This is a genomic window from Streptococcus sanguinis SK1 = NCTC 7863 (genome assembly GCF_000194945.1).
Taxonomy (GTDB): domain Bacteria; phylum Bacillota; class Bacilli; order Lactobacillales; family Streptococcaceae; genus Streptococcus; species Streptococcus sanguinis.
On the sequence record NZ_GL878507.1, the window covers coordinates 113,103 to 169,471 of the forward strand.

General features: G+C 42.5%; 61 protein-coding genes and 1 pseudogene (2 of these 62 cut by a window edge). 54 read left to right on the plus strand and 8 right to left on the minus strand.

Annotation, left to right across the window (positions count from 1 at the left end):
- The 12 genes from metG to lacG all read left to right on the plus strand — a co-directional run.
- On the plus strand, positions 1 to 785 hold the final stretch of the coding sequence (gene metG / locus HMPREF9378_RS10250) for a methionine--tRNA ligase (protein WP_002903220.1). The gene continues 1,213 nt to the left of window position 1, outside the view; 785 of the gene's 1,998 nt are visible here — the last part of the coding sequence; the start codon falls outside the window, past its left edge; it ends in the stop codon at positions 783 to 785.
- 174 nt (positions 786 to 959) lie between these two features.
- The gene (locus HMPREF9378_RS11800; RefSeq protein ID WP_002903218.1) at positions 960 to 1,094 is read left to right on the plus strand and encodes a hypothetical protein; all 135 of its coding nucleotides are present in this window, start codon (positions 960 to 962) and stop codon (positions 1,092 to 1,094) included.
- Positions 1,095 to 1,098: 4 nt separating this feature from the next.
- The gene (locus HMPREF9378_RS10245) at positions 1,099 to 1,755 is read left to right on the plus strand and encodes a hypothetical protein (RefSeq protein WP_002903217.1); all 657 of its coding nucleotides are present in this window, start codon (positions 1,099 to 1,101) and stop codon (positions 1,753 to 1,755) included.
- Between the two features lie 216 nt (positions 1,756 to 1,971).
- Positions 1,972 to 2,727, plus strand: a complete 756-nt coding sequence (locus tag HMPREF9378_RS10240; protein ID WP_002913276.1) for a DeoR/GlpR family DNA-binding transcription regulator — start codon at positions 1,972 to 1,974, stop codon at positions 2,725 to 2,727.
- A gap of 208 nt (positions 2,728 to 2,935) precedes the next feature.
- The gene (lacA, locus tag HMPREF9378_RS10235) at positions 2,936 to 3,361 is read left to right on the plus strand and encodes a galactose-6-phosphate isomerase subunit LacA (RefSeq protein WP_009659075.1); all 426 of its coding nucleotides are present in this window, start codon (positions 2,936 to 2,938) and stop codon (positions 3,359 to 3,361) included.
- Between the two features lie 16 nt (positions 3,362 to 3,377).
- The gene (gene lacB, locus HMPREF9378_RS10230; protein ID WP_002894723.1) at positions 3,378 to 3,893 is read left to right on the plus strand and encodes a galactose-6-phosphate isomerase subunit LacB; all 516 of its coding nucleotides are present in this window, start codon (positions 3,378 to 3,380) and stop codon (positions 3,891 to 3,893) included.
- Between the two features lie 12 nt (positions 3,894 to 3,905).
- Positions 3,906 to 4,835, plus strand: a complete 930-nt coding sequence (locus tag HMPREF9378_RS10225) for a tagatose-6-phosphate kinase (RefSeq protein ID WP_002913277.1) — start codon at positions 3,906 to 3,908, stop codon at positions 4,833 to 4,835.
- 3 nt (positions 4,836 to 4,838) lie between these two features.
- Complete coding sequence (gene lacD / locus HMPREF9378_RS10220) at positions 4,839 to 5,819, plus strand: tagatose-bisphosphate aldolase (protein WP_002905075.1); 981 nt, start codon at positions 4,839 to 4,841, stop codon at positions 5,817 to 5,819.
- Positions 5,820 to 6,015: 196 nt separating this feature from the next.
- A complete protein-coding gene (locus HMPREF9378_RS10215; RefSeq protein ID WP_002913278.1) occupies positions 6,016 to 6,849 on the plus strand; it encodes a PRD domain-containing protein in 834 nt (277 codons plus the stop codon).
- A gap of 45 nt (positions 6,850 to 6,894) precedes the next feature.
- The gene (locus tag HMPREF9378_RS10210; protein ID WP_002894735.1) at positions 6,895 to 7,212 is read left to right on the plus strand and encodes a PTS lactose/cellobiose transporter subunit IIA; all 318 of its coding nucleotides are present in this window, start codon (positions 6,895 to 6,897) and stop codon (positions 7,210 to 7,212) included.
- Positions 7,212 to 8,918 (plus strand): lactose-specific PTS transporter subunit EIIC, encoded by a 1,707-nt coding sequence (locus tag HMPREF9378_RS10205; protein ID WP_002913279.1) that lies wholly within the window; start codon positions 7,212 to 7,214, stop codon positions 8,916 to 8,918. Before HMPREF9378_RS10210 ends, HMPREF9378_RS10205 begins: the two co-directional genes overlap by 1 nt.
- A 98-nt stretch (positions 8,919 to 9,016) precedes the next feature.
- The gene (lacG, locus tag HMPREF9378_RS10200) at positions 9,017 to 10,423 is read left to right on the plus strand and encodes a 6-phospho-beta-galactosidase (RefSeq protein WP_002913280.1); all 1,407 of its coding nucleotides are present in this window, start codon (positions 9,017 to 9,019) and stop codon (positions 10,421 to 10,423) included.
- A gap of 54 nt (positions 10,424 to 10,477) precedes the next feature.
- Here lacG and HMPREF9378_RS10195 read toward each other — a convergent pair whose 3' ends face one another.
- Together HMPREF9378_RS10195 and HMPREF9378_RS10190 are read right to left on the minus strand one after the other, a co-directional pair.
- Positions 10,478 to 10,687 (minus strand): helix-turn-helix domain-containing protein, encoded by a 210-nt coding sequence (locus tag HMPREF9378_RS10195; RefSeq protein WP_002894739.1) that lies wholly within the window; start codon positions 10,685 to 10,687, stop codon positions 10,478 to 10,480.
- A 12-nt stretch (positions 10,688 to 10,699) separates the two neighbouring features.
- Positions 10,700 to 11,227, minus strand: a complete 528-nt coding sequence (locus tag HMPREF9378_RS10190) for a DUF2975 domain-containing protein (protein ID WP_002903209.1) — start codon at positions 11,225 to 11,227, stop codon at positions 10,700 to 10,702.
- A gap of 563 nt (positions 11,228 to 11,790) precedes the next feature.
- On the opposite strand from HMPREF9378_RS10190, the gene HMPREF9378_RS11835 reads away from it, so the two are divergent.
- Complete coding sequence (locus HMPREF9378_RS11835; RefSeq protein ID WP_080555524.1) at positions 11,791 to 11,940, plus strand: DUF3592 domain-containing protein; 150 nt, start codon at positions 11,791 to 11,793, stop codon at positions 11,938 to 11,940.
- A gap of 109 nt (positions 11,941 to 12,049) precedes the next feature.
- On the opposite strand, the gene HMPREF9378_RS10175 is transcribed toward HMPREF9378_RS11835, so the two are convergent.
- The gene (locus HMPREF9378_RS10175) at positions 12,050 to 13,246 is read right to left on the minus strand and encodes a ferredoxin reductase family protein (protein ID WP_002913281.1); all 1,197 of its coding nucleotides are present in this window, start codon (positions 13,244 to 13,246) and stop codon (positions 12,050 to 12,052) included.
- A 158-nt stretch (positions 13,247 to 13,404) separates the two neighbouring features.
- The gene (locus HMPREF9378_RS10170) at positions 13,405 to 14,727 is read right to left on the minus strand and encodes a DUF2974 domain-containing protein (RefSeq protein ID WP_002913282.1); all 1,323 of its coding nucleotides are present in this window, start codon (positions 14,725 to 14,727) and stop codon (positions 13,405 to 13,407) included.
- 41 nt (positions 14,728 to 14,768) lie between these two features.
- On the opposite strand from HMPREF9378_RS10170, the gene HMPREF9378_RS10165 reads away from it, so the two are divergent.
- The 12 genes from HMPREF9378_RS10165 (at position 14,769) to HMPREF9378_RS10110 (ending at position 24,886) form a co-directional block, all read left to right on the plus strand.
- The gene (locus tag HMPREF9378_RS10165) at positions 14,769 to 15,455 is read left to right on the plus strand and encodes a response regulator transcription factor (RefSeq protein ID WP_009659088.1); all 687 of its coding nucleotides are present in this window, start codon (positions 14,769 to 14,771) and stop codon (positions 15,453 to 15,455) included.
- The gene (locus tag HMPREF9378_RS10160; RefSeq protein ID WP_002913284.1) at positions 15,439 to 16,419 is read left to right on the plus strand and encodes a sensor histidine kinase; all 981 of its coding nucleotides are present in this window, start codon (positions 15,439 to 15,441) and stop codon (positions 16,417 to 16,419) included. Before HMPREF9378_RS10165 ends, HMPREF9378_RS10160 begins: the two co-directional genes overlap by 17 nt.
- Before the next feature lie 11 nt (positions 16,420 to 16,430).
- Positions 16,431 to 16,811 (plus strand): class Ib ribonucleoside-diphosphate reductase assembly flavoprotein NrdI, encoded by a 381-nt coding sequence (locus HMPREF9378_RS10155; protein WP_002913285.1) that lies wholly within the window; start codon positions 16,431 to 16,433, stop codon positions 16,809 to 16,811.
- 147 nt (positions 16,812 to 16,958) lie between these two features.
- The gene (locus HMPREF9378_RS10150) at positions 16,959 to 17,714 is read left to right on the plus strand and encodes a TraX family protein (protein WP_002903199.1); all 756 of its coding nucleotides are present in this window, start codon (positions 16,959 to 16,961) and stop codon (positions 17,712 to 17,714) included.
- A gap of 169 nt (positions 17,715 to 17,883) precedes the next feature.
- Positions 17,884 to 18,663, plus strand: coding sequence for an ABC transporter ATP-binding protein (locus HMPREF9378_RS10145; protein ID WP_002899832.1), 780 nt, complete (start codon positions 17,884 to 17,886; stop codon positions 18,661 to 18,663).
- A complete protein-coding gene (locus HMPREF9378_RS10140; RefSeq protein ID WP_002899833.1) occupies positions 18,644 to 20,644 on the plus strand; it encodes an ABC transporter permease in 2,001 nt (666 codons plus the stop codon). Before HMPREF9378_RS10145 ends, HMPREF9378_RS10140 begins: the two co-directional genes overlap by 20 nt.
- 150 nt (positions 20,645 to 20,794) lie before the next feature.
- On the plus strand, positions 20,795 to 21,661 hold the full coding sequence (locus HMPREF9378_RS10135) for an ABC transporter ATP-binding protein (RefSeq protein WP_002913286.1): 867 nt from the start codon (positions 20,795 to 20,797) through the stop codon (positions 21,659 to 21,661).
- 1 nt (position 21,662) lies between these two features.
- Positions 21,663 to 22,508 carry an ABC transporter permease gene (locus HMPREF9378_RS10130; RefSeq protein WP_002913287.1) on the plus strand — a complete coding sequence of 282 codons (846 nt, stop codon included), beginning with the start codon at positions 21,663 to 21,665 and terminating at the stop codon, positions 22,506 to 22,508.
- Positions 22,509 to 22,530: 22 nt separating this feature from the next.
- On the plus strand, positions 22,531 to 22,986 hold the full coding sequence (locus HMPREF9378_RS10125) for a LytTR family DNA-binding domain-containing protein (protein WP_002899836.1): 456 nt from the start codon (positions 22,531 to 22,533) through the stop codon (positions 22,984 to 22,986).
- A gap of 10 nt (positions 22,987 to 22,996) precedes the next feature.
- Positions 22,997 to 23,413, plus strand: a complete 417-nt coding sequence (locus tag HMPREF9378_RS10120) for a DUF3021 domain-containing protein (protein ID WP_002899837.1) — start codon at positions 22,997 to 22,999, stop codon at positions 23,411 to 23,413.
- A 163-nt stretch (positions 23,414 to 23,576) separates the two neighbouring features.
- A complete protein-coding gene (locus tag HMPREF9378_RS10115) occupies positions 23,577 to 24,287 on the plus strand; it encodes a hypothetical protein (protein ID WP_002899838.1) in 711 nt (236 codons plus the stop codon).
- Between the two features lie 77 nt (positions 24,288 to 24,364).
- On the plus strand, positions 24,365 to 24,886 hold the full coding sequence (locus HMPREF9378_RS10110; protein ID WP_002899839.1) for an immunity protein YezG family protein: 522 nt from the start codon (positions 24,365 to 24,367) through the stop codon (positions 24,884 to 24,886).
- A gap of 76 nt (positions 24,887 to 24,962) precedes the next feature.
- On the opposite strand, the pseudogene HMPREF9378_RS10105 reads toward HMPREF9378_RS10110, so the two are convergent.
- Positions 24,963 to 25,954: pseudogene (locus HMPREF9378_RS10105) on the minus strand (hypothetical protein).
- A gap of 105 nt (positions 25,955 to 26,059) precedes the next feature.
- Here HMPREF9378_RS10105 and HMPREF9378_RS10100 point away from each other — a divergent pair.
- The 27 genes from HMPREF9378_RS10100 (at position 26,060) to abc-f (ending at position 52,416) form a co-directional block, all read left to right on the plus strand.
- Complete coding sequence (locus HMPREF9378_RS10100; protein ID WP_002899842.1) at positions 26,060 to 26,671, plus strand: TetR/AcrR family transcriptional regulator; 612 nt, start codon at positions 26,060 to 26,062, stop codon at positions 26,669 to 26,671.
- Between the two features lie 208 nt (positions 26,672 to 26,879).
- Positions 26,880 to 27,227: a hypothetical protein gene (locus HMPREF9378_RS10095; RefSeq protein WP_002899843.1), complete on the plus strand. Its 348-nt coding sequence runs from the start codon at positions 26,880 to 26,882 to the stop codon at positions 27,225 to 27,227.
- Positions 27,228 to 27,584, plus strand: a complete 357-nt coding sequence (locus tag HMPREF9378_RS10090) for a class Ib ribonucleoside-diphosphate reductase assembly flavoprotein NrdI (protein ID WP_002899844.1) — start codon at positions 27,228 to 27,230, stop codon at positions 27,582 to 27,584.
- Positions 27,585 to 27,617: 33 nt separating this feature from the next.
- Positions 27,618 to 27,803 (plus strand): hypothetical protein, encoded by a 186-nt coding sequence (locus HMPREF9378_RS10085; protein WP_002899845.1) that lies wholly within the window; start codon positions 27,618 to 27,620, stop codon positions 27,801 to 27,803.
- 293 nt (positions 27,804 to 28,096) lie between these two features.
- Positions 28,097 to 29,950 carry a SpaA isopeptide-forming pilin-related protein gene (locus HMPREF9378_RS10080; protein ID WP_002913049.1) on the plus strand — a complete coding sequence of 618 codons (1,854 nt, stop codon included), beginning with the start codon at positions 28,097 to 28,099 and terminating at the stop codon, positions 29,948 to 29,950.
- 184 nt (positions 29,951 to 30,134) lie between these two features.
- Complete coding sequence (locus HMPREF9378_RS10075) at positions 30,135 to 30,875, plus strand: class I SAM-dependent methyltransferase (protein ID WP_002899847.1); 741 nt, start codon at positions 30,135 to 30,137, stop codon at positions 30,873 to 30,875.
- Between the two features lie 324 nt (positions 30,876 to 31,199).
- Complete coding sequence (locus HMPREF9378_RS10070; RefSeq protein ID WP_002913292.1) at positions 31,200 to 36,065, plus strand: SpaA isopeptide-forming pilin-related protein; 4,866 nt, start codon at positions 31,200 to 31,202, stop codon at positions 36,063 to 36,065.
- Between the two features lie 271 nt (positions 36,066 to 36,336).
- Entirely contained in the window at positions 36,337 to 36,468 is a 132-nt protein-coding gene (locus HMPREF9378_RS11805) for a hypothetical protein (protein WP_260468825.1), read from the plus strand.
- A gap of 178 nt (positions 36,469 to 36,646) precedes the next feature.
- A complete protein-coding gene (locus HMPREF9378_RS10065; RefSeq protein ID WP_002894797.1) occupies positions 36,647 to 37,408 on the plus strand; it encodes an ABC transporter ATP-binding protein in 762 nt (253 codons plus the stop codon).
- A complete protein-coding gene (locus HMPREF9378_RS10060) occupies positions 37,408 to 39,396 on the plus strand; it encodes an ABC transporter permease (protein WP_002913296.1) in 1,989 nt (662 codons plus the stop codon). Before HMPREF9378_RS10065 ends, HMPREF9378_RS10060 begins: the two co-directional genes overlap by 1 nt.
- A gap of 156 nt (positions 39,397 to 39,552) precedes the next feature.
- Positions 39,553 to 40,953, plus strand: a complete 1,401-nt coding sequence (locus tag HMPREF9378_RS10055) for an amino acid permease (protein WP_002913300.1) — start codon at positions 39,553 to 39,555, stop codon at positions 40,951 to 40,953.
- Positions 40,954 to 41,064: 111 nt separating this feature from the next.
- Positions 41,065 to 41,529 (plus strand): hypothetical protein, encoded by a 465-nt coding sequence (locus HMPREF9378_RS10050; RefSeq protein ID WP_223330907.1) that lies wholly within the window; start codon positions 41,065 to 41,067, stop codon positions 41,527 to 41,529.
- Positions 41,530 to 41,736, plus strand: a complete 207-nt coding sequence (locus HMPREF9378_RS10045; protein WP_002913303.1) for a hypothetical protein — start codon at positions 41,530 to 41,532, stop codon at positions 41,734 to 41,736. It begins immediately after the preceding gene.
- Positions 41,723 to 41,992 carry a hypothetical protein gene (locus HMPREF9378_RS10040; protein WP_002913305.1) on the plus strand — a complete coding sequence of 90 codons (270 nt, stop codon included), beginning with the start codon at positions 41,723 to 41,725 and terminating at the stop codon, positions 41,990 to 41,992. Before HMPREF9378_RS10045 ends, HMPREF9378_RS10040 begins: the two co-directional genes overlap by 14 nt.
- Before the next feature lie 137 nt (positions 41,993 to 42,129).
- Positions 42,130 to 43,074 carry a S41 family peptidase gene (locus tag HMPREF9378_RS10035; protein WP_002905996.1) on the plus strand — a complete coding sequence of 315 codons (945 nt, stop codon included), beginning with the start codon at positions 42,130 to 42,132 and terminating at the stop codon, positions 43,072 to 43,074.
- Between the two features lie 63 nt (positions 43,075 to 43,137).
- Entirely contained in the window at positions 43,138 to 43,563 is a 426-nt protein-coding gene (locus HMPREF9378_RS10030) for a GNAT family N-acetyltransferase (protein ID WP_002913307.1), read from the plus strand.
- A gap of 29 nt (positions 43,564 to 43,592) precedes the next feature.
- Positions 43,593 to 44,555 (plus strand): hypothetical protein, encoded by a 963-nt coding sequence (locus HMPREF9378_RS10025; RefSeq protein WP_002899857.1) that lies wholly within the window; start codon positions 43,593 to 43,595, stop codon positions 44,553 to 44,555.
- Positions 44,545 to 45,009 (plus strand): GNAT family N-acetyltransferase, encoded by a 465-nt coding sequence (locus tag HMPREF9378_RS10020; RefSeq protein ID WP_032908745.1) that lies wholly within the window; start codon positions 44,545 to 44,547, stop codon positions 45,007 to 45,009. Before HMPREF9378_RS10025 ends, HMPREF9378_RS10020 begins: the two co-directional genes overlap by 11 nt.
- A 130-nt stretch (positions 45,010 to 45,139) precedes the next feature.
- Entirely contained in the window at positions 45,140 to 45,376 is a 237-nt protein-coding gene (locus HMPREF9378_RS0110815; RefSeq protein WP_002899859.1) for a DUF2829 domain-containing protein, read from the plus strand.
- Positions 45,369 to 46,067, plus strand: coding sequence for a 3-oxoacyl-ACP reductase (locus HMPREF9378_RS10015; protein ID WP_002913309.1), 699 nt, complete (start codon positions 45,369 to 45,371; stop codon positions 46,065 to 46,067). The genes HMPREF9378_RS0110815 and HMPREF9378_RS10015 overlap by 8 nt, the downstream gene beginning before the upstream one ends.
- Positions 46,068 to 46,376: 309 nt before the next feature.
- Complete coding sequence (locus tag HMPREF9378_RS10010; RefSeq protein ID WP_002913312.1) at positions 46,377 to 47,171, plus strand: hypothetical protein; 795 nt, start codon at positions 46,377 to 46,379, stop codon at positions 47,169 to 47,171.
- Between the two features lie 126 nt (positions 47,172 to 47,297).
- Positions 47,298 to 48,677: a bifunctional UDP-N-acetylglucosamine diphosphorylase/glucosamine-1-phosphate N-acetyltransferase GlmU gene (gene glmU, locus HMPREF9378_RS10005; RefSeq protein ID WP_002913313.1), complete on the plus strand. Its 1,380-nt coding sequence runs from the start codon at positions 47,298 to 47,300 to the stop codon at positions 48,675 to 48,677.
- 8 nt (positions 48,678 to 48,685) lie between these two features.
- Positions 48,686 to 49,237 (plus strand): NUDIX hydrolase, encoded by a 552-nt coding sequence (locus HMPREF9378_RS10000; protein ID WP_002913314.1) that lies wholly within the window; start codon positions 48,686 to 48,688, stop codon positions 49,235 to 49,237.
- Between the two features lie 12 nt (positions 49,238 to 49,249).
- Positions 49,250 to 49,672: a cell wall synthase accessory phosphoprotein MacP gene (gene macP / locus HMPREF9378_RS09995; protein WP_002899866.1), complete on the plus strand. Its 423-nt coding sequence runs from the start codon at positions 49,250 to 49,252 to the stop codon at positions 49,670 to 49,672.
- Positions 49,673 to 49,748: 76 nt separating this feature from the next.
- On the plus strand, positions 49,749 to 50,441 hold the full coding sequence (locus HMPREF9378_RS09990; protein WP_002899868.1) for a 5'-methylthioadenosine/adenosylhomocysteine nucleosidase: 693 nt from the start codon (positions 49,749 to 49,751) through the stop codon (positions 50,439 to 50,441).
- Between the two features lie 13 nt (positions 50,442 to 50,454).
- Positions 50,455 to 50,763, plus strand: a complete 309-nt coding sequence (locus HMPREF9378_RS09985; RefSeq protein ID WP_002899871.1) for a DUF898 family protein — start codon at positions 50,455 to 50,457, stop codon at positions 50,761 to 50,763.
- Positions 50,764 to 50,874: 111 nt separating this feature from the next.
- Positions 50,875 to 52,416: a ribosomal protection-like ABC-F family protein gene (abc-f, locus tag HMPREF9378_RS09980; RefSeq protein ID WP_002899873.1), complete on the plus strand. Its 1,542-nt coding sequence runs from the start codon at positions 50,875 to 50,877 to the stop codon at positions 52,414 to 52,416.
- Positions 52,417 to 52,469: 53 nt separating this feature from the next.
- On the opposite strand, the gene HMPREF9378_RS09975 is transcribed toward abc-f, so the two are convergent.
- Genes HMPREF9378_RS09975 through HMPREF9378_RS0110820 form a run of 3 tightly spaced genes read right to left on the minus strand, consistent with a single transcriptional unit; the run spans position 52,470 to position 54,019 of the window.
- Positions 52,470 to 52,706 carry a zinc-ribbon domain-containing protein gene (locus HMPREF9378_RS09975; protein ID WP_002913318.1) on the minus strand — a complete coding sequence of 79 codons (237 nt, stop codon included), beginning with the start codon at positions 52,704 to 52,706 and terminating at the stop codon, positions 52,470 to 52,472.
- Positions 52,707 to 52,741: 35 nt separating this feature from the next.
- Entirely contained in the window at positions 52,742 to 53,560 is an 819-nt protein-coding gene (locus HMPREF9378_RS09970; protein ID WP_002894840.1) for a peptidylprolyl isomerase, read from the minus strand.
- 54 nt (positions 53,561 to 53,614) lie between these two features.
- Positions 53,615 to 54,019 carry an NUDIX domain-containing protein gene (locus tag HMPREF9378_RS0110820; RefSeq protein WP_223330912.1) on the minus strand — a complete coding sequence of 135 codons (405 nt, stop codon included), beginning with the start codon at positions 54,017 to 54,019 and terminating at the stop codon, positions 53,615 to 53,617.
- A 242-nt stretch (positions 54,020 to 54,261) separates the two neighbouring features.
- Here HMPREF9378_RS0110820 and HMPREF9378_RS09965 point away from each other — a divergent pair, with 242 nt between their 5' ends.
- Positions 54,262 to 54,444, plus strand: a complete 183-nt coding sequence (locus HMPREF9378_RS09965; RefSeq protein WP_002894843.1) for a PspC domain-containing protein — start codon at positions 54,262 to 54,264, stop codon at positions 54,442 to 54,444.
- Between the two features lie 132 nt (positions 54,445 to 54,576).
- A protein-coding gene (locus HMPREF9378_RS09960; RefSeq protein ID WP_002913320.1) for a DNA translocase FtsK crosses the window boundary here: on the plus strand, positions 54,577 to 56,369 show its 5' portion. The gene runs 514 nt beyond the window's last position; the window shows 1,793 of its 2,307 coding nt (coding positions 1-1,793); its start codon is at positions 54,577 to 54,579; its stop codon lies beyond the right edge, outside the window.

Genomic DNA, 56,369 nt, shown 5'->3' on the forward strand with positions numbered 1-56,369 from the left:
AATCTATCGCTGACTACTACAAACACATGGATGCAGTAGACTACCCACGCGCCTTGGAAGCAGTCTGGACACTCATCTCCCGCACCAATAAATATATCGATGAAACTGCTCCTTGGGTTCTGGCTAAGGATGAAACCAAGGTCAAAGAACTGGCGGCAGTCATGAGCCACTTGGCATCCAGCCTTCGTGTTGTGGCACACATGATTGATCCTTTCATGATGGAAACAAGCAAGGCTGTCCTCAGCCAACTTGGCTTGCCTCAAGCAACTTCGCTGGAAAACCTAGCAATTGACCAGCTCCCATCAGGTCTGACAGTTGTAGAGAAAGGGACACCAATCTTCCCGCGCCTGGATATGGAAGAAGAAATTGCCTATATCAAGGGACAAATGGAAGGTAACAAATCTGCGGTTGAAAAAGAATGGAATCCAGAAGAAGTCGAGCTCAAACTTAACCGCAAGGAAATCAAGTTTGACGACTTTGATAAGGTAGAAATCCGTGTCGCAGAAGTCAAAGAGGTTTCTAAAGTTGAAGGTTCTGACAAGCTTCTTCAGTTCCGCTTGGATGCTGGTGACGGTGAAGACCGCCAAATCCTCTCTGGTATTGCTAAATACTATCCAAACGAGCAAGAACTGGTCGGTAAGAAAGTCCAAATCGTAGCTAACCTCAAACCGCGCAAAATGATGGGCCGCATCAGCCAAGGTATGATTCTATCAGCCGAGCACGGCGACCAACTGACTCTCCTTACCGTGGACGAAAAGGTCCCAAATGGAAGTTTGATTGGATAACAATCTTTGATTGATGGGTAAGGTGCGCAAAAAGAATTTTTGACTTTGTTCGATAATGTTCCCCTAGCAGGAGGCTGCTGGGGGATTTTTGATGTAATATTCTCTTTGAAACCGCTTGACAAAAGGTATATATATTTGTATAATTTTTATTGAAAAAGTTTTAGGAGTTATATTATGAAAATAGTAAAAATTGCATCACTTGTTTTGTTGTTGCTTTTAATTGTCATTCTCTTTCCGCTAAATCCTTATTTAGCAGCTTTTCTGGCTATTATCAGTCTTGGAACAGCATTTTTGATTCGGAGGAAGTAGGATAATGAAAGTAGTTAAGGATTTCATGAAAAAAGTTTTGGGGGCTAAGGTTTACATATGGATTGTGGTAGCCGTTCTTGCTATCTTTTTTATTGTTGCGAAAACTTATAATATCATTGGATTTTTCCAAGGTAAAAACGCTTCAGATGAGCGAAGTCAAATCTATACGCAAATCACTCGCTTAGAGAAAGTCAACGAAAGTGTCTTTTTGGATGTAGGGATTCAAAAGGTTGAAACGATTGAGAAAGATAAGAAGATTCCTGGTACCAATATCAGTATTCCACTGTCTGTTAAGAAAGCTATTATCATTCTAAATTACACGGCTAAATTTGGAATTAAAGAAGGAATTAAGATTAAGAAAATTGCTGAACATGAGTACGAGCTAACTATACCTAAATATGAAGTCATAGGTGTAAAGATTTCAGATAATCCAAAAGATCGATACAAACTCTATGATATGAGCGGACAGCTATTGAGCGGTTCAACGGAAAATATTGATACTGGAGAGCATGTTGCTAAATCTCTTAGCAATAAAGAACAAGAAGGGTATATTAAACAGTATAAAAATCTTATTACGGAATCGGCAGAAGCCTATTATACAAATATCGTGACTAGTATTGACCCAGATGCTAAAGTGACCTTTAAAAATGTAAACCAATAGGAAACAAAATTTCTTTATAGTGATACAGTTTGGCATATAGTGAAATATATCGTTCTATCAACTGGGCAAAGCATCTTGCACATCATTGCAAGGTGCTTTTTTATGTCCCATACCATATCGCAAACCCTCAATTTTGTTTAAAACAAACAAAAAATATGGAAAAAAACAGAGAAATGAGTTATAATAAACAAAACTAGAGTGTAGAGAGGGAATAGTATGGGTAAAAATCAGAGACAGGATGAAATAATTAGGCTGGTTGATCGAGCTGGGACAGTTACGGTTGCTGAGATTGTAGAGAGTATGAAGGTCTCAGACATGACGGTTCGGCGGGACTTGATTGAGTTGGAAAGTAAAGGGCTGCTGACTCGTGTTCACGGTGGGGCTAAAAGTAATCAGCATCTCAAGTATAGAGAAATCCCTCATGAAGAGAAGCTTTATCAGAATATTGAGGCCAAGCGGACTGTGGCCAAGAAAGCTGTGGAGCTGATTGAAGATGGCGATACTATTTTTCTTGGGCCGGGGACTTCTGTGGAAGTGCTGGCAGAGGAAATCACCAATCAGCATCTGCGCGTGATTACAAATTGTCTGCCGATTTTTCACGACCTTTTAAAAAAGAAGTCGGATACCTTCAAAGTCTTTCTCCTTGGTGGGGAGATGCGGGAAGCGACTCAAGCCTTTGTCGGCGAGATGACCAATGCCATCATGGATAAGATGTACTTTACTAAGATGTTTTTCAGTGGCAATGGTATCAAAAACGGGCAGATTATGACCTCTTCTTTTGAAGAGGCCTATACTCAGAAGTTAGCTTTGGAGCGCTCGACAGAGACCTACCTACTGATTGATTCTTCTAAGATTGGCAAGGAAGACTTCACTTCTATCTGTCCTTTGGCTGATATTACAGCTGTTATCACAGACCAGATGTCTGAAAATGCTCAGGAAGAACTGGAGGTTTATACCAAGATTATTTCCTAGTTTATTTTAAATGGATGAAAAAATTATCAGAAAGCTCTTTTTAGGGCTTTTTTTGTTTATTTTAATCATCTTTAAAAATATTTTGATTAAAATAAACAAAAATCTGTTGACAAATAACTTTTAAAGGAGTATAGTATGCTTATAGGAAACAGAAAGTGTTTTTTATAAACAATATTCTGTTCAAAAAATCAAACAAAGGAGAATGCTCATGGCAATTATTATTGGAGCAGATGCTGCTGGAAGCAAGCTGAAAGATGTAGTCAAGGATTTTCTCGTCGGAGAAAACTTTGAAGTGGTGGATGTGACGAAAGAAGGTCAGGATTTTGTTGATGTGACCCTTGCAGTTGCGGCTGAGGTGAATAAACAAGAGGAAAATCTTGGTATTGTCATTGACGCTTATGGTGCTGGTCCATTTATGGTAGCGACCAAAATTAAAGGCATGGTTGCTGCGGAAGTTTCAGATGAACGTTCTGCCTACATGACTCGTGGCCATAACAACTCTCGCATGATTACAATGGGAGCTGAAATCGTTGGTGAAGGGCTGGCTAAGAACATTGCCAAAGGCTTTGTCAATGGTAAATACGACGGCGGCCGTCACCAAATCCGGGTCGACATGCTCAACAAGATGTGCTAAGAAAAGGAGAAATCAAATGAAAATTGCAATTGGATGTGACCATATCGTTACCAATGAAAAAATGGCAGTCTCAGATTTTCTAAAATCAAAAGGCTATGAAGTTCTTGATTTTGGTACTTATGACCATACTCGTACTCACTACCCAATCTTTGGTAAAAAAGTAGGGGAGGCAGTCGTTAGTGGACAAGCAGATCTTGGTGTTTGTATCTGTGGTACAGGTGTTGGTATCAACAATGCTGTAAATAAAGTTCCTGGTGTTCGTTCAGCTTTGGTACGCGACATGACTTCAGCTCTCTATGCTAAAGAAGAGCTCAACGCCAATGTTATCGGTTTTGGTGGAAAAATCACTGGTGAGCTCCTTATGTGTGACATCATAGAAGCTTTCATTCATGCGGAGTACAAGCCGACTGAAGAAAATAAAAAATTGATCGCAAAAATTGAGCACGTTGAGACTCACAATGCTCATCAAACAGATGCCAACTTCTTTACAGAATTTCTTGAAAAATGGGATCGTGGAGAGTACCACGACTAGTGAGGTAGCCAGATGATTCTTACAGTGACCATGAATCCTTCTATCGATATTTCCTATCCCTTAGAAGAATTGAAAATAGATACTGTTAATCGTGTTTCGGAAGTCAGTAAAACAGCGGGGGGCAAAGGCCTCAACGTAACCAGGGTCTTGGCAGAAATTGGAGACAATGTCGCTGCGACAGGACTGATTGGTGGGACTAATGGTGAATTTCTCTTGCAGAATCTTCATCAAGCTGTACGTCCATTATTTTATAATATTTCGGGAAATACGAGGAATTGCATTGCTATCTTACACGAAGGTAAGCAAACAGAAATCCTAGAAGCCGGTCCGACTATTACAGCGGATGAGGCAAATGGTTTTTTACAACATTTTAAATCATTAATGGAATCAGCTGAGGTAGTTAGTATCTCGGGAAGTCTACCAACAGGTTTACCTGTTGAATATTATATTCAATTGGTTGAAATTGCTAATCAAGCTGGTAATAAGGTGGTGCTGGATTGCTCTGGAGCAGCTCTGGAAGCTGTGCTTAAATCAGATGTGAAACCAACTGCCATCAAGCCTAATAATGAGGAACTTTCTCAGTTACTGGGTCGCGAAGTTTCCAAAGATTTGGATGAGTTAAAAGCTGTCCTTTCAGAACCGCTATTTGAAGGAATCGAGTGGATCATCGTATCACTCGGTGCAGATGGAGCTTTCGCTAAGCACTGGGATACTTTCTATAAAGTAGATATTCCTAAAATCCAAGTGGTCAATCCAGTTGGCTCTGGTGACTCAACTGTTGCAGGGATTTCTTCGGCCTTGAATCATCAAGCGAATGATGTTTCTCTGCTCAAAAAAGCGAATGTTCTTGGCATGCTCAATGCCCAAGAAAAAATGACCGGCCATGTCAATGTTGAAAACTACGATGGCCTATACAATCAAATCACAGTAAAAGAGGTATAAAGAATGGTATTAACAGAACAAAAACGCAAGTACATGGAAAAACTTTCTGATGAGAATGGCATCATTTCTGCTTTGGCATTTGACCAACGCGGTGCTTTGAAACGTCTCATGGCTCAACACCAGGAAGCAGAACCAACAGTAGCTCAAATGGAAGAACTGAAAGTTTTGGTCGCAGAAGAGCTGACTCCTTATGCTTCATCTATGCTGCTGGATCCTGAGTATGGACTGCCTGCTACTAAGGCTTTGGACAAGAATGCTGGCTTGCTATTGGCCTATGAAAAGACAGGCTATGATACTTCTAGTACCAAGCGCCTGCCAGACTGTCTGGATGTTTGGTCTGCAAAACGCATCAAAGAACAAGGTGCGGATGCGGTGAAATTCCTCCTTTACTATGATGTAGACAGCTCTGAGGAACTCAACCAACAAAAGCAGGCTTATATCGAGCGTGTGGGTTCTGAGTGTGTGGCAGAAGATATTCCTTTCTTCCTTGAAATCTTGGCTTACGATGAAAAGATTGCGGATGCTTCCAGCGCTGAGTACGCTAAAGTGAAACCACACAAGGTTATCGGTGCCATGAAGGTCTTCTCAGATCCACGTTTCAACATTGATGTCTTGAAAGTGGAAGTTCCAGTCAATGTTAAATACGTTGAAGGCTTTGGCGATGGTGAAGTGGTTCATACTAAAGAACAAGCTGCTGCCTTCTTCAAGGAACAGGATGAAGCAACTAACCTGCCATACATCTATTTGAGTGCTGGTGTATCTGCAAAACTCTTCCAAGAAACACTTGTGTTTGCTCATGAGTCAGGTGCTAACTTCAACGGCGTTCTTTGTGGACGTGCGACTTGGGCTGGTAGTGTCAAGGACTACATTGAGCAAGGTGAAGAAGCAGCTCGCAAGTGGCTCCGTACAACAGGATTTGAAAATATTGATGAGCTAAACAAGGTCCTTCAAAAAACAGCTACCTCGTGGAAAGAAAGAGTCTAAAAATAGTTAAAAAATAAATAAAGTAAGGGTTTACATTCTGATACTGATATGCTATAATGAAATCAGAAATTGAATAGGGTGAGCGTTACTAAGTTGGATTAGGCGTGACCGCAAATAAATTGAGGGAAGATATAACCTCGGTTTGTTTGTGGTCTTTTTGTTTTGTCAGAACCCTAGAAAATGAAGAGGAGGAGATATGTATCGAATCATACATCCTATGAACAACAATGTTGCTCTAGCCAAACATGAAAATGGTGAAGAGGTTGTTCTGATTGGGAGTGGTATAGCTTTTAATAAAAAGAAGGGTGATATCGTTCTGGAAAGTAAGATTGAGAAAATTTTTCGCCTAAGAACGGAAGAGTCTAAAGAAAACTTTGTGGCCTTGCTTAAAGATGTTCCACTGGACTTTATCACAGTAACCTATGATGTGATTGACACCCTTTCTAAGAAGTATGATTATCCTGTTCAGGAGTATATCTATGTCACGCTGACAGATCACATCTACTGTTCTTATCAGGCTGTGCAGCAGGGGCGGTACAAGGAGAGTGATCTGCCGGATGCTTCGGACAAATACCCTGTCCCTTATCAGATTGCTCAGGAAGCGGTAGCCATATACCGCGAGCGGTTGTTGGATAATTTCCCTAGCGACGAGGTCAATCGCATTGCCTATCACTTTATCAATGCCGAAGGGGAGACCAATCCTGAGGGGCAAAGTCACTTGGGCAGGCGAAAAGATATTCTGGCTGCAGTTGAAGCAGAGCTGAAGAAAAATGGTATTAAAAGAAGTGCAGAAAACAGCAACTTTTATGACCGTTTTATGATTCACCTGAACTACTTTTTGGACTATCTGGACAGAAGCCGTGATGACAATGTTTCCCTGCTGGAAATGGAAAGTCAGATCCAGATGACCTATCCTCAAGCCTATCAGGTCGGAGGTGATATTTACCAAATTATTGCCCAGAAGACGGGAATTGATCTCTACCGCAGCGAACGGGTTTACCTGGTGCTGCATATTCAACGTCTTTTATAAGAGAAAATAATAATAATTTACATAAGAATATAAGGAGGATCTCTCATGAATAGAGAAGAAGTAACATTGCTCGGTTTTGAAATTGTAGCCTACGCTGGTGACGCTCGCTCCAAGCTCTTAGAAGCTTTGAAAGCCGCAGAGGCTGGGGATTTTGCTAAGGCAGATGCCTTGGTAGAAGAAGCCAATGGTTGCATCGCTGAAGCTCACCATGCTCAGACCAGTCTCTTGACAAAAGAAGCGGCTGGTGAGGACTTGGCTTACAGTGTGACCATGATGCACGGCCAGGATCACTTAATGACTACTATCTTGCTAAAAGACATGATGCATCATTTGATTGAACTATACAAAAGAGGAGTGAAATAATGAACAAACTCATCGGACTTATTGAGAAAGGGAAGCCGTTCTTTGAGAAGATTTCTCGGAATATCTATCTCCGTGCTATTCGGGATGGCTTTATCGCTGGTATGCCAGTCATCCTCTTCTCATCTATCTTTATCTTGATTGCCTATGTGCCAAATGCTTGGGGTTTCCACTGGTCTAAGGACATTGAAACTTTCCTAATGACCCCTTATAGCTATTCGATGGGGATTCTGGCTTTCTTTGTGGGAGGGACCACTGCAAAGGCTTTGACAGACTCTGTCAACCGCGACCTGCCTGCGACAAACCAGATTAACTTCTTGTCTACTATGCTGGCTTCTATGGTCGGCTTCCTTCTCATGGCGGCTGAACCTGCCAAGGAAGGTGGCTTCCTAACTGCCTTCATGGGAACGAAAGGTCTTTTGACAGCTTTCATCGCAGCCTTTGTTACGGTTAATGTCTACAAGGTTTGTGTGAAAAATAATGTCACCATTCGCATGCCAGAAGAAGTTCCACCAAATATTTCCCAAGTATTTAAAGACTTGATTCCATTTACTGTCTCAGTCGTTCTGCTCTACGGTTTGGAATTGCTTGTTAAAGCAAGTCTGGGAGTGACGGTTGCTGAATCTATCGGAACGCTTCTTGCTCCGCTCTTCTCAGCAGCTGACGGCTATCTGGGAATCACGCTTATCTTTGGCGCTTATGCTTTCTTCTGGTTCGTAGGAATTCACGGTCCGTCTATCGTTGAGCCTGCCATTGCTGCCATTACTTATGCCAATATCGATGCCAACTTGGCTCTAGTCCAAGCTGGTCAGCATGCGGATAAGGTCATCACTTCTGGTACTCAAATGTTCATCGTTACCATGGGTGGTACTGGTGCGACCTTGATTGTTCCATTCCTCTTCATGTGGATCTGTAAGTCCGAGCGCAACCGTGCAATTGGACGAGCATCTGTTGTCCCAACTTTCTTTGGTGTCAATGAGCCTATTCTCTTTGGTGCTCCAATCGTACTGAATCCGATTTTCTTTATTCCATTTATCTTTGCACCTATCACAAACGTATGGATTTTCAAATTCTTTGTTGATACCTTAAACATGAACTCCTTCTCAGCCAACCTTCCTTGGGTGACACCTGGACCTCTGGGAATTGTGCTGGGTACCAACTTCCAACTTCTGTCCTTTGTTCTTGCAGCCCTCCTTGTCGTAGTGGATGTGGTTATTTACTATCCATTTGTCAAGGTTTACGACGAACAAATCCTAGAAGAAGAACGTTCCGGCAAAGCTAACGATGCTCTGAAAGAAAAAGTAGCAGCTAACTTTAACACTGCTAAAGCAGATGCTATCCTTGAAAAAGCAGGAGTGGAGGAAGAAGCTACAGCGCAAAACAATATTAGCGAAGAAACCAATGTTCTGGTGCTCTGTGCAGGTGGCGGTACTAGTGGATTGCTGGCTAACGCTTTGAATAAAGCAGCAGCTGAATACAATGTTCCTGTCAAGGCAGCAGCGGGTGGATACGGTGCTCACCGTGAAATGCTGCCTGAGTTTGATCTGGTTATCCTTGCTCCTCAAGTTGCCTCCAACTTTGAAGACATGAAGGCGGAAACTGATAAATTGGGTATCAAACTAGCTAAGACAGAAGGCGGCCAATACATCAAACTAACCCGTGATGGTAAAGGAGCACTGGCCTTCGTTCAGGAACAATTTAACAACTAATTTGTTAGTTCATTTGAGGTGAAGCAAAGTTCAATTCCCCTGTTATTTACCTATTTACTTACTTGTTTCACCTCAAATGTTATTGAAAGGAAAATAAGATGACAAAAACCTTACCTAAAGATTTTATTTTCGGTGGTGCAACAGCGGCCTATCAAGCTGAGGGAGCAACCCACACAGATGGAAAAGGACCTGTTGCCTGGGATAAATACCTAGAGGATAACTACTGGTACACGGCAGAACCTGCCAGCGACTTTTACCACAAATATCCTGTGGATCTGAAATTGGCTGAAGAGTATGGTGTCAATGGGATTCGGATTTCCATTGCTTGGTCGCGGATTTTCCCGACAGGCTATGGCGAGGTCAATCCAAAAGGTGTGGAATTTTACCATAATCTTTTCGCAGAATGCCACAAGCGTCATGTAGAACCTTTTGTGACCCTTCACCACTTTGATACACCAGAGGCTCTTCATTCAAATGGAGATTTCCTCAATCGGGACAACATTGAGCACTTTGTGGACTATGCGGCTTTCTGTTTTGAAGAATTCCCAGAAGTTCGCTATTGGACAACTTTCAATGAAATTGGACCCATTGGAGACGGCCAGTACTTAGTTGGAAAATTCCCGCCAGGTATCCAGTATGACTTAGCCAAGGTTTTCCAATCCCATCACAACATGATGGTCTCTCATGCCCGTGCTGTTAAGCTTTATAAGGACAAGGGATACAAGGGTGAAATTGGTGTTGTTCATGCCCTTCCGACAAAATATCCTTACGATCCAGAAAATCCAGCAGATGTCAGAGCGGCAGAGTTGGAAGATATTATTCATAACAAGTTTATCCTAGATGCGACTTATCTGGGGCACTATTCAGATGTAACTCTGGCAGGAGTAAATCATATCCTTAAGGTCAATGGTGGTCAGCTGGATCTACGAGATGAAGACTTTGCGGCTTTAGAAGCAGCTAAAGACCTCAATGACTTCCTCGGTATCAACTACTATATGAGTGACTGGATGCGCGACTTTGACGGTGAAACAGAAATTATCCATAACGGAAAAGGCGAAAAGGGAAGCTCCAAGTACCAGATTAAGGGTGTAGGGCGCAGAGAATCTCCAACCCATATACCAAAAACTGATTGGGATTGGATTATCTATCCGCAAGGTCTTTATGATCAGATCATGCGGATTAAGAAAGATTATCCAAACTACAAGAAGATTTATATCACAGAAAATGGTCTGGGTTATAAAGATGAATTTGTGGACAATACAGTTTACGACGATGCTCGCATTGATTACGTCAAGCAGCATCTGGAAGTTTTATCCGATGCGATTGCGGACGGGGCTAATGTCAAGGGCTACTTTATCTGGTCTCTGATGGATGTCTTTTCTTGGTCTAACGGTTATGAAAAACGCTACGGCTTATTCTACGTAGACTTTGAAACCCAGGAACGCCATCCGAAGAAATCCGCTCACTGGTATAAGAAACTAGCCGAAACACAAATGATTGAATAGAAAAGTAAAACTCCCGCCTTAGCTGAATGAAATCGGCTAGGACGGGAGTTTTTTTTATTCTTCATCATCTGTAAATTCTAGGATATCTCCAGGCTGGCAATCAAGGGCCTGACAGATAGCATTGAGGGTGCTAAATCGGATAGCCTTGGCCTTGCCCGTTTTGAGAATGGAAAGGTTGGCGTTTGTGATACCGATGATATCGGCCAGTTCACCCAGTTTCATCTTTTTCTTGGCCAGCTGGACATCAAGATTAACGATAATCATGATAGCAGCCTCCTAGATGGTAAATTCATTCTCTTCAGCTATATCAATCCCCTTTTCCAGAATTTTCATCATCAGCCAAATAATCAGAGCACCCAAGAGAGGTGTAAAGCTCATACTGGCGTTAAAAGAGAAGGGGAGGGTGATGGGATTGCCTGATGCAGCAACCTTAACGGAAAGAAAGGTCAGAGCCAAAAAGACTTTCCATGCCTTATCAGCTAGTTGCGTGTTTGATGAATCAAAAATCTTTCCACCAATCAAATTTTTGATAAAATTACGAGCAAGATATATGAGATAAATAGTCAAAGAAGCTGTGAGAAGATTTATAACAAAGGCTAGAATACTCCACCAATTTGAAAAATCAACTGAGGGCAGAAATTGAACATTGAGCTTTATTCCCAACCTGTCGGAAAGACCGGTGTAAGAAATCACACTTAGAATAGTAAGAAACACCAGAATAGCAGCATAACCCACTATGATAAGGTTTAATAGAGTAACAATATCTTTGAGCAAAGAGTTATTTTTTAATTCAATCTTTTTCATGATGCTTACCTCTATCGAAAATCAGCCGGCAGTAGATTTTCTTTTCCTTTTATTCTTATTATAATCTATTTTTTATTGTATTTCAAGAAAAATATATCGAAAAACGATAATTTTTATAAAGTCAAAAAGCTATCCTATAGAGACTTTGGTATCGATGAAAATTTTGATACAATATGTATTGAATATCAAAGTAACGAAGGAGATAGTAATGAATCCTATGATTACGATTGTGGTGCTTGGGCTACTCTGGCTAGTCATTGTTTTTCCACTCTATCTGCACTACCGAAAAGAAATTTCTATTAGAAGTAAATCTACATCTTTAATATCAGGCAAAGTATAGGATAGAACAGTTCTATCTATAGTCGCTATGGCGAGCCACCTCAGGTAGCCTTGCCTCTTGTAGAATATACTGTCCGTGGAAAACAATATCGAAAAAGTCTTAAGTATAAACAGTTTATCCCTGCCTCTTCAGGAAAAATCCAAAAAGATGTTTTTTCAAGTGACTATGTTTACGGCTCGGATAGGAGTCTAGATTTGAAAAAATATTTCCCATCGGCTCAGGTATGACGGTCTATTATAATCCTAAGAATCCAGAAGAGGCATATGTTGAGCGCTGCATCAGCAATGAAAAGTATTTTAAATATTTGTTTATCGGATTTTCTATTTTCTTTCTCATTCTGATTGGAATTAATCTTTTCCGTATATTTTTGTAGTTTGAAAAGTCTATTTTTGGATATTGAGGGATATAACATTGATCTTTTTCAAAATCTGTTGAATTCAAATAGACTAAAAAAGAGGATTGAACTCCTCTTTTTGGTTTCTTTATTTAAATTTAAAGCCTTCATAGACCAGATCTGCTTTAGGATTGGTCTTTTTAAATTCGTTGGCTAGTTTATCCATCATCTTGACAGGCCCGCACATGAAGACGGTGGTTTTGTCATCCAGAGGATAATTCTTGAAGTCTAAATAGCCAGAGACCTTGCTATCGATCAAATGAAGGTCAAACTGCGGATTCTTTGCCTCGTAGTCTTTGAGTAGGTCTAGGTAAACAGCATTTTCAGCTCCGGTATAAGCATAGTAGAAGCTGACTGGACGATTCAGATTAGGATTTTCACGGATATAGGAGATGAAGGGCGTAATGCCAATCCCACCAGCAATCCAGATTTGTTTTTCTTGCCCCTGGTCAAGAATCATGTGGCCATAAGCTCGGTCAATGGTGACCTTAGTTCCCTCTTGGATCTTGTCATAAAGTTTCTTAGTGTGGTCACCAGAGTTCTTGATAGTAAAGTAGACGATATTGTCATGACCGCCAGAGATAGAGAAAGGATGTGGCGCTTTTTCAAATCCTTCTTGGAAAATCTTGACGAAGGCAAACTGACCGTACTGGTAGTCTAGCTTTTGACTAAGCTGGATCTTCAACTCCACGGTATCGTGGTTCAGGCGTTTGACCTGCAGGATTTTCCCCAGATGGCGAAAGGCCAAACTTTGATAGAGGAAGATGATGTAAAAGCCGGAAGCTAAACCTATGATAGCATAGAATCCGACTATGAAACCTAATAAGGTCGGTGTTAGGAATCGACCGCCCATCAGCATATAAGCGTGGAAGAGACCAAAGATATAGGCCAGATAGACAAAGCGGTGAATCCAGCGCCAAGCCTCATATTTGATGTGCTTGCCAAGATAGGCCACCAGAACAATGCTGACAAAGAGATAGATGCCGACATTCCCAAGCTGGGCTGCCAGATGAGAGCCCCAGAGACTGCCACCCATAGCAACATTGTGGAGAGCAAGCAGGACGACGGAAAAGATAGCTGTAAACTTATGATAAGCATACATCTTTTCGATGCCATTGAACCATTTTTCCAAAAGGGCGTTCCGAGTCGCAAGTAAAAAGGTCATCGAAAGGGTAGTCAAGGCCAGACCGGGTACGATAAAGTTGGTCATCCCAGCTGAAGCCCAAGCATAAATGGTCAGGATTATACTGACAGCGATAAGGGCGATTCCTTTGATAGATTTCATGATGGTTTCCTTTCTGGTTTTTATCACTACTTAGTTGTAAATAGATTTGTTACATTTTAACAAAGAAAAAACAAGCTGTCAAGATAAGAGCTTGTTTCGTTTTTGGTATGGATAGGCCAAGTCTGCCATTAGATAAGCTATAGAGGACTTTTTTGATTTTACTCTTGAACCTCTGCGGTAGTGTCTTCCTTTTTGTCAGTCTCAGACTGGCCGAAAGACAACTGCTTGCTCCAGCGTGATAGGTTTTCTCGGATATCCTTGCCAATAGCAGAAGGCTTAGGCAAGCTAATGGAGTCTTTCCAGCTTTGGACACGCATATCCAGTAGGAGCTTGGACAAGCGCAGCAGCATGTCATGTTCTTGGTCTGTTAGAGATTGAGCATTTTTCAGGATATCGAGGACTTTGTTAAAGTTTTCAACATTGGATAGTTCGTCGACAGACTGGATACCAGCATCCAAAATCAGTCCGAAAAAGAGGTCGAAAAAGTCTTTAAGTTCTTCATCTGAAACGGTGCTCACCCAATTTTTAAACGTTTTGTCTATCTGCAGGCTCTCTGCATCTAGTGTATCCAGCAATAGGAAAGAGTCTCCCTTGGTTTTCCACGAAAAGGTATCGTGCTGGGCAAAGCCGCCGATGGCACTGCTTTTGACAATCCTAGCTTCCTTAGGTGTTTCCAGCATCATGCCAACGATAGAGTTCTGAGGCAGGTAGCGTTTCATCCTTTCAACCACAGTCTGATAGCCATCGCTTTCGGTGACAAAGTGATTGAGACCGGGAGAGTCATAACTGTAGATGGCTTCAATACGGTCTTGAAGCGACGTTTCCATCTGACTGGCTGCATAAGAAGCCAGGTTTCCTCCTTTGGAATGGCCGGTTAGGATAAAGTTACCGGGCAGATTTTCTAAGGCCTTCTGCAGGTAGCGGGCGGCCATTTTCTGAGCAGGGATCTGATCCATATAGGTCATGTGGAAGTCTTCCTTCCAGCCGACAATGGAGTCGTCCGTACCGCGAAAGACCAGAACATAGGTATCAGGCTTGATTTTGAAAATCAAGGCAGCGAATTGCTTCTGGATATCTTGGTCAACGTCATTGACATAGCCCATCAGTTTTAGATTTTTAAAACGGGTAGAGGCTGCGGCCGAATCTAGCAGTTTCAGTCGGTTTTTGCTGACCATCATGGAGAGGTCGCGCGGTACTTGATCGGCCAAATCCAGCAGCCGGCAGTCGCAGTAAGGGGACATATCTTCATGTACCAGCTGGTCAAAAGGCAAGTAGGTTAGCTCTGTCAGGATTAGCAGATCCAGTTCATTAAAAGGTTTATCATAAATACTGTCATGCTGCACTTCTTCAAGGTAAGTAAAAATATTGCTCATATTATATCTCCAATTTCTACTAGTTAGTATAGCATATTTTTTTGCTAGAATTTCTCTTTTACAGAAAAATCCTACCTTAGACTGAGGATGATAAACAAGCAATCGCATTTTTTGGTATAATGTTACTAGCAAGAAATCGGGAGGGAAAGATGCACAAGATTTTACTAGTAGAAGATGATCCAGTCATCCGTCAGATGATTAAGAAAATGCTGGAACAATGGGGCTTTCAGGTAGTGGCAGTTGAGGACTTTATGGATGTGCTGACAGTCTTTGTTCGAGAGGAGCCGCATCTGGTGCTGATGGATATCGGCCTGCCCTTGTTCAACGGCTATCATTGGTGTCAGGAAATCCGCAAGATTTCAACGGTGCCTATCATGTTTCTGTCTTCCCGTGATCAGTCCATGGACATTGTCATGGCTATCAATATGGGGGCAGATGACTATGTGACCAAGCCTTTTGACAACAATGTTTTTTTGGCTAAGGTTCAGGGCTTGCTGCGCCGTTCCTATGAGTTTGGAAACGACCAGAGTCTCTTGGAGCACCAAGGTGTCATTCTCAATCTCAAGTCGACAGATCTGGTCTTTGATGGGAAAGTGGTGACCTTGACCAAGAACGAATTTCAGATTTTGCGGGTCCTCTTCGAGCACTCGGATGGTATCGTAGCGCGTGATGACCTGATGAAGGAACTCTGGAACAGCGACTTTTTCATCGATGACAATACCCTATCGGTCAATGTCGCTCGCCTGCGTAAGAAGCTTGAAGAGCACGGACTGAAGAATTTCATCGAAACCAAAAAAGGAATAGGATACGGTCTCATCAATGGACATACAGGATAAATTTTTCTTTCTTAAGTCTTACCTTTATTCGCGGCGATTTTTTCTAGCTCTGTTGATTTTGCTGCTAGGCTTTATTCTGCTCTTTGCCTTTGTCTTTGATGCTTACCGCAGTCTGCTGGAATATGTCGCGCTCTTGCTGGCTTTTCTGTCTTTCTTGTTTATCGGAGCAGATGCTTGGACTGCCTTTAAGAGCTATCGCAGCCAGAAGCTGCAAGCCTCTGCTCAGGCTCAGACTCCTCTAGAAAAGCTTTTGCAGGAAAGAGTGGAAGAGTTGGAGTACGAACAGAAGAATCAGCTCTTGGTTGAACAGGAGAAATACAATGATTTGCTGGACTACTACACTCTTTGGGTTCATCAAGTCAAGACACCCATTGCAGCCAGTTCACTCTTGATTGGTGACTTGAAGGATAAGGAAGCCAAGTCTCAGTTGGAGCAGGAGCTCTTCAAGATTGAGTCCTACGTTCATCTGGTTCTCCAGTACCTCCGTCTGGAAAGCTTCCATGATGATCTAGTTCTGAAGCAGGAAAATCTGGCTGATTTGGTCAGAGAAGTAGTCAAGAAATACGCTCTTTTCTTTATTCAGCAAGGACTCAGCCTCAATCTTCATGACCTAGACCACACGATTGTCACTGATAAAAAGTGGTTTCTAGTAATTTTGGAGCAGGTCCTATCCAATAGTCTTAAATATACGAAAGAAGGCAGCATAGAGATTTATTTTCACGAGGGCAGCCTTTACATTAAGGACACGGGTTTGGGGATTCAAAATGCTGATTTGCTGCGGGTTTTTGAGCGCGGTTTCTCAGGTTACAACGGTCGTTTGACCCAGCAGTCATCAGGTTTAGGTCTTTATCTGTCCAAGAAAATTGCTGACCAGCTGGGACACAAGATTGCTATAGACTCTCAAGTGGGTCAGGGAACGACGGTTTCCATCGCCTTTCCTGAGAAGAAATTGGTCTTTGAGTAGTAGGAAGAAAGTTGCTAGTAGTGGTTTATGATAGTCTGACTGGTTTGGGAAAGAAGTTTGCTAATAGTCTGGAAACGCCTAGCCAGTCAGTCTGGAAAAAGCTGGAGGAGCCCTGTATTTTAGTCAGCAGAAATAGCGGAGCAGGGCAGATTCCGTGGACGACTAAGCGCTTCATCAGAAAGTATGAGCATCTAATCAAAGGCTTTGTCATCAATGGCAACCAGAAGCGTTATCCGCGGACCTTTTGCGGGGCAACGGATAAGATAGTGGAGCAGTACGGCCTCCGCCATATTCGTAACATAGAAGGCTCTGGAACGGAAGCAGACCGACAAGCGGTCAGAGACTTTTTAGAACAGTTGCAGGCAGAAGAGAGTTTTCATGAAAGCCATTAGGTTTTGTCCTATTTTTACGATGCTCCTGCAAGATTTTTAAAAGTGACAAAATTGTAAGAATAAAACTAGCAAATGAAAGGTTAGGTTATGGTACTGACCTTTCTTTTTTATTATCATAGAGTCAAGAAATAAGAAGGAGACAGAAAAATGAAATCAAAAGGTATAAATGCTTTTCAGTTGAAGCTCTTCATGGCCTTTCTTATGGTTTTTGACCATATCAGCCAGATACCAGGGCTGGTTCCGGACGGCTGGGATGGCGTCTTGCATGCCCTAACCCGCTGTGTCGGAGTAGCATTTGCCTTCATGGCAGTGGAAGGTTTTCTCCACACTCGCAACCGTCTGGCTTACAATATGCGGCTCTTCTTTTGGGCAGCCCTGATGCAGACAGGAAACTGTATCCTGACGCTTCTCTTTCAGGAGAAGGGCATTTACCTCACTCACAACATCTTCCTGACCTTGGCCTGCGGGGTCCTCATGCTGAGTCTTTTCTTTGGCTTTTCTGACAATGGCGGAGCTGCTAAGGATAGGAAGTCTGGTTTGCGGATAGCGGCAGGAGTATTAGTCTTGCTGGCCGGGCTTGTCTTTAGCGAAGGCGGCATGGCTCTGCTTCCTTTCATGCTCTTGACCTACCTTTTTAGAAATCAAGTCTTTTTAAGAAACTTGTTTTATGTAGTTTGGGCGGGAGTTCTCTTTGCCATGAGTATTCAAATTTATCCAACCTTGCAGGACACGCTATCAATGCTGCTCTATAATTCAGACTGGCTCTTTATCAGTGCTCTTCCTCTCTTGCACTTCTATAATGGTGAGCGAGGATCCAGCAGCAAGTGGAGCAAATATTTCTTCTATATTTTCTATCCAGCCCACCTTTGGCTAATTGCTTTGATTGCCTTTTGGGTAAAATAAAGCTCATTTTATCTTACAAAAGTGTAAGATTGCACTTTAAAATGTAAGCTTAGGTTATGGCTGGGCGGTTGGTATTGAGATAAAATAGACTTATCAATTAGGAGGCAGTTTATAAAAACTGCTAAAAGCAGGGATCTGATAATTACCTGCTAAACAGAAAGGAAGCAAGATGACATTATTAGACGTACAACACGTGAAAAAGATTTATAAAACCCGCTTTCAGGGCAGCCAAGTAGAGGCACTGAAAGACATTCACTTTACGGTAGAAAAAGGCGAGTATGTCGCCATCATGGGGGAGTCAGGCTCTGGGAAATCCACCCTGCTCAACATCCTAGCCATGCTGGACAAGCCGACTGAGGGCCGCGTCTTTCTCAACGGAACTGACACAGCAACCATCAAAAACAGCCAGGCTTCCAGTTTCCGCCGAGAAAAATTAGGCTTTGTCTTTCAGGATTTCAACCTGCTGGACACCCTATCAGTCAAGGATAATATTCTTCTGCCGCTAGTCCTCTCTCGTCGTCCCATTACCGAGATGATGCAAAAGCTGGTTACGACTTGCAATGAGCTAGGGATTAACAAGCTACAAGAGAAGTTTCCTTATGAGATTTCTGGTGGTCAAAAGCAGCGGGTAGCAGTGGCTCGGGCCATCATCACAGACCCTGAGATTCTGCTGGCGGACGAGCCGACGGGAGCTTTGGATTCCAAATCTTCGGCAGCTCTGCTTGATGTCTTTGATGATATTAATGCCCGCGGTCAAACCATTCTCATGGTGACCCACTCAACGGCAGCAGCTAGCCGCGCCAAGCGGGTGCTCTTTATCAAGGATGGGATTCTTTATAATCAAATCTTCCGCGGTGACAAGACTGAGCGGCAGATGTTCCAAGAGATTTCTGACACTCTGACAGTTATGGCAAGTGAGGTGGGCAATTATGTTCAAACTAACGAGTAAACTGGCTTTGTCCAATCTGGTTAAAAATCGCAGTTTGTATTATCCATTTGCTTTGGCGACGGTACTTGCAACAGCGATTTTGTATAGTTTTGTCTCACTGGCTCATAGCCCCAACATGGAGACCTCTTATGGTGGTTCGGCAGCTCGCATGACCTTGCAGTTTGGTATCCATGTCATTCAGATTGCCGTCCTTATCCTCATTACCTATGCTAATAGCTTCGTCATGAAAAACCGCTCCCGAGAGTTGGGAGTCTATAGTCTGCTGGGCATGGAGAAAAAGCATCTGTTAGTCATGACCTTCTTTGAGCTCTGTGTCTTTTATCTGGTTACAGTTGGTCTGGGAGTCTTGTCTGGCCTAGCTTTAGATAAGATGCTCTATGCAGTTCTTTTGAAATTGATGGGAATGCCGGCAGTTCTTGCCTCGACCTTCCAATGGAAGAACGTCTGGATGACTCTAGCTAGTCTGGGTGTCGCTTTTGCGGTAATTTTGTTGCTCAACTCTACGCGTCTTCTACGCTATAGCTCTCTTAACCTAATGAAAGAAAAGAAAGCAGGCGAGAAGAAGGGACGCTTCCTTTTTCTGCAAACCTTGCTGGGGCTCCTGCTCATGGGTGTGGCTTATTATATGGCTTTGACCGTTACCAAGCCCGTCGCTGCTATCGGCAATTTCTTTATAGCTGTGGTCATGGTTATCATCGCAACCTATCTGCTTTTTAATGCAGGTTCAATTACACTATTGAAATTTCTCAAAAAGCGCAAAGGCTACTACTATAAAACGCAGAATTTCATTTCTGTTTCCAATCTCATCTCGCGGATGCGTAAAAATGCAGCAGGATTGGCAACTATCTCCATTCTATCTACCATGCTCTTAGTGACTCTGGTTGGTACAATCAATATCTATGTTGGAGGTCAGGATTATATTACTACCTTGCATCCAAAGGATTACAATGTCAGCGTCGTCTTGCCGAAATCGACCGATCAGAAGGAGGCTCTGTTAGACAAGGTTCAGCAAGTGGCTCAGGACACAGGTCTGAAGAAGCCAAGCTATACTACCTATCTCTACCAATCAGCCTTCATCACGAAACTGGCTGGTAATGATGTGACAGTTCCAATGCAAAGAGAGCTAGAGTCAGATACAAGTATCTTGACCAAGTCTGCTGGCACGATTACGGTCATCAATCGTCAGGATTATGAAAAAATGACAGGGGAAAAGATAGACCTGGCAGACGATGAAACTCTTGTCTATGGAAAAAATATTTCCTTAAATAAGGACAAGCCTCTTCGAGTGAATGGCAAGGACTGGAAGATTAAGCAGCTTTTATCGTCGAATTTCACGCATGGGGAAATTCCTAATCCAAACGATGTGACCATGGAGCAGGGTCTCTATATGGTGGTCAATGATAACAAAGAGGTTAATCTCGATGTGGATCATTACTACTACATTGGAGTTGCTTCAGAGACTAAGGGAAGTAAAAAGTTTGTCGAGCAAGTCCAACTGGGGTTGAGGGACACTTTGGATCAGGAACAAGCTCAAGATGGTAGCTTCGCAATGGCTAGTGACCGTTATAGTTCAGAAAAGAGCTATCAAGAACTTACTGGAACCTTGCTCTTCATCGGTGTCTTCCTCTCGGTTATCTTCCTCCTAGGAGCTGTTCTAGTAATTTACTACAAGCAAATCTCTGAAGGATATGAAGACCGAGATGGCTTTATCATCTTGCAAAAAGTTGGTTTAGATGAAAAGCAGACTAGAAGTACCATTCGCAAGCAGATTTTGACTGTTTTCTTCCTACCTCTCATCTTTGCTTTTCTACATGTAGCAGCGGTCTTTCACATGTTGCGCTTGATAGTTGCCCTACTAGGTGTGACCAATCTTCCTCTTTTGATTCAGACAACACTTGCAACTTGCGGAGTCTTCCTCCTGACCTATATTTTAGTTTTCTTACTGACTTCACGCAGTTACCGCAAGATTGTCGCCCGCTAAGAGCAAATCCCTGACCTCTGGTCGGGGATTTTTTGATGTCTGGATTTTTACCTCTCATCTCCCTCATTTTACCGCTTGTCCAAAAAGCCGAGATTTTTCAAAAAAGACTTGCTATCATAGTCTCAGAAGTAAAGAAAAGGAGAAAAGATCATGTTAGTAGAAACGAAAAATCTTAGCAAGGTTTATGGCGATAAGGTGGCAGTTAATGATCTGAATATTCAGATTGAGAGAGGTAGTTTTACAGCTATTCTAGGCCCTAATGGCGCAGGCAAGTCTACGACTATCCAGATGCTGATAGGTCTCTTGCGGCCGACATCCGGGCAGATTTGCTATGCTGAAAAGCTTAAGTTGGGTGTGGTTTTCCAAAACAGTGTGTTGGACGCCCGGCTGACAGTTTTGGAAAATCTGACTATCAGAGCCAAGCAGTACAAGGAGATGCCGACAGGTAGAATCGAGCGCTTGGTCTCTCAGCTGGGCTTGTCAGCCTTTGCCAAGCAGCCTTATGGGACACTTTCTGGCGGCCAAAAGCGCCGGGTGGACATTGCTCGAGCCCTTCTCAACAGTCCCGACCTGCTTTTTCTAGATGAACCTACGACAGGACTGGACATTCAGACTCGGGAGAGTATTTGGAGCCTGCTCAAGCAAATTCAGAAAGAAGAGCAGATGACCATTGTCTTGACAACCCACTATCTCAATGAAGCTGATGATGCAGATAAGATCTATATCGTAGATCATGGTCAGGTCATTGCCCAAGGCTCTGCAGACCAGATTAAGGGAAACTATGCCCGCAATGTCTTACGGATTTTAAGTCAAGATGCAGCAGGTTTAGAGAAAAGCTTGCCAAGAGGCTGCGCTTGGGAGCAAGTCAAGGAAGGGAAATTTATCCTCCACCCTAAAACGACTCAAGAAGCTCTGACCTTATTGGCTCAGGCTGGTCCCTATATCGAACAATTTGAATTCCAACCCGGAACCATGGACGATGCCTTTATGGCACTGACAGGAAGAGAGGTACGCTAATATGCTCGCTTTGATTAAACGCAATTTTTTACTTTATTTTCGCAACCGCAGTGGGGTAATTTTGTCCCTCTTTGGAGCCATTATTCCCTTTGTGCTTTATATCGTTTTTTTGAAAAGTAATTCTGGAGGCTATTCCAGCCAGCTGATGGACTTGTGGCTGATTGGCGGCGTGTTGGCAGTTACAGCATTAACAACCACATTGGCAGCTTTCTCACGGCAGGTCGAAGACCGGGAGCGGATGGTAACAGACGATCTTTTTATCACGGATTTAGGACCGTGGGGCTTGCAGCTTAGTTATCTTGTCAGCTCTATTATTATCGGCTTTTTGATGCAGGTCATTATGTTTACCTTTATGCTCAGCTATTTTATGCAGGCGGATAAAATTTCCTTTGAATGGGGAAATCTTTCTTACCTGGTGCTTCTGATGATCTTGAACAGCCTCTTGGCCACACTGATAAATGCTCTGATTGTTCAACGCTTCAAATCAGTGGATAGTCTAGGTAAATTAGCGACCGTAGTCGGAGCGACCTCTGGTTTTCTAGTGGGTACCTATATCCCCATTGGAACCTTGCCGAATATGGCGCAAAACCTGATGAAGCTTACGCCTTCTAACTACATGGCATCTCTTTTCAGACAGCTTCTCATGAAGGAAAGTCTAGCAGACACTTTTGCCAATAAGAGCCAGTCACGAGTAGCTTTTGAAAAAACAATGGGAATTCGCATTGAATGGCAGGAGCTCTTGACAAGGACAGAAACTTTCTATATAGTTGGAATAGTTTTAGTTGCAATAGCGCTTATTTGGATAGTGCAAAATATGATTGTCATCCGCCGGCTGAAACTACAATAGAATGTGAATAGGGAGCTTCCTCTTGCAAGCAAAATTTGAAACAGATCCAACCATTTCATCCAAGGATCCGCTGGTTGTGGTCAAGGCAGACCAGCTAGCGGCAGAAGCCAAGGCCATCTTAGATTATTTAGAGCAGTACAAGGCTGGGCCAAGTGGTGTCCTGCCTATCAAGTCGGACGATAAGCTTATCATGCTGAAGACTGAAGATATTATCCTAGCAGACATCAACCAGACAACTTTGATGATTTACAGCAGAGAAGGCATTTATCAGACGACAGAGACCTTGACTCGCTTTCAGCAGCGGATTAGCAGCTCGAACTTTATCCAGGTTTCCCGGCATGCTGTCATCAATATTGACCATTTGGAGTCTTTGTCTGACAGCTTTTCTGGCAATATGACGGCCAAGCTGACCAATCAAATCAAGACCGAAGTCAGCCGTCGCTATGTCAAACTCTTAATGGAATATCTGGGAATCTAGGAGGTAAGTGATGAGTATAAAAAAATGTCTACACGCTATATTGATGGGCATCCAGAGGGGGAGTGCAGTCTATCTGATTGTCCTTGCTCTCTCTATTCAAAAAAATCCGCCCACAACAAGTAATATCGTCAGTGTCATAGTGATGAGCGGTTTGATTGGGATCATCAGTTCAATGTTAAAAACTGTTGAAGACCGCTTCTCTTTTTCAGTCTCGATGTTACTGCATTTTGTCGCAGTCGCAGTCTTAGTATGCTGTTTCATGGTCTACAATAACTGGGGATTTTTAATTGCCAACTGGCATTTCTGGCTAGATTTTATTCTGATTTATCTCTTTGTATGGCTCTTTCTTTACTTGGATACAAATCTTAAGACCAAGAAGATTAATAGTGCCCTAGCTAAGCGCAGAAAGGAAAAAGAACTAAGATAGTTCAATGCTAATGAAACTTTCTAGCAAGAATATAATGAAAAATAGTTTGTATGTATAAAAACCACCTCCTGAGGTGGTTTTTTATCTGAAGAAGCTCGGAGATTTGCTTTGTGGTATACTAGAGATACAAATAAGTTGATTTTAAAAAAATTCGGAGGTGAAGATGGATAAAATGGTAAATGAAAAGATTGCATTTTTAAACAAATATACGCTATCGTCTGAAAAGAAAGTGGAGTTTGTAACCGATGAATCAACTATTTTGAATGCTCCTATTCCAGAATATTGGAAAGTTGCTTTTCTAACTGATAATTTGGAAGATAGAAAATCAGCTATTTTAGGAGAATGGAGAAAATACCTTGCAAGAGAACTAAGCAATACTATTCTTTATCTACAAACATATCTGACTGACATTGAGCTGATGAGAATTGGAGAAGAGTATTCTATTTTGTATACAATTCTTAGTTACAAGACTCAAAAGACAGCTTTCTACGAAGGGAAAAATCCACTATCTGAATCAAATTTTGGTAAAAAATTTGATTGTACAGTTGAAAATATAGATAAAACAATTGTAAACTTTTACACAAAAGTTCATAATGGTTTTTATTACTATCCGAGTAAAACAATGGGTTTGGATAGCGCTGAAAATATCGATTCTATGGCTGACTTTGAATGGGAATATGAAGACCAGCTGGAGATGGATTTGACCTCTTGCTACAACTTTTTCAGTAACGGGATGGGGACCTATATCGTTCTGGATTTGACGCAGAATATAGAAACTGGAGCTTATCTTTGGTCCACAAAAGAGCTTCCTAAAGGAAACTTAAATTTTTGGGATATCATTGATGAATGGATTATCATTGGACTGGATTTTTAAAAAGAAACTTATGTCAATACGGTTAAAGATGGGCAAGATTTACCAGCTGCAATTTAGTGAGCTAGAAAGAGGATAATATGGAAAAACAGATTAATGAGAAAGTGATGGAAATCGCACTGAGTGTCCATAAGACTATACCTGTAGCTTGGGAAAATCTTTTTATTAATATTACCTTGGCTTTTGATGGTGGCGAAGTCTACTATTTCTTTAACGAAGAAGTAAAAAGTGACTATATCTATAATCTCTATATTCCCAAGAAGTATGAGTTGCCTAATTCAGAATTTAGAGAAAATGAAAGACGCACCTTCAAATTAGCTTGGGAATTGAGGGAAATCTTTAAAAATGAAGAGCAAGCTTTATGGACAACATGTGTTATAAAGATTATTGGTACAAAATTGACTGCTACATTTGACTACGCACCCTGGTTCGAGAGTGGGTTTACCTCAGGCCAACAAATGAACTTCTTTGAGTACAAACACCTCGGCAAGCAACCGGCTAACGAAAAAGAACTAGAACAGTTCAAGGCCATGGAAGCCTTTCAAAGAAAGTACAAAAGTACAATAGTAAATAAAAGATTATCTCTTGTACTATATCAATAAAACAAAAAAGACAAACTTAGAACTAGTTTGTCAGAAATTTAAAGCTAGGACTAACCTAGCTTTATTTTATAGTCATTTACACTCCCAATCTGATATGAGGGAAGTGGTTGTAGAGATAGTCAAAGGTTGACTGGAGTTTGGTATCTGTTGTTTTACCAATGTTCTTAATAGGCATTTGGTATCTGTTGTTTTACCAATGTTCTTAATAGGCATTTGGTATTTCTTTTGATTGTTTCGAACAGCAACTAAGGTTGAGTTTCTGTTTGAAGCAACGAAGCCGCGATGCATGGTGAGAATATGGTGGTAGAGATGGACGACCTGTTTGAGATCAATTGCTTTGAAACCTCGATAGTAGGTAATGAGATGGTCTTTATAAACAGCAATTTTCAGCACATCATCGTGGAAAGACGCTTGCTCCAGCAGGATATTGAGATTGTCCTTGGCCTCTGGATAGGCTGCATAGATTTCTTCGTAGGCAGCGATATTTTTCTTGCGGCCGATAATTCCTATAACGACAAAGAGAACACTTAGTCCAATCAAAAACAGAATGTAGAACATGAATGCAAGATTGTCAGATTCAAATTCAGTGATAGAGATATAGGAGCTGCTTGACATTACTGTGATGACTTCGGGATTGTCTGCTAGGAGACCGCGAACGAGGCTGCCATAATTAGAGATATATCCCTGATTTTTCTTAGGGGAATTAGCATTAACGTAGGAACCAACGATTCGGACAGGATTTTTTTCCAGCTCGCCCTTTTTCTCTTTTTCCAAGAGCTGGGCAATCTGCTTGTCCCCTTTTTTAGCCTGCAGACCAACATATCCGTCTTGGTAGGCAACCAGCCAAACTTGGGTATTATCTTCTACTTCAATCAGAGCCTCTGGGAAAATATATGACACTTCAGCATAGACTGCTGAATCTGCTCCAGACTCGCTATTTCGGTCATAGGCAGTCTTAGTGTTGACCTTTTGGTATTGGATAAAGCCCATTACTGCAGCAACAACTAGAAAAATAAGAGAAATTACCAGTAGGGCGATGGTACCCTGGTTTCGTCTTTCCTTGAGCATAGCTCAACCTCCAAAATAAAATCTAAAAAATAATTTGATTAGCAAACTATCTTTTTTGTATAGTATAACATAAATGCTTGACAAGTGGCAAGATTGTGTTAAAATATGAATGAACATAAAAACGAATTCATTCACAAAAGAGGCGTGGAAATGGATAAAAAAAATGAGCTCCTGGCTGCGGCTAGAGAAGTCTTTGCAGAAAAAGGCTATAAGGCAGCTGGAATTTCTGATATTGCTAAGAGAAGCCAGATGGCTGTTGGATCCTTTTATAAGTATTATGAGTCCAAGGAAGCCATCTTCTTGGAGGTTTATATAGCTGAAAATAGCCGTATACGTGAGGAAACCATGCGACGTGTGGATTGGCAGGGCGAGCCCGAGGCAATCGTTGAACAGCTTTTTGCAGTCACTTTTGAGTTGATTTCACCCAATAAAATTCTGGCTGAGTGGAACAAGCCGGGCATTTCTCAGATTCTGCATGATTACTATAATCAGGATTCCGGACGAGCGTCCAACGCTTTTCATCAGTTTCTGATTCAGACCTTCAGCCAGCGCCTGCAGGAAGAGGGCTTTTCGAAGGAGAAAATAGCTGAGATTATGAAGGTTTATGACTTGATTTACTACATAGACATGCATGTCACAGAGCAGGAATTTTCAGGCTACTTCGATAGTCTTGAGACTTTAGTGAAATATTTTGTTAAGGGGATTTTTTCCAAATAGAGGAAATTCCTTTTCTTAGAAGCCGAAATGAATGAATGTTAAAAAGTATTCATTCATCAACAAAGGAGGTGATGTCTTATGTAGTGCGAATAGGAATTGGAAGGTATTCAAGAAATGTGATTGGATAAGTATAAAGTGAATTATTTTTTAGAAGGTTTTGAATGAATATTAAGAAGTGTTCATTCAACAATAGAAAGTGAGGAAAAGAATGAATAAGCAAGGAGGATTTGCTATGAGTGGATTGGCTATTTTAGGTATCTGTCTAGTCGCGATTGGTCTTTTGACCATTGGCTACGGCGGCGTGACAGTTGGTTTTAGTTTGAGTGTGGATTTTCAGTCATTTTTAGTCGGAGGTCTTATTGTTGTCCTAATCGGAGCAGCTTTGATTCCGGGCTTGCCGGCAGTTGTTAAGCTGACGGCACTGGCTTTGACAACTTTGTCATTGCTGATGTACATTCACATGATGCCAGATTTGGAGTTCATGCTTATGCTCATCTCAGATGTCGTGGTTTTAGGTTTTGCGGCATGGTTTGCTATCCTTTTTTTAAGAAAGTAGGTGATGAAGATGATTGTAGTTTATGATTCAAATACTGGTATTGGTAAACGATTTGCAGAATCACTGGGCTATCCGACCCAGACCATCAAGGAGAAACTGGAAGAGCCCTGTATTCTCATTACTCGAAATGCTGGTGCTGGGAAAATTCCTTGGTCTACCAAACGCTTTATCAAGAAACATCCTGGGCTGATTAAAGGTTTTGTTAACAATGGTGACTCTGTTAAACACGGCCGGACCTTCTGCGGGGCGACGGCTTTGATTATCGAAAAATATGGGCTCCAGCATATCTGCGATATTGACCAAGGCGGAACTCCAGAAGATGTCAAGACTGTGCAGGCATTTTTGGCGAAGTGCTAGCCTCATCAAGTTTCGCATAAATGGAGGACTCGTATGCCTAGGTTCAAGAAAATTGGGAGCTTGTTTTTGGCTCTGATTTCTGTCTTTATCCTAACGGCCTGCGGGCATACACAGAAAGAGCCCGACACTTCAGATAAGACGGAAAGAAATTCTTCCAAACAAGAAGAAACAGCTCAGAATCAGGTAGATGCAACTTCCAGTGCGTCACAGAAAGATTGACTTTTTTGTCAAAATAGAAGAGCTGAAGTTGTTCAATGATTTTTAGGTCATCTTTTGGCCTGTTTTGCCTACCATAAAGGAGAGAGAAGGCTTAGCGTCTTCTTTCTCCTTTTTTATGATAAAACCCTGTGAGCATTCCTATAGTTTTTTAATAGTCAATATGGTACAATGAATTAGTATTGTCTTTCCAGTGTTTGTCAAAAAGGCAGAAAAACATGAAAAGAACGTGTTCGACTGGCTGGCCAATACGCTGTACTTTTAAACAAATTTTACTTGTGAGAAAGGAAGATTGCATGAATAAAAAACTGAGAGTATGGTTTCAGCTCATCATTCTCTGTCTAGGTGTGTTCCTGCCTTTCCTAGCCGGAACCCTTAAGGCTCATGCGGCGGAGCTCAATGATGTCATCACTGAGATGCACCTGACCACTAACTCTGGTGAGCAGCTGACCAATGGTGTAGATATCTGGCAGACCTTCCGAGTCTATGCTAAGTTTGCCCTGCCGGACAACCAAGCCCATGCGGGTGATACGACAGTGATTCATTTGCCGAATGAATTTACCTTTGGGAATTCCTCAGCTATTGAGCTCAAGGATGAAAACGGAGCCCTGGTGGCTAATGGAGTCCTGGATAGCAATGCCAAGACCATCACACTGACCTACACAGACTATGTGGAGCAGAAGTCTGGTGTCAGAGGCGAGTTTTTCTTCTATTCGCGGATTGACCACGAGGTCGTCACAGAGGAAAGAGATATTCCAGCTACTTTCACTGTAGGCAATAATAGAATTCCAGCCGGCAGCATTCACTATAATGGGCCGCCGAAAAAGTATGAGTCTCTGCTAGAAAAGAGTGCTTTTCAGTGGGATGCTGATGCTAAGAATGAAATCCGCTACAATGTAGCCATTAACCGCAACATGGGCAATTACAAAAATGTCTCTGTGACGGACAAGTTGGGTGATACAAACGCTAAGATTGTTCAAGACTCTGTACGGGTTTATAAGGTTTCTTGGCGCTGGAATAATGGAGATTGGGCGCGTGATTCGACTGAAGATGTAACAGCAGACTTCCAGTCTAAGATGACCTTTGGCGCTGAAGGCGATAGCTTGACAATCAACTTCGGAGATGTAGAAGGCTTCGGCTACCTAGTTGAGTACAAGACGCTGGCCGACTATGATTTGGCTGATGGAGAGGTTGTAGGAAATAAGGCTACCATGAACTACAACAATACCGAGACAGTGTCTGTCACCAACGAGTACTCTTATCAGATTGCTGGCGGAAAGTCCGAAGGCTATAACTTCAAGGTTAAGGTCCACAAGACAGATGAGTCTAATGCTTCTCTGAGCGGTGCAGTCTTTGAAGTGGTGCGGAAAGCGACCAATAAGGTGGTTGGCACAATCACGACAGATGCAGATGGGAACGCGGAAGTTGGTAATCTTCTGCGTGACACTTATATCCTGCGTGAAACGACTGCTCCAGCTGGTTACGATCGCCTGACAGAGGATATTACCATCAGTCCAACAGATTTTGGTAAGACTTTGAACGTAGGCAGTCCGGAATCTGGAGATTCTGGAGACAGCAGATTGGTTGCAGTCAATGTGGTCAATAAGAAAACTCAAACTCCAACAGATAAACAGGTTACTTTCAGTAAGGTCAATCTAGCTGGTGAGGAAATTGCCGGTGCTCAGATTCAGATTTTCAAGGGACGGGAAAGCAAGGGCAGTCCTGTCGCATCTTGGACTTCAGAAGCTGACCAATCTAAGGAAATTAACCTAGAGCCAGGTATTTACACCTTCCATGAGGAAGCGGCTCCGACAGGTTATCTGGCTGTGACTGATATTGTCTTCCAAGTCAATGAAGATGGCACTGTAACAGTTCTAGACGCTAATAGCAATGCAGTAGAGTATACAGATGGTAAGTTGTTCATTACTGACCAAGCGGCACCAGCTGCACCTGGTACGCCTGATAAAGCAGTTCAAGGTGGCATTAAGCCAAATCAATCATCTGATTCTGATAAAGCAGCAGACGGTCAAGGAAAATCTAAAAAAGTTCTTCCTGCGACTGGCTCTGCTGAAAGCCTTGGACTAGTTCTTGCTGGTCTGGTAGTCCTGGCTCTTTTAGGACTTTACCGTAAGACTCGACTGAGTAAATAAACAAAGAGAGGATAAGGCAGAATGCTTTATCTTCTTTTGTTTGCTTATTTTGTCTAGCTATTTTGCAACTTACTGAGCAATTTCTTCCAGTTACTTATGCAGGGCAGCCACTTACGGAAAAACTCTTGTTTTTGTCTCAGAATCCTCTATAATAAATGACAAATAGAAAAAGGAGACAGAAGATATGACAGATACAAAAATACAAGAGAAGTTCAAGCCAGGTTTGAAGTTAGCGGATTTTCAAAAAGATGGAGACATCTATCTGGCGCTGAATTCGGACTATGTCTCAGGGGACAATGCCAAGTATATGACCATGTACAATCGCTTGGCTCGCTGGTATGATTTTGGTGAAAAATGGATAGGGCCACTTCTCCATGGCAAAGCTATTGACAAGCTGAGAAAGGACCAGATGGCAGAAATAGAATGGAAAGATCATCTATCCGTCCTTTATGTCTCTATCGGGACTGGTCAAGACCTGCGCTACATTCCTGAGAATATTGACCTGAAAAGCCTAGACTTTGTTGGGGCAGATATTTCCATAGGCATGCTGAAAAAATGTCAGAAATCCTGTGCCAAGAAGACAAATCTGCAACTCTTTCATGCTTGTGCAGAGGATCTGCCTTTTGCAGATAATAGCTTTGACATCGTCTATCATATCGGTGGAATTAATTTCTTTAGTGATAAGGCCAAGGCCATGCAGGAAATGCTGCGGGTGGCTAAGCCAGGAACTAAGATTATGATTTCAGACGAGACGGCAGACTATGTGGACCAGCAATATAAGAAGAACCACTTCAGCAAGGACTATTTTAAGGACGCTACCGTTGATTTGGGAGAAATTGAGGCCGCTATACCGGCCGGTGTCAAGGAGAAGGAGTTGAAACTCCTCTGGGACGGAAAATTTTATGTCCTGACGTTTAGGAAATAAATCAGAAGAACTGGACTTTTTCCGGTTTTTCTATGTTATTGAGGACATTGATTGTCAGACGTAATTGACCCTAACAATAGTGGTTTGATTTGCGAATGAACCATATAAATCGTCCACCTCTTCTAAATGACAAAAAGGTAAACAAATGTTAAAAAAATCTCCTTTTGTGTATAGCCATTTTTCTTATAGTATGATAAAATGTAGATGTAATGTATCTATAAATGTTCGCTTTTAAAAAGTGAGCACTGACAAGATGGGGAAGCTCAGTTAGTATACAATTACATTGTACATTTAAAACTGAATATTGTGAGAAAGGAAAATTGCATGAACAAAAGGATTAGAGCATTGCTCCACCTTATTATTCTTTGTTTAGGAGTCATTTTGCCATCAGTTGCTCCTCTTACTCAGGTGCAAGCAGCTGAGTTTGGTGGTGTTATCACTGAGATGAGCCTGAAGAATTCTTCGGGTGGTGATTTGACGCAGGGAATTGATATATGGGAAACTTTTCGAGTTTACGCAAAGTTTGTCTTGCCGGATAACCAAGTACATCAAGGAGATACGACAAAAATCACCTTGCCTTCTGAGTATGCTTTTGGGAACTCTTCAGCTATTGAACTTAAGGACAGCTCGGATAACGTAGTGGCAAATGGATTTTTGGATTCAACCAACAAGACCATTACTTTGACCTATACAAATTATGTTGAGCAAAAGTCTGGTGTCCAAGGAGAATTCTTCTTCTATGCACGAGTTGACCATGATGTTGTGAGACAAGAAGGTGACTTGAATGGTGGATTTACCGTAGGAGGTCGGATGTTGTATCCGGGAATCGTCCATTATAATGGACCACCCAAAAGATATGACTCAAAAATTGAGAAGAGCTCTTATCAGGCAGCAGAAGACGGTAAGAACGAAGTTCATTACAATATTGCGATTAACCGCAATATGGAGCATTATACCGATGTAACGATAACTGACAAGATTACCTCGCCTAATTTTAAAATCATGAGAGACTCAATTCGGGTCTATAAAATTGCTTGGCGCTGGAATAATGGAGATTGGGTGCGGGATTCAACAGAAGACGTGACAGCTAATTTCCAATCAAAAATCACGGAAAATGCTGCTGGTGATGGATTCACGATCGACCTTGGCGACATGGATGGTTTCGGGTATTTGCTGGACTATAAGACAAAAGCAGATTACGATCTTGTTGATGGTGAGCGTGTTTCCAATAGTGCTACAATGACCTATAACGGTGGTCAAACAACGACATCAGCTGAAAATCGCTCTTATCAAATTGCCGGCGGTGTTGGAGAAGGCTATGTTTTCACTATTAAGCTCCATAAGGTCAATGAAAATGGTGAAAATCTGCAAGGTGCTGAATTTGAAGTTGTTCGTGATCGGAGCGGTGCAGTTGTCGGGAAATTAACCACAGATTCTAACGGGAATGCCAACTTGGGTGACTTGTTGCGTGATGATTATACCATACGTGAAGTGACTCCTCCTACAGGATATGATAAATTAACTGAGGAAATTAAGATTGGTGCCCAGGATTTTGGATCAGACAAATCTGTATCGCGTGAAATCGTCAATAAGAAGACGGTAACCGAGCAGGATATAACCTTCAAAAAGGTAGATCCAAACGGAAAATTAATTCCTGGTGCGGAACTAAAAATCTATAAAGGTGATCATGTTGAACAGGAAGAAGCTCCTGTTGCAGACTGGACTTCAGAAGAAAATACTTCTAAAGTAATAAAACTGTCTCCAGGTACCTATACTTTGACTGAAGCCAACGCTCCTGTTGGTTATCAATATGTTGAAGATATCACATTTACTGTCGGTGCTAATGGAACTGTTGCTCTTGTGAAAAAAGGAGCAGAAGATACCGTTCAAGCAGCGGGTTCAATTCTGACGATTACCGACAAGGAGGACAATAGTCCTAAAGCCATTACCTTCAGCAAGGTTAACCTAGGTGGTACTGAAATTGCTGGTGCTCAAATTAAGATTTTCAAAGGCAACAAAGCGCAGGGTCAAGCAGTCGAAAGCTGGACTTCCGAAGCTAATCAGTCTAAAGAAATCAATTTGGAGCCTGGTACTTACACCTTCCATGAGGAAGCAGCACCAACAGGTTACCTTAAAGTTACGGACATCACTTTCCAAGTCAAGCATGACGGCACAGTGGAAGTGACCAATGTCGGTGAGAAAGACTCTAAAGGTGAAAACAACAAGGTTGTGACTGACGGAGCAACTTTGAAGGTAACAGACAAGGATGACGACTCAGAACGAGATGTGACGATCAAGAAAGTAGATCCAAACGGGAAGGAAATTCCTGGTGCGAAATTGAAACTCTACAAAGGCAGTCAGATTCGTCCTGAAGCTAAGCCTCTTGCAGAGTGGACATCCGAAGCCAACGCATCTAAGGTAGTAAAATTAGCTCCAGGAACTTATTCTCTGAAAGAGAGCCTTGCTCCTGCTGGATTTGTAGCTGTAGAAGATATTAAATTCACAGTTCATTCTGATGGCACCATTACAGTTGATGCTAAAGGAGCAACAGATTCTGTTGAAGCAAATGGCTTGGTTCTTACTGTAACCGATAAAGAGGACAATAGTCTTAAAGCCATTACTTTCAGTAAGGTCAATCTCGGCGGTACTGAGATTGCTGGTGCAGAGATTAAGATCTACAAGGGAGACAAAGCTGAAGGCCAAGCAGTAGAAAGCTGGACATCCGAAGCTAATCAGTCTAAGGACATCAACTTGGCACCAGGTACTTATACCTTCCATGAGGAAGCAGCTCCAACCGGTTACCTTAAAGTTACTGACATTACTTTCCAAGTCAAAACAGACGGTACAGTGGAAGTGACCAATGTCGGTGAGAAAGACTCCAAAGGAGAAAACAATAAGGTTGTGACTGACGGAGCAACCTTGAAGGTAACAGACAAGGATGACGACTCAGAACGTGATGTGACCATCAAGAAAGTAGATCCAAACGGGAAGGAAATCCCAGGGGCGAAATTGAAACTCTACAAAGGCAGTCGGATTCGTCCTGAAGCTAAGCCTCTTGCAGAGTGGACATCCGAAGCCAGCGCATCTAAGGTAGTAAAATTAGCTCCAGGGACATATTCTCTGAAAGAAAGCCTTGCTCCTGCTGGATTTGTAGCTGTAGAAGATATAAAATTCACAGTTCATTCTGATGGCACCATTACAGTTGATGCTAAAGGCGCAACAGATTCTGTTGAAGCAAATGGCTTGGTTCTTACTGTAACAGATAAAGAGGACAATAGTCTGAAAGCCATTACTTTCAGTAAAGTTAACCTTGGTGGTACAGAAATTGCTGGTGCTGAGATTAAGATCTACAAGGGCGAGAAAGCTGAAGGTACAGCATTAGAAAGCTGGACTTCTGAAGCTAATCAGTCTAAGGAAATCAATTTGGCACCTGGTACTTATACTTTTCATGAGGAAGCGGCTCCAACAGGTTACCTCAAAGTGACCGACATCACCTTCCAAGTCAAACAAGACGGTACAGTGGAAGTGACCAATGTTGGCGAGAAAGACTCTAAAGGTGAATCTAACACCGTTGCGACCAATGGTTCAACTGTTACAGTGACTGACAAGGATGATGATCTCCCACGTAAGGTGACCTTCAGCAAGGTCAACCTCGGCGGTACTGAAATCGCTGGTGCTGAAATCAAGATTTATAAGGGCGAAAAAGCTGAAGGCCAAGCAGTCGAAAGCTGGACTTCTGAAGCTGGTAAGTCTAAAGAATTAAACTTGACTCCAGGTACTTATACTTTCCATGAGGAAGCAGCCCCAACCGGCTACCTCAAAGTAACAGACATTACTTTCCAAGTAAAAACTGACGGAACAGTAGAAGTGACAAACGTTGGCGAGAAAGACGCTAAGGGCGAAGAGAACAAGGTCGTAACAAACGGTTCAACTGTTACAGTGACCGATAAGGATGATGATCTTCCACGTAAGATTACCTTCAGCAAGGTCAACCTCGGCGGTACAGAAATCGCCGGTGCAGAGATCAAGATCTACAAGGGCGAGAAAGCTGAAGGAAACGCAGTCGAAAGCTGGACATCCGAAGCTGGTAAGTCTAAAGAATTGAACTTGACTCCAGGTACTTATACCTTCCATGAGGAAGCAGCCCCAACCGGTTACCTCAAAGTAACCGACATCACATTCCAAGTAAAAACTGACGGCACAGTAGAAGTGACAAATGTTGGTGAGAAGGACTCTAAAGGTGAAGAGAACAAGGTCGTAACAAACGGCTCAACTGTTACAGTGACCGATAAGGATGATGATCTTCCACGTAAGGTAACTTTCAGTAAGGTCAACCTTGGAGGTACAGAAATCGCCGGTGCTCAGATCAAGATCTACAAGGGCGATAAAGCTGAAGGTATAGCCGTTGAAAGCTGGACATCTGAAGCTGGTAAGTCTAAAGAATTGAACTTGACTCCAGGTACTTATACCTTCCATGAGGAAGCCGCTCCAACCGGTTACCTCAAAGTGACCGACATCACCTTCCAAGTCAAACAAGACGGCACAGTGGAAGTGACAAACGTTGGCGAGAAAGACTCTAAGGGTGAAGACAACAAGGTCGTAATAAACGGCTCAACTGTTACAGTAACGGATAAAGACGATGATCTTCCACGTAAGGTGACCTTCAGCAAGATCAACCTCGGCGGTACTGAAATTGCTGGTGCAGAGATTCAAATTTTCCAAGGCAAAGAGGCAACTGGCAATCCTGTAGCGAAATGGACTTCAGAAGCAAATACATCGCATGAGCTTGGATTAGCTCCTGGAGTATATACCTTCCATGAAGCTGCAGCCCCAACCGGTTACCTAGCTGTTACCGACATTGTGTTCCAAGTGAATCTTGATGGCACAGTAACAGTTGTAAATGCTGATGGAAATACAGTAGAATACAAGGATGGGACGTTAGTCGTAACTGACCAAACGAAACCGACTGGCCCAGACAAGGATCCGTCTAAAAAAACAGATGAACCAGATCCGAAAAAATCAAATCAAGATAAACCAATAGAAAAAGACCAAGATAAACCTGGAGATAAGGGGAAGACGAAGAAAATTCTGCCTTTCACAGGTACAGAAATCAGCTTTACGCTACTTGCTTTCGGTCTGATTCTGATAGTTGGTTGTGGGGTTTATTTCGGGATCCGTTTCAAAAAATAAAACAGAAAACAAGTGTCAATGAACATTGGCGCTTGTTTTTTTATGCGCTTGATGAAAGAAGCCGATAGGTATCGGTGAATTTAGGCCTATTGACGCAGTTTAAGGGAAATCGAAAACTATTTTTCTAAGTGACAAAAATGTAAGTTTAAAGGCTAAAATGAAAGGTTATCTTATGGCAGCTAGTCTGGGAATTCGGTATCCTATAAGTGTAAAGAAAAAGAAGATAAACGTCTTCCAAACTAATAATCAGATTTCAAGAAGGAGGCTTGCTATGAAAATCAATCTTTTTAACCATCGTCAAAATAAACCTAAAGCTCAAAAGATTTCCAAGGAAGAAATCGAGAAGACACGCCTAGGCTGCGCTTCCAGTCAATATTATTTCTGGCTGCAGTACAGTCACTGATAGATTCCAGTATTTAAGGATAAGAGAAAGGTCAGTTGGCTTTTCTCTTTATCCGACTTGAAGCACAAGATGACAAAAATGTAAGATTGGCAGGCAAAATGAAAGATTAGGTTATGGAAACTTGTCTGTCTTTCCGGTATGATAGTAGTATCAAGTTAAATAAGAAAGAGGTTCGAGTATGACATTATTAGACGTACAGCATGTGAAAAAAATTTATAAAACCCGCTTTCAGGGCAGCCAAGTAGAGGCCTTGAAAGACATTCACTTTACAGTAGAAAAAGGCGAATATGTCGCCATCATGGGGGAGTCAGGCTCCGGGAAATCCACCCTGCTCAACATCCTAGCCATGTTGGACAAGCCGACTGAGGGCCGCGTCTTTCTCAACGGAACTGACACGGCAACCATCAAAAATAGTCAGGCTTCCAGCTTCCGCCGGGAGAAATTAGGCTTTGTATTTCAAGATTTCAATCTGCTGGATACCCTGTCGGTCAAGGATAATATTCTCCTGCCACTGGTGCTCTCTCGCCGTCCCATTACCGAGATGATGCAAAAGCTGGTCACCACCTGCAACGAACTGGGGATTAACAAGCTGCAAGAGAAGTTTCCTTATGAGATTTCCGGTGGCCAGAAGCAGCGGGTTGCAGTAGCTCGGGCCATTATCACAGATCCTGAGATTCTGCTGGCGGACGAGCCGACGGGAGCCTTGGATTCCAAGTCTTCAGCAGCCCTGCTAGATGTCTTTGACGACATTAATGCACGAGGTCAAACTATTCTCATGGTGACTCACTCAACAGCAGCGGCTAGCCGCGCCAAGCGGGTGCTCTTCATCAAGGACGGGATTCTCTACAATCAAATCTTCCGCGGCGACAAGACTGAGCGGCAAATGTTCCAAGAGATTTCTGATACTCTGACAGTTATGGCAAGTGAGGTGAAGGACTAGTGTTTCGATTAGCAGCAAAATTGGCGGTATCCAATCTGATTAAGAACCGTCGTCTCTATTATCCCTTTGCACTGGCTACCTGTGTAGCTGTAGCCATTTCTTATATTTTCAACTCCTTGGCTTTTAATCCCAATCTATCCAAAATGACAGGTGCCAGCTCTATTATCTTTGTTTTGGTCCTTGGGGTCGTTATTGTAAACATCACAGCTGGAATTATTGTTTTTTATGCCAATCAATTTGTCATGAAGAATCGCTCCAAGGAGCTAGGGCTTTACGGCATGTTGGGGCTCAATAAACGCCATCTCTTTGTTATGACCTTTATTGAGCTGCTAATTTTCGGCCTAGTGGCTGTGAGCTTGGGGCTGACTATTGGTGTACTCTTTGACCAGCTGATTTATGCCTTTCTGCTCAAGCTCATGGGTACCAAGGTGGTTCTGGTTTCGACATTTCAACCTTTTGTATTGGTATTGATTATCATTTTCTATGCTTTTGTATTTTTCTGCTTGCTGATTAAAAATGGCTTTTACTTAAGAAAGTTTGATGCTCTACAATTAGTCAAAGAAAAAAATAGCGGAGAGAAAAAGAGTCGCTTTTTACTCTTGCAAACTATTATTGGTATGTCTTCTCTCGCTTTTGGCTATTATCTTGCTTTAGGTGTATCTAATCCGATGGCAGCCATTATCATTTTCTTCGTGGCCGTACTTTTTGTTATTCTAGGGACTTATCTGCTTTTTAATGCAGGAACAACTGTTTTCTTGCAATTTTTGAAAAAGAAGAAGACGTTTTATTATCAGCCTGATAACATGATTTCGGTATCTAATCTAATTTTTCGAATGAAGAAAAATGCAATCGGTTTAGCGACGATTTCTATTTTGTCGACAATGGTTCTGGTTACCTTATCTGGTGGAGCTAACATTTATGCTGGTGGTGATTATATGCAGAATGCCATGTTCCCGCATGATTTCAGTATCCAAGGAAAAGAAATAACAGGTGAGGTGCTGGATCAAGCTTTGACAGAGTTTGTTCAAGAGCAGCAGCTGCAGATTAGTAAAAAAGTTATTTACCAGTATTATACGATAGGAGTTAGAAGCCGAGCTGGTAATCAGCTAGATATTTATTCTAAGGGACAGAAATCATTCACTCCAAATCTTTATATTTTGGCCATTTCTGAGAGTGATTATCAAGGAATGACGGGTCAAAATCTTCAGCTTAAAGATGATGAAGTAGCCATATTTGAGCAAGGACTGGAACTAGATAGCAAAAAAGATTTACAGCTAGCTGATAAAAATTTAAAAATCAAGAGAAAATTAAAAGAAGATTTCGTTTTCGGTAATATACCCGATCCGATGAATATGATAGTGCCTGAAAAAATCTATATGGTAGCTAAAAATCCGAGTCAAATCTTTTCTTCATTGATGAACGATTACGCTGTCAATGTTAACTATTATGGAGGATTAAATCTCAAGCTTCCAAAAGAAGAACAGAGAAAACTCAAAGAAGCCTACCAAGAAAAGCTAAGCAGTTTTAATACCACATTACCTGAAAATCAAGCTATTTATGGCTCTGTGACAGCCTTTGATAAGCAAGAAATAAAAGGAATGCTAGGCGGTATGTTCTTTATTGGAATTTTCTTATCAATCGTTTTTATGCTTGGAACTGTTCTTATCATCTACTACAAGCAGATTTCTGAAGGCTATGAAGATCGAGAAGGCTTTGTTATTTTACAAAAGGTTGGATTGGACGAAAAACAAATTAAGAAAACGATTCGTAGGCAGATTCTGATAGTCTTCTTCCTACCCCTAATCTTTGCCTTTCTTCATTTGGCTTTTGCCTATCACATGCTGAGCTTGATTTTATCTGCTTTAGGGGTGCTGAATGCCACACTTATGTTAGTAGTGACTCTCGGTGTTTGCGCTCTATTTATTGCAGTATATGTTGGTGTCTTTCTCATTACTTCTCGCAGCTATCGCAAAATTGTGGCTATGTGATAGCAGAAACAGGCTCTATATATCTTTCATCTATTTTAAAGACCTAGGCTGAGATTTTTCTCAGCCTTTCTTTTCGGTATTTTTCTGAGAAAGATTCCTAAAAGGGAGGAAATATGATAAAATAGGGCGTTAATGCAATTAGGAGAATAAGAATAGATGAATATTTTTAGAAAAAAAGATGCCAGTAAGGATAGAACGGGCATGCGCCGTCACTTGAAAATTCCAGATCTGATTTTGCTTGGTATTGGAGCCATGGTAGGAACTGGGATTTTCACCATCACAGGGACTGGGGCAGCCAAATATGCTGGTCCAGCTCTGACTGTCTCGATTGTTATTTCAGCCCTTTGTGTTAGTATTTCGGCCCTTTTTTACGCTGAGTTTGCCTCACGGATTCCGGCTAATGGCGGAGCTTACAGTTATATTTATGCGGTTCTGGGAGAATTTCCTGCTTGGCTGGCTGGTTGGCTGACCATCATGGAGTTCATGACCGCTATCTCAGGTGTTGCCTCTGGCTGGGGCTCTTATCTGAAAGGATTGCTGAGCGGCTTTGGTATCCAGCTGCCGGAAGCTCTGAATGGTACCTTCAATCCAAAAGCAGGTACTTATGTGGACTTGCTGCCTATTCTGGTCTTGGTCTTTGTTACAGGGGTTGTCCTTCTGAACTCAAAGGCAGCCCTGCGCTTCAACTCTGCCTTGGTGGTCTTGAAATTCTCAGCCTTGGCACTCTTTATCATTGCAGGATTTTTCTTTATCAAGCCAGAAAATTGGTCTAACTTTGCACCTTTTGGTTTTGGAGAAATTTATGGCGGCAAGGTCGGTATCATGGCCGGGGCATCACTTATGTTTTTTGCCTTTCTGGGCTTTGAGTCCATTTCTATGGCGGTCGATGAAATCAAGGAGCCCCAAAAGAACGTTCCGCGCGGGATTGTTTTGTCCTTGAGCATCGTGACCATTCTCTATATTTTGGTGACCTTGGTCTTGACTGGGGTTGTCCACTATAGCAAGCTGGATGTCTCAGATGCGGTGGCCTTTGCCCTGCGCAGCGTCGGACTTGGTTGGGCAGCTAACTATATCTCTGTCGTCGCTATTTTGACTCTGATTACGGTCTGCATCTCCATGACCTACGCCCTGTCGCGGATGATTTACAGTATTGCGCGTGATGGTCTCTTGCCTCGCTCTTTCAAAAAATTGACAGAGACCAGTCGGGTGCCAAAGAATGCAACGATTTTAGTAGGGATTGCCTCAGCTGTTTGTGCTGGTATCTTCCCCTTGGCTAGCATCGCCTCTTTCCTCAATATCTGTACCTTGGCCTATCTGATTTTATTGGCACTGGCTGTCTTGAAATTGCGGAAAGATCAAGGAATGCCCAAAGCTGGAGAATTCAAAACACCTCTAGTACCTCTGACACCGATTTTATCCATTATTATCTGCCTCTCCTTCATGACCCAGTATACCAAGGAAACCTGGCAGGCCTTTGGCATTGCCCTAGCGCTGGGAAGTCTTATCTATGGATTTTATGGTTATAGGAACTCAGAAATCGCTTTAAAAGATGAGTAGGATGAAGAGATTGGTTGAGAAGCTGAAATGTAGAAACTTGGGAAATATAAACAAAGCAGAAAGAGTTTTATGAAGAAAAATTGTATAAAAGGCCGATGCTATAATATATCTTTGAATAATAAAAAAACTTTTCTCGGATGGTTCTTAATAATTTCTGATAATGGTCAGGAATATCTCGTGGAGAGAAATGGAACAATTTCTTGTGGCTGTTTTAGAAAGGTTTATCAAACAGACTATTCTTTCGAACCGCATACTGCATTTTTAAACAAATCAAATAATCTACCTGCTATTGCAGGAACTTCCGTAGGTCTTATCTTGGCTAGAATGCTGAGAAAAATAATTCCGCTAAATTTTTTCTTTGGGCCAATAAATCGACCGATGAATATCGGAACTGGTCTTGTAAATATTGGTGTGGCAATAGGATCGATGGTTCTTGCTATGTTTCTTGTAAAGTATTATAGAAAGAAACGGCTTGAATTTTTTCTAAATAAAAAAGGTTGCAAACTTAGCTTGATTGGAAAAGCAAGATCAAAAGTTCCTATTAAAAAATTGCCAAACGGAATAGAGGTGTGGTAAATGAAACGATTTAGTATTCGTCAATTATTAATAACAGGGGTTTTGTCGAGTGGGATATTATTTATAATGTTTTTTATTCAGCCTAGATTTTTTCTCTTGTTAATTATTTTTATCGTTATATCTATATTTTTCAGAGGTATAGAAGTAAATGGTGACAAAGAGATAGAATTTGAACTAATAGAAGGAGAAAAGTATGAAGAACCTTAATCTAAGCCAAAAGAAGAAAATCTGGCTCTTTGCCCTTGCTTTTATCGCCCTGATTTTACTGGCGATTGTGATCAATATTCAACTGAACCAGCCTGAAGATATGCATGCTGAGTATGTTCGGCTTTGGAAGACAACTTGGCATGAGGAAAATAAAGACTGGCTCTATCCACTGAAAAATATCTGTCTTGTTATTTTGGCAGTTCTGGCTGGATCTGGTTTGATGATTGCATTTTCCAAGAGTGAGAGATGGAAATAAGCATTTGTAGATTTCAATAAAATAATCTTACAAAAATGTAAGATTGACGATGATAAATGTAAGGTAGAGACATGGAAAACGTGTCTCTATTTTGCTACAATTAGCTCAGAAATCCTCACAAGAAAGGTTGTGCAATTATGAAAAAAGTCCTTTTAGGTTGCTTGGGGACAGTACTGGTTTTGCTTGCTCTTTTAATAGGTTTTCTAGCCTACTTTGGTCCAGACTATGGCATTTTTCTTTTTCCGCCTAGTCCGCAAGACTACGCTCGCTCGGTCGTGAAAAAGCTTGATTTCGGTCTTTATACGGATAAAGATTGGGAAAATGAGAAGAAGAAAGCCTTAGAGAAACTTGAATCTGCCAAGACTTATCAAGATACCTATCCTGTCTTGGAAAAATTAACCAAAGAGGCTGGCGGGAAACATTCTTATTTTTTAAGTCCACAGGATAATCCCGAAAATAGTCCGGAAAGCAAAAATCAGCCTGAAGTGCAGAATCGGGAGGGTATTCTCTATTTAAAAGTTCCTGCTTTTACCGGTGATGCACAAGCGGCGAAGACTTATGCCAAGAAACTGTCAGCAGCTCTTAAAAAGGATGATTATCAGGCAGTTCTTGTGGATTTGAGAGATAATACCGGCGGGAATATGTATCCGATGCTTGCTGGACTATCCTCTCTTCTGCCTGATGAAGACCTCTTCCAATTCATTGAAAAAAATGGAAGCAAGAGCGCGGTTTCTCGATCAGATATTCTGAAACAGCTTGGTTTGGAGCAGACTGATGATAAAGCAAAGAAAGTGCCAATAGCCGTCCTTACCAATGAACGTACAGGAAGCTCAGGAGAAATGACTGCTTTAGCTTTTAAGGGACTTGAAAATGTTAAAATTTTTGGTCAGCCAACGGCAAGCTATACTACGGGAAATAATTATTATCAACTATATGATGGAGCGGTTTTGCTCTTGACTACCTCGAGTATCCTAGATCGCACGGGCAAGCTTTATAAGAATGAGGCAATTCAGCCCGATGTCCTAACAGACCAGCCTTTAGAAGAGGCGGAGTCTTGGTTGAAGGGACAGATAGGAGAATAGTTCATTGAAAGCAGTCAAAGAGACTGCTTTTCTGCTATAATAAAGAGAAGAACGAGGTGACAGATGATTCGTAAAGTAAAACTAAGAGATGCTGCAGCCATTCAGCGGCTCAATGATGAGTGTCTGGGCTACGATTTCGATAGGGAAGCGACGAAGGCTCAACTGAAAAAGTTACTAGAGAATGACCAGCATTTGATTTTGGTAGTTGAAGAAGACGGTCAGGTCATAGGCTATGCTCATGCTGCTAGCTACGACTGTCTCTATTTCCCGTCCTTGCTCAATCTCTTGGCTTTGGCCGTCGCTCAGGATTTTCAAGGGCAGGGACATGGCAGAGCGCTGATGCAAGCTTTGCGTGAAGAGGGAAAAGCAGCAGGCTACACAGGAATTCGGATTAATTCAGGCATTTCCCGCTCCGCAGCCCATGAATTTTACCACAGCCTTGGTTGCAGTGAAAAAGCAGACCAGAAACGATTTTATTGGGAATTTTAGAGAATTTAAGGAGAAAAAAATAGACGGTCATGAGAAAAAAGAAGATAGTGTATGTTTTATTGAGTATTCTTTTGTTGGGAGCTTTAGGTCTGCTCACCTTATGGGTTATTAGAATAAATACTAAAGTTTATGTCAATAGACAAGAAACAAAATTCAAAAGCATTCAGCTTTTCGATAATAATAAGTTTGTATTGGTTGCTGTAGGGGAGAAAGATAATTATGGTCATATTTACTATGGACAAAATTATGTTTCAACCATAGCTGTCCATTCACTTGATGTAAAATCAGGTCAAGAATCTCCGCCAATTGAAAAAGATGAATTTTATAAAATCATTAGCTATGATTTAAACAGTACTGAGCTAGATAAAAAGGAAATAGATTTATATTCTTTTATTAATCCCTCTGAGGGATATCGTAATGACGAAGTGCTGACTGACTACTATGGGAACGGGAAAGATTATTTTTCTAGAGAATTAAGGAGTTATCAAAATCATAGTTATAGTGAGAAAGAATTTTGGTTTGATGTAGAGAAAGAAAAACTAAGTACGGAAGATATAGAGGCGAAAATAATTTCTACGATAAAAGATGATCCATATAGAAATGAAGTGAGTTTTCTTCCAGGTGGTCTTTCTGATAGTCTGGAAAATCAGCTAGCTAAGCACCATCTTTGGGAAAGTGATGGAGCTATTATGCCAGATGATTATCATTATCGAAATAAAATTGATATTTCCGATACCAATTTTGCTCAGCTTTATCCAGAAGTGGCTAAGAATATGAAGGATATGACTCAACTTTATTTCCGGCCTGAGCAGTATAATCAGAAAGAATGGTTTGACAACCTTTTGCATTGGTTTGCACCTAAGGGACAGGATGTGATGGAGGTGTATGCGACAGATTCTGCAACAGGTGAGAAAACACAAATCAAGTCATTTGATGACTATTTAGCATGGCGAGAAGCCCACCCTGAGGAGGTGAAAAAATATCAGCAATAAAATTGAACCACTAACCCAGCATCATGCTTTGGAAATTGCCAAGGACTGGCATTATGAGGTACCTTATGACTTTTATGACATGAAAAATGACCTGGAGGATTATGAAGAAATGGTTTCTCCTGAAGCGCGTGGGGACCGTTATTATCAAGTTATGCGCGATGGGGAACTCTATGGATTTTTCTGCTTGGAGCAGAAAGGAGAGCGCACTTTGGAGCTTGGTTTGGGGATGAAGCCGGTGCACTGTGGAAAAGGTCAGGGCGCTGCATTTCTGCAGGGAATTCTGGACTTTATCATGGAAAAATTTGCGCCCCGAGTCATAATTCTATCCGTGGCTGACTTCAATCACCGAGCCCAGCAGCTTTATCTCAACATGGGCTTTGAAGTGGTGAGGCGCATCCCGCAGGAAAGCAATGGTGATATTCATCTCTTTGTGGAGATGGAGAAAAACACCTAATTTTAGACTTTGTTGCAAAGCAACAGAAAAACTTGTTGACAGTCAAGAAAAAGTTGTTCAACATACTTATGACTACTGGCGGCTAGTAGGGAATTTGTCAAAGATTACCAATAAACAAAAGGAGAAAACCATGACATTTGAAGAGATTTTACCTGGCCTTAAGGCCAAGAAAAAATATGTGCGTACAGGCTGGGGCGGGGCAGAGAACTACGTCCAGCTCTTTGACACGATTGAGCAGAATGGGGTGGCTCTCGAGGTGACACCCTATTTCCTCATCAATGTTTCTGGTGAGGGGGAGGGCTTCTCCATGTGGAGTCCGACTCCTTGCGATGTGCTCGCGACAGATTGGGTGGAAGTAGATGACTAAGACAGTACTGGTGACGGGAGTTAGCTCAGGCATCGGCCGAGCTCAGGCTCTGACTTTTTTGGAAAATGGCTACCGGGTTTATGGGGTGGACAAGGATGAAAATCCTGGCTTTCTCAATGAGCTTCGTTTTGTCAAGATGGATTTGACAGGGGATTTGACACCGCTCTTCACCAGCTTGCCCGAGGTGGATATTCTCTGCAATACAGCAGGTATTTTGGACGATTATCGTCCCCTGCACGAGACCAGCGACGAGGACTGGGAGCAGATTTTTGCGCTCAATCTGACCGCTACCATGAAAATCACTCGCTTTTATCTGCAGAAAATGCTGGAGAAAAAGTCTGGTATCATCATTAATATGTGCTCGATTGCTAGCTTTCTGGCTGGCGGCGGCGGTGCTGCCTATACAGCCTCTAAGCATGCTCTGGCTGGCCTGACCAAGCAGATAGCCTTAGACTATGCGGATAAAAATATCCAAGTCTTTGGCTTGGCGCCAGGCGCTGTCAAGACAGCTATGACTGCCGCCGACTTTGAGCCAGACGGACTGGCAGACTGGGTTGCTGAGGAAACGCCGATCAAGCGCTGGTTAGACCCTCAGGAAATAGCTAATGTTAGCCTCTTTCTAGCCAGTGGCAAGGCAGCTGCTATGCAGGGTGAGATTATCAAAATTGACGGCGGCTGGAGTTTGAAGTAGCCAGTCAGAACATGAAAGTAATGAAGAAAAACCAAACCTATTTCTTAAAAGATATCATTCAGGCTGTAAAGTCGGAAAAGCTAGATGATGATTTCTGTTTGTATGCTAAGGAAAATGGAGAACTGAATTTTCAGGACAGCTACTTGCCTTGTAGATACATTTGGCAATGACTTTGAGAGTTTGAAAAACCAATTAGCATTTCTTCCGCTACAGTCTTCAAAGACCGTTTCTGAAAAAGATTGAAAATAGGTCCAAAAAAGCTTATAATAAAAGCTATAAAACGACAGAAAGCTTCTAGGAGGATTGATTTTGAAGAAGGTTCATTTTTTTATCATTTACGGCTGTGTCTGCTTTGTACTGATTGGCGGAACCTTTCTCTATACTTACTTTAAGCCTGGAGGAATCGCAGAAGCTCTTGAATCCCGCTTTAAGCTATCGGCTGTAGTGGATGCATCTTTGAAAAAATTCGATCATGATAGTTTTTACATGGATCGGCTGTCTGAGTCGACCTATCTAGAAGGCTACAAAAAAAGAAAAGCCAAGACGGTTAAACAGCTGACTGTTTCAGATTCACCTTATTTAGCTAAGCTTTACGAAACCTATGATGATCAAGAACTGACCCATTATTTCAGCGAAGATCGGATGTACTTGGAAGAAAAGGATGGATTTGAGACCATTGATGACACCGACTCCCGGAAACATATTGATGGCTATTCGGGCATATCCTCCTTTAAGGCTTTGCTGCAGGTCATGGTAGATAATGAGTCAGAACTGACTAAGAAAAAAGTGGACGGGGGCTATGAGTTTTTGGTGATAGCAGAAGGTGATTTGGCCTATGACCTTATCGATGCCTTCTACTATGCTTATAATGATGAACATTATGATACGACCATCGATATTGAGAAGTGTCAGGTTGCCTTTGTGGTTGACCCTAAGACTCGGACCATTCGCTCTATTGATATGACTATGGATTTGGATGAAGATACAGCTTTAGATGGAGAATTGATTTACTTCAAGCAGCGGGCTGTCTTCAAGGACTATGGCAAGGCAAAAGTCCATCTTCCAAAGAAAATCAAAGAAAAAGAAGCAAAATCAGCTGTTTAAAGGCTGATTTTTTTGTGCAAAAGTTTTTTGTTGCAGATTTTTAAGGGGATGGCTTGATTTTAAATTTTTAAAAATTACCTTTTAGTGATATAATAAAGGTGATATCCTACAGAAAAGAGATAATTGATGACAAATTACGCGATTATTTTGGCTGCGGGTAAGGGTACTCGCATGAAGTCAGATTTACCAAAGGTATTGCACAAGGTTGCAGGGATTTCCATGCTGGAACATGTTTTCCGCAGTGTCAATGCCATTGATCCAGAAAAGACCGTGACAGTTGTTGGGCACAAGGCAGAGCTAGTTGAGCAAGTCTTGGCAGGTCAGACAGACTTTGTCCGTCAGACCGAGCAACTGGGAACGGGGCATGCCGTTATGATGGCCGAGCCTGTTTTGGAAAATCTGACAGGTCAGACGCTGGTCATTGCTGGCGATACTCCTTTGATTACAGGAGAAAGCCTGAAAAATCTGATTGACTTCCATATCAACCACAAGAATGTTGCGACTATCCTGACAGCAGAAGCAGATAATCCTTTCGGCTATGGCCGTATCGTTCGCAACCAGCACGACGAAGTTTTGAAAATTGTTGAGCAGAAGGACGCTTCTGACTTTGAGCAGCAAATTAAGGAAATCAATACGGGAACTTACGTCTTTGACAATGCCCGCCTCTTTGAAGCTCTTAAAAACATCAATACCAATAATGCTCAAGGCGAATACTATATCACAGATGTGATTGGCATTTTCCGCGAGAATGGTGAAAAAGTAGGTGCTTATACGCTGAAAGACTTTGATGAAAGTCTGGGGGTTAATGACCGCGTGGCTTTAGCTACAGCTGAGGGTGTCATGCGCCGTCGGATTAACCAGCAGCATATGGTCAACGGTGTCAGCTTTGTCAATCCTCATGCGACCTATATTGATGTGGATGTGGAAATTGCGCCTGAAGTTCAAGTTGAAGCAAATGTGACCTTGAAAGGTCAGACTAAGATTGGGGCAGAGACTATCCTGACCAATGGTACCTACATCGTAGACTCTGTCATTGGAGAGCGGACCGTTATCACCAACTCCATGATTGAAGAGTCTAGTGTAGCAGATGGAGTGACGGTCGGGCCTTATGCTCACATTCGTCCAGGTTCTAGTCTGGCCAAGGATGTCCATGTCGGAAACTTTGTAGAAGTTAAAGGATCGTCAATCGGAGAAAATACCAAGGCTGGTCATTTGACCTACATTGGAAACTCTGAAGTTGGTGCTAATGTCAACTTTGGTGCGGGTACGATTACGGTCAACTATGATGGTCAGAAGAAGTACAAGACTATCATTGGTGACAATGTCTTTGTTGGTTCCAACTCGACCATTATTGCTCCAGTTGAGCTGGGTGATAACTCACTGGTCGGTGCGGGTTCTACCATTACGAAGGATGTACCAGCAGATGCCATTGCTCTGGGACGTGGTCGTCAGATTAACAAGGAAGATTATGCTAAGCGTCTTCCTCATCACCCTCAAAATAAGTAGGTTCAGTCATGGAATTTGAAGAAAAAACCGTCCAACGGACGGAAATTTATCAGGGACCGATTTTTAAAGTGGTTCAGGATCAGGTAGAGTTGCCAGAGGGCAAGGGTCAAGCCCAACGGGATTTGATTTTTCATAATGGCGCGGTGGCTATAATTGCTATCACCCCAGAAAATAAGATGATTTTAGTTAAGCAGTACCGCAAGGCGATTGAAGCGACTTCTTACGAGATTCCAGCTGGTAAGCTTGAGGTAGGAGAGAATACAGATCCTCAAGCGGCTGCCCTCCGAGAATTAGAAGAAGAGACCGGCTACACAGGACAACTGGAGTTGGTCTATGATTTCTACTCTGCCATCGGTTTTTGCAATGAAAAAATCAAGCTCTACAGCGCCAGCCATTTAACAAAGGTCGAAAACCCTCGTCCCCAAGACGAGGATGAAACATTGGAACTTTTTGAAGTCAGTCTGGAGGAGGCACATCAGTTGCTGCAAAACGGTGACATCTGCGATGCCAAGACCATCATGGCCCTTCAGTACTGGGAACGAAAAAATCTGAATAAATAGGAACGTAGATCAATGGGAAAAGCTTTATTAACAGATGAAATCATTGAGCGGGCTAACCGCGGTGAGGATATTTCGGGGCCGCCTCTCATGGATGATGAAGAAACTAAGATTCTTTCAACTGGCAGAAGCTCCTTTAGCTCGCAGCAGTCTAGCCGACAGGATACTCAGTTTGGCTATCAAAGCCCTCAAAACCGCTTTGGTTATGAAGAAGCTCGGTCTCAGCAGTATCAGAGTCAATTTGGCCATCAGACTGCTCAAAACCAAGAGGAGTTTACGGATGAGACTCTGCACATTGAGGTAGATCCGACCGTGACTAAGAGCCGTCGGATTGAAAACCAAAAGCGGAGCCTCTTTCAAGCCAAACTCAATAAGATTCTCCTTTGGGTGGTTATCCTGCTGATTGGTTTGATTGCTGCTATTATTTGGTGGCCTTAAAAACCTGCTCTATTGCACTTAAAAGGAAGCCTAGCCTGTCTAAGCTTCTTTTTCATCAGATGATTTGAGGTATTATATGAAAATTGGAATTATCGCAGCCATGCCTGAGGAGTTGAAGATTCTGCTGGAGCATATAGAAAACCCGCAGAAGCACCTGCGTTTGGGTCATGTCTATCATACGGGCTCCATCGGCTATCATGAAGTGGTGTTGGTCGAAAGCGGGATTGGCAAGGTTATGTCCGCTATGAGTGTGGCTGTTTTGGTCAATGACTTCAAGGTTACAGCCGTGATTAATACAGGCTCAGCTGGAGCAGTGGCTGAAGGTCTGGCTATCGGCGATGTGGTGGTCGCAGATCGTCTGGTCTACCATGATGTGGATGTGACGGCCTTTGGCTATGACTACGGTCAGATGGCACGGCAGCCGCTCTATTTTGAAGCGAGCCGCTATCTGGTCTCTGAAATGAAGAAAATTTTGGAAAAGACCCATCAAAAGGCCAGAGTAGGTTTGATTGCAACAGGTGACAGCTTTGTTGCCGGTCAAGACAAGATTGATCGCATCAAGGAGCATTTTCCAGATGTCCTTGCTGTCGAGATGGAAGGGGCAGCTATTGCTCAAGCTACACATTCGATTGGCCTGCCCTTTATGGTTATTCGCGCCATGAGCGATACGGCAAGTCATGATGCTAATGTCACTTTTGATGAATTTATTCTTGAAGCTGGTAAACGCTCTGCAGAGACCCTGATTCAATTTCTGAAAGAGTTGGTTTAAAGGGGGAGAAAGTATGTACAAAGAGTCTTATTTTGATGGTGGTCTCTTTTCTTACATCGGTCATGTGATTTTAGCTACCTTGATTACAGTATTTACACTGGGAATTTGTGCACCTTGGGGCATGTGTATTCTGTATAATTGGAAGATAAAACATACAGTTATTGACGGGCACCGTCTTTACTTTGACGGTACTGCTATGCAGCTTTTTGGAAATTGGATCAAGTGGTGGCTCCTGACCATTGTTACCTTTGGTATTTATGGCTTTTGGCTGAAAATCAAACTGACCCAGTGGATTACCAAGCATACACATCATGCGAATTGAGAACAAGCAGGCGAGACTTAAGTGGCTGGCTTTTCCTTTTCTTCTATCTTGCCAAAAAATCCCTTTTGATGGTATAATCAAGGAACTGCAATCAATGATAGAGGAGAAAAAATGAGTATCTTAGAAGTGAAAAATCTCAGCCACGGTTTCGGAGACCGGGCTATTTTTGAGGATGTATCCTTCCGTCTGCTTAAGGGTGAGCATATCGGCCTAGTCGGTGCCAATGGTGAGGGAAAGTCAACCTTTATGAGTATTGTGACGGGTAAAATGCTGCCGGATGAAGGCAAGGTCGAGTGGTCCAAGTATGTGACAGCTGGCTATCTGGACCAGCATGCTGTTTTGGAGCAAGGCCAATCTGTCCGTGAAGTTTTGCGCACAGCCTTTGACGAGCTTTTCAAGACGGAGGCCCGTATCAATGAAATCTATATGAGCATGGCTGAGGAAGGGGCCGATGTTGATGCTCTGATGGAAGAAGTTGGCGAGCTGCAGGACCGCTTGGAGAGCCGGGATTTCTATACTCTGGACGCCAAGATTGACGAGGTCGCACGGGCTCTAGGTGTCATGGACTACGGTATGGAAAGCGATGTGACGGAGCTATCTGGTGGGCAGCGGACCAAGGTTCTCTTGGCTAAGCTGCTTCTGGAAAAACCGGATATCTTGCTCTTGGACGAGCCAACCAACTATCTGGATGCGGAGCACATTGACTGGCTCAAGCGTTACCTTCAGAACTATGAAAATGCCTTTGTTCTAATCTCGCATGATATTCCTTTCCTGAATGACGTCATCAATATCGTCTACCATGTGGAAAATCAGCACTTGACTCGTTATTCTGGTGATTATTACCAGTTCTTAGAGGTCTATGAGATGAAAAAATCTCAGCTAGAAGCAGCCTACGAGCGCCAGCAGAAGGAAATTGCGGACCTCAAGGACTTTGTGGCTCGCAATAAAGCCCGTGTGGCTACCCGTAATATGGCTATGTCCCGCCAGAAAAAGCTGGATAAGATGGATATTATTGAGCTGCAAAGTGAGAAGCCAAAGCCTTCCTTTGATTTCAAGCCTGCCCGTACACCTGGCCGTTTTATCTTTCAGGCTGAGGATTTGCAGATTGGCTATGACCGACCGCTGACCCAGCCCCTTAACCTGACCTTTGAGCGCAATCAGAAGGTGGCGATCATCGGGGCAAATGGGATTGGAAAAACAACCCTGCTCAAGAGTTTGCTAGGGATTATACCACCTATTGCAGGTCAAGTCGAGCGTGGGGACTATCTAGAGCTGGGCTATTTCGAGCAGGAAGTAGAAGGCGGCAATCGTCAGACACCGCTGGAAGCAGTCTGGAACGCCTTTCCAGCCCTTAACCAAGCAGAAGTCCGAGCAGCTCTGGCCAGATGTGGTCTGACTTCCAAGCACATCGAGAGCCAGATCCAGGTCCTTTCAGGTGGGGAGCAGGCCAAGGTTCGTCTTTGCCTCCTCATGAACCGAGAAAATAATGTTCTAGTGCTGGACGAGCCGACCAACCACCTGGATGTAGATGCCAAGGAGGAGCTTAAGCGAGCTCTGAAAGAATACAAGGGCAGCATCCTTATGGTCTGCCATGAGCCTGATTTCTATGAAGGCTGGATGGACCAGATCTGGGATTTTAACCAGTTGACTTGATAAAATTTAAAAAAGAAAAGAGACGGTTCATTGAGAATCGTCTCTTTCTGTTGCTAATAATTCAAAAACTGCTCGATTTCCTGCTTTTCAATCTGTTTGCCATGCTGGCAGACAGGGCAGGCGAGGTAATGTTTTCTACCGTAAGGAAAGGTAGGAATCCAATAGAGTGTAAACTTTCGGCCGGTTTCAATAATGTCCCAAGGTGCGACGTTGTGGCAGTTGGCACACTCGATATTGCTTTGGGTCTGTCCTAAGTTTTTCTGATATCCTCTATATCCCCAGATAATCATATTGATTTCCCTCCTTTATTGGTTGGGCGGTCAGCTTATTTGCTGAAGTCATAGTCCTTGATAATCTCGATTTTTTCAATCTTGATATCTTTTTTAGGCTTGTCATTATCGTCTGTTTCTGCGGCAGCGATTTTGTCCACCACATCCATCCCTTCCAGCACTTGGCCAAATACGGTATAAGCTCCGCCATCTAAAGTAGGATTTCCACCGTTTTTATAGGCTTCGATGATTTTAGCTGGGAAAGAATCTGTAGACATTTGGCTAGTCAAATCTTTCTTGCTTTGGTTGATGAAGAACTGACTGCCATTGGTGTCAGGGCCTGCATTGGCCATGGATAGAGCGCCACGAATATTATAAAGATATGGAGAATACTCATTTTTAAAGCCGTTTCCAGAGTCTTTAGACTTGTCTTTTCCCTTCCAGATAGACTCGCCTCCAGTGCCGTTGCCTTTAGGATCTCCGGTCTGAATCATAAATTCATTGATAACGCGGTGGAACAAAACGCCGTCATAGTAGCCTTCCTTAGCATGGGTCAGGAAGTTTTCAACGGCTAGTGGGGCTTGTTTTGGAAAGAGCTTGATACGGATATCGCCTTCAGTCGTTATCAACTTGACTTCCGCTTCATCTTCAGCAACTTCTGTAGATAGCTGCGGAAAATTGGCATTTTCGTTGGTCATGGCATCCTTGAATTGCTCACGGAGTTTGCTGGTTTCCTCTGGGTCAGAGCTAGAGCTCACTAGCGAAGAACTGCTGGATGAGTTGGAGGAGCTAGTAGTCTCCTCTTTCTTACCTTTACCAGAGCAGCCAGCCAAGACAAGTCCTGATAAGAGGCTAATAAGAAGAATTTTTTTCATATAAGACCTTTCTCGCATTAGATTGTAAACTACTGATATTTTACTACAATTAAGCTAGTTTTTCAAACCCTCCTGTGTCAGACAATCCATAAGAAGATTTTTAAGTCCTGCTGGCCGTAAGTTCAGGTTGCGAATTGCTTCTATGTCTAACCATTCAGGTTGATAGATGTTCTGGGCATGACTGCGAAGGGCTTCCTCGCCCTGAATCATTGGTGCTGATGTATGGCTGATAGTGGCATGGAAATAGATTTCTAGGCGTTGGCCATTTCTGAAAGTAAAGGCTGGCTGCAGCTGCTCCTCAGACAAGCTCCAACCCAGTTCTTCCTGAATTTCCCGCTGAGCTGCTTGGACTGCAGTCTCACCTGACTCGACTCCGCCGCTCGGTATCACAAAATACTCTTCTCCATTTTTCCAGCGGTGGATGAGCAGTATCTGCTTGGTTTGAGGATTGAAAAGAATGACTCCAGCTCACATTATCTTCCTCCTGAAATATTTTTGCTGTTTACTAATTAGAATTTCCCTCTATTCTACCACAAGAACAAGAGTTTTACTTGGACTTGCCAAGAGAATGATAGAGAGAACACATTTATCTTGATGAGATTAAGTTTTAAATACAGAAGAAGTTTAGTAGTAGGCAGCCTTGTACATCATGAAAGAATATGGTAAAATAAATGGATTAAAAATAATAAGGAGTGTTTTCCATGGAGAAAAGACTGACAAGAGATGTCAAGAACAAGAAAATTGCTGGTGTATGTGCTGGTATCGCAAACTACTTTGATTTAGATCCAACCTTGGTTCGTGTTATTTGGATTCTTTTGGTCTGTGTGGCAGGTACAGGTGTCTTGGCTTACTTGATTGCTTGGGCGGTTATGCCAGAGGCATAATAAGAAATTACGTGATAGTGAAATAAGAACTGGCTAGTCCAGTTCTTTTTGCGTGGATAAATAAGTTTTTTTTGCTTCTGATTTAGATAAAAGATTTCTCATCTAAGGCTCAAATATGGTATAATAAGGGTTATGGCAACTAAGAAAAACACGAAAAAAGGCCGGACAACTCGCCGGCCGACAAAAGCAGAATTAGAAAGACAAAAAGCAATAAAGAGAATGATTGCCACCTTTGTGCTGGCTCTTATTCTTTTGTTTGCAGCAATTAAGCTGGGCGCCTTTGGGGTTACTATTTATAATATGATTCGCCTCTTGGTGGGAAGCTTGGCCTATCTGGCTATTCTGGCCAGCTTTGGCTATCTCTTTTTTTTCAAGTGGCTGCACAAGCACGAGGGGACGGTTTCAGGTTTTATCAGCCTCTTTTTGGGACTGGAGTTAATCTTCCAAGCTTATTTCGTCAGTGTGTTGAAGCTAGAAGGGGCTGCTGTCTTATCCACAACTCTAGGCAGGGTCTTGACTGATCTGACAGCCTTTAAGGTCAGCTCCTTCGCGGGTGGCGGCCTGCTGGGCTCTCTCCTGTACGCACCAATCTCTTTCCTTTTTTCAAATATCGGTTCTTATTTCTTCGGCCTGCTGCTTATTCTTTTGGGCGGTCTGCTTATGAGCCCTTGGTCTATCTATGATATTTCAGAAAAGGCTATGGCAGCCTTTCAAAATTGGAGAGAGAAGCAGGAAGAAAAGCGTCAGCTCCGTTTCCTGGAGCAGGAAGAGAAAGCTGCACAGGCAGCGATGCAAGCCATTGAAGTAGAGCAAGAAGAAGCTGAAGTCGATCCTGAGATAGGAGAGATTTTAGATGACGAGGACTTGTCAGATGCAGCTGTGGACTTTGACGAAGCAGACTATGAGGAACTGGGAGAGTATGACCCTCATGAACCTCTGGACTTTGGTCGCGAAGAAGAGACGGAGGAAGCGGAAGCAGACGTAGACGTTGAAGTGGACTTTACCGCTAAGGAAAGTCTGGACTATAAGCTGCCTACTATCAATCTCTTTGCGCCTGACAAGCCTAAAAATCAGTCCAAGGAAAAGCGTATTGTCCGAGACAATATTAAGATTTTGGAAGAGACCTTTGCTAGTTTTGGCATCAAGGCTGCTGTTGAGCGGGCTGAAATCGGACCTTCCGTCACTAAGTACGAGGTCAAGCCAGCTGTTGGTGTTCGGGTCAATCGGATTTCCAATCTGGCTGATGACTTGGCTCTTGCTCTAGCTGCTAAGGATGTACGGATTGAAGCGCCGATTCCTGGAAAATCCCTAGTCGGGATTGAAGTGCCCAACTCTGAAGTTGCGACCGTGACTTTCCGAGAACTTTGGGATCAGTCTAAGACGGATGCTAGTAAGCTCCTAGAAATCCCGCTTGGTAAGGCTGTCAACGGCTCTGTTCGCTCCTTTGACTTGGCTAAGATGCCCCACCTCTTGGTGGCTGGCTCTACTGGCTCTGGTAAATCTGTGGCTGTCAACGGCATTATTGCCAGCATTCTCATGAAGGCCAGACCGGATGAAGTCAAGTTTATGATGGTGGATCCTAAGATGGTGGAGCTGTCCGTTTATAATGACATTCCTCACTTGCTTATCCCAGTCGTGACCAATCCTCGCAAGGCCAGCCGTGCCCTTCAGAAGGTTGTGGATGAGATGGAAAACCGCTATGAACTCTTCTCTAAGGTAGGTGCCCGTAACATTGCCGGCTACAACGCCAAAGTAGCCGAGTACAATGCCCAATCAGAGTACAAGCAGGTTCCCCTGCCTTTAATCGTCGTCATCGTGGACGAGCTGGCTGACCTTATGATGGTGGCCAGCAAGGAAGTGGAAGACGCTATTATCCGTTTAGGGCAAAAAGCGCGTGCAGCTGGGATTCACATGATTCTGGCTAC

Bases quoted from the DNA above. Each gene is read 5' to 3' on its own strand.
- lacG (WP_002913280.1), top strand. From the start codon at position 9,017: ATGACAAAAACCTTACCTAAAGATTTTATTTTCGGTGGTGCAACAGCG.
- HMPREF9378_RS10025 (WP_002899857.1), top strand. From the start codon at position 43,593: ATGAGAAAAAAGAAGATAGTGTATGTTTTATTGAGTATTCTTTTGTTG.
- HMPREF9378_RS10015 (WP_002913309.1), top strand. From the start codon at position 45,369: ATGACTAAGACAGTACTGGTGACGGGAGTTAGCTCAGGCATCGGCCGA.
- HMPREF9378_RS10120 (WP_002899837.1), top strand. From the start codon at position 22,997: ATGAGTATAAAAAAATGTCTACACGCTATATTGATGGGCATCCAGAGG.
- HMPREF9378_RS10110 (WP_002899839.1), top strand. From the start codon at position 24,365: ATGGAAAAACAGATTAATGAGAAAGTGATGGAAATCGCACTGAGTGTC.
- HMPREF9378_RS10195 (WP_002894739.1), bottom strand. From the start codon at position 10,687: ATGATTATCGTTAATCTTGATGTCCAGCTGGCCAAGAAAAAGATGAAA.
- HMPREF9378_RS10000 (WP_002913314.1), top strand. From the start codon at position 48,686: ATGGAATTTGAAGAAAAAACCGTCCAACGGACGGAAATTTATCAGGGA.
- HMPREF9378_RS10030 (WP_002913307.1), top strand. From the start codon at position 43,138: ATGATTCGTAAAGTAAAACTAAGAGATGCTGCAGCCATTCAGCGGCTC.
- HMPREF9378_RS11800 (WP_002903218.1), top strand. From the start codon at position 960: ATGAAAATAGTAAAAATTGCATCACTTGTTTTGTTGTTGCTTTTAATT.
- HMPREF9378_RS10190 (WP_002903209.1), bottom strand. From the start codon at position 11,227: ATGAAAAAGATTGAATTAAAAAATAACTCTTTGCTCAAAGATATTGTT.
- HMPREF9378_RS10085 (WP_002899845.1), top strand. From the start codon at position 27,618: ATGCCTAGGTTCAAGAAAATTGGGAGCTTGTTTTTGGCTCTGATTTCT.
- HMPREF9378_RS10135 (WP_002913286.1), top strand. From the start codon at position 20,795: ATGTTAGTAGAAACGAAAAATCTTAGCAAGGTTTATGGCGATAAGGTG.
- HMPREF9378_RS10070 (WP_002913292.1), top strand. From the start codon at position 31,200: ATGAACAAAAGGATTAGAGCATTGCTCCACCTTATTATTCTTTGTTTA.
- HMPREF9378_RS09970 (WP_002894840.1), bottom strand. From the start codon at position 53,560: ATGAAAAAAATTCTTCTTATTAGCCTCTTATCAGGACTTGTCTTGGCT.
- HMPREF9378_RS10210 (WP_002894735.1), top strand. From the start codon at position 6,895: ATGAATAGAGAAGAAGTAACATTGCTCGGTTTTGAAATTGTAGCCTAC.
- lacA (WP_009659075.1), top strand. From the start codon at position 2,936: ATGGCAATTATTATTGGAGCAGATGCTGCTGGAAGCAAGCTGAAAGAT.
- HMPREF9378_RS10100 (WP_002899842.1), top strand. From the start codon at position 26,060: ATGAATGAACATAAAAACGAATTCATTCACAAAAGAGGCGTGGAAATG.
- HMPREF9378_RS09985 (WP_002899871.1), top strand. From the start codon at position 50,455: ATGTACAAAGAGTCTTATTTTGATGGTGGTCTCTTTTCTTACATCGGT.
- HMPREF9378_RS10055 (WP_002913300.1), top strand. From the start codon at position 39,553: ATGAATATTTTTAGAAAAAAAGATGCCAGTAAGGATAGAACGGGCATG.
- HMPREF9378_RS10140 (WP_002899833.1), top strand. From the start codon at position 18,644: ATGTTCAAACTAACGAGTAAACTGGCTTTGTCCAATCTGGTTAAAAAT.
- HMPREF9378_RS10080 (WP_002913049.1), top strand. From the start codon at position 28,097: ATGAATAAAAAACTGAGAGTATGGTTTCAGCTCATCATTCTCTGTCTA.
- HMPREF9378_RS10115 (WP_002899838.1), top strand. From the start codon at position 23,577: ATGGATAAAATGGTAAATGAAAAGATTGCATTTTTAAACAAATATACG.
- abc-f (WP_002899873.1), top strand. From the start codon at position 50,875: ATGAGTATCTTAGAAGTGAAAAATCTCAGCCACGGTTTCGGAGACCGG.
- HMPREF9378_RS10075 (WP_002899847.1), top strand. From the start codon at position 30,135: ATGACAGATACAAAAATACAAGAGAAGTTCAAGCCAGGTTTGAAGTTA.
- HMPREF9378_RS10165 (WP_009659088.1), top strand. From the start codon at position 14,769: ATGCACAAGATTTTACTAGTAGAAGATGATCCAGTCATCCGTCAGATG.
- HMPREF9378_RS10095 (WP_002899843.1), top strand. From the start codon at position 26,880: ATGAATAAGCAAGGAGGATTTGCTATGAGTGGATTGGCTATTTTAGGT.
- glmU (WP_002913313.1), top strand. From the start codon at position 47,298: ATGACAAATTACGCGATTATTTTGGCTGCGGGTAAGGGTACTCGCATG.
- HMPREF9378_RS10240 (WP_002913276.1), top strand. From the start codon at position 1,972: ATGGGTAAAAATCAGAGACAGGATGAAATAATTAGGCTGGTTGATCGA.
- HMPREF9378_RS10040 (WP_002913305.1), top strand. From the start codon at position 41,723: ATGAAGAACCTTAATCTAAGCCAAAAGAAGAAAATCTGGCTCTTTGCC.
- HMPREF9378_RS09965 (WP_002894843.1), top strand. From the start codon at position 54,262: ATGGAGAAAAGACTGACAAGAGATGTCAAGAACAAGAAAATTGCTGGT.
- HMPREF9378_RS10130 (WP_002913287.1), top strand. From the start codon at position 21,663: ATGCTCGCTTTGATTAAACGCAATTTTTTACTTTATTTTCGCAACCGC.
- HMPREF9378_RS10245 (WP_002903217.1), top strand. From the start codon at position 1,099: ATGAAAGTAGTTAAGGATTTCATGAAAAAAGTTTTGGGGGCTAAGGTT.
- HMPREF9378_RS09990 (WP_002899868.1), top strand. From the start codon at position 49,749: ATGAAAATTGGAATTATCGCAGCCATGCCTGAGGAGTTGAAGATTCTG.
- HMPREF9378_RS10065 (WP_002894797.1), top strand. From the start codon at position 36,647: ATGACATTATTAGACGTACAGCATGTGAAAAAAATTTATAAAACCCGC.
- lacD (WP_002905075.1), top strand. From the start codon at position 4,839: ATGGTATTAACAGAACAAAAACGCAAGTACATGGAAAAACTTTCTGAT.
- lacB (WP_002894723.1), top strand. From the start codon at position 3,378: ATGAAAATTGCAATTGGATGTGACCATATCGTTACCAATGAAAAAATG.
- HMPREF9378_RS10175 (WP_002913281.1), bottom strand. From the start codon at position 13,246: ATGAAATCTATCAAAGGAATCGCCCTTATCGCTGTCAGTATAATCCTG.
- HMPREF9378_RS11835 (WP_080555524.1), top strand. From the start codon at position 11,791: ATGACGGTCTATTATAATCCTAAGAATCCAGAAGAGGCATATGTTGAG.
- HMPREF9378_RS10145 (WP_002899832.1), top strand. From the start codon at position 17,884: ATGACATTATTAGACGTACAACACGTGAAAAAGATTTATAAAACCCGC.
- HMPREF9378_RS10225 (WP_002913277.1), top strand. From the start codon at position 3,906: ATGATTCTTACAGTGACCATGAATCCTTCTATCGATATTTCCTATCCC.
- HMPREF9378_RS11805 (WP_260468825.1), top strand. From the start codon at position 36,337: ATGAAAATCAATCTTTTTAACCATCGTCAAAATAAACCTAAAGCTCAA.
- macP (WP_002899866.1), top strand. From the start codon at position 49,250: ATGGGAAAAGCTTTATTAACAGATGAAATCATTGAGCGGGCTAACCGC.
- HMPREF9378_RS10035 (WP_002905996.1), top strand. From the start codon at position 42,130: ATGAAAAAAGTCCTTTTAGGTTGCTTGGGGACAGTACTGGTTTTGCTT.
- HMPREF9378_RS10215 (WP_002913278.1), top strand. From the start codon at position 6,016: ATGTATCGAATCATACATCCTATGAACAACAATGTTGCTCTAGCCAAA.
- HMPREF9378_RS10205 (WP_002913279.1), top strand. From the start codon at position 7,212: ATGAACAAACTCATCGGACTTATTGAGAAAGGGAAGCCGTTCTTTGAG.
- HMPREF9378_RS10170 (WP_002913282.1), bottom strand. From the start codon at position 14,727: ATGCGATTGCTTGTTTATCATCCTCAGTCTAAGGTAGGATTTTTCTGT.
- HMPREF9378_RS0110815 (WP_002899859.1), top strand. From the start codon at position 45,140: ATGACATTTGAAGAGATTTTACCTGGCCTTAAGGCCAAGAAAAAATAT.
- HMPREF9378_RS10160 (WP_002913284.1), top strand. From the start codon at position 15,439: ATGGACATACAGGATAAATTTTTCTTTCTTAAGTCTTACCTTTATTCG.
- HMPREF9378_RS10150 (WP_002903199.1), top strand. From the start codon at position 16,959: ATGAAATCAAAAGGTATAAATGCTTTTCAGTTGAAGCTCTTCATGGCC.
- HMPREF9378_RS09975 (WP_002913318.1), bottom strand. From the start codon at position 52,706: ATGATTATCTGGGGATATAGAGGATATCAGAAAAACTTAGGACAGACC.
- HMPREF9378_RS10045 (WP_002913303.1), top strand. From the start codon at position 41,530: ATGAAACGATTTAGTATTCGTCAATTATTAATAACAGGGGTTTTGTCG.